The organism is Brevibacillus fortis (assembly GCF_003013395.1).
Classification (GTDB): domain Bacteria; phylum Bacillota; class Bacilli; order Brevibacillales; family Brevibacillaceae; genus Brevibacillus; species Brevibacillus fortis.
In genome coordinates this window covers 1-57,671 of the sequence record NZ_PXZM01000024.1, presented here as the reverse complement: position 1 = coordinate 57,671, position 57,671 = coordinate 1, and the positions used below count along the sequence as shown (strand labels likewise).

Below are 57,671 nucleotides of genomic sequence, written 5' to 3'. Positions count from 1 at the left end.
CAATATCAATGGGGCGCATGGCAGCCAGCCTCCTTCCGACTTTCTTCAATAAAGATTAAAGCTTTGTTATAAAGTTACTTCAATTTTTATCTGCTTTATTCCTTTTATTTTGGATAAACCTTAGAATTAGCATGAATGTTGTAAGATGAATGTGACAAGTGGAAGGAGGCGCATTACCCAATGCACAAAGCTGAATTCGAACGGCAACTGACAACGCTCATTCAAAAGGGCTATCCTGACATGGCGGGCATGACAGCAGATGAGTTCAGGAAAAATCTAGCCCCGCTGCAATCACTGGCAGAAGCTCTCCCTATTCAAGAAGACGATCAGCAAGAGGACCTCGTCCCCTTTGTTCTCGTTGTGAAAGGCGATTGGTTCGACGGAGAAAAAGCGATGCAAGCAATCGAGCGGCAAAAGAAAGCTGGCTTCAGTGTCATGGATGCAGAAGAAATCCGGCGGTTTACACCCATCGAGGGCATCGAGATTCCTACTGAGATGGCCTATCTGATGACCGGAATTGATACAGGAAAAGAAACGCTGAACGTCACTCCGAATGACGCGATGCCCATCCTCTTGGAGCAACAGCGTTCTCCGCTCACGCTGGAGGAAGGAATTGCTCTGATCACCCATTTCCCGGACCGCGTAAAGAAAAACAACGGCTTTTCTCTGCTCGGCTCTCGTTGTGGCGACCGTCGTGTAACAGCCATGTGGATCAGTGAAAACAAACCGAAGCTAGGCTGGTGCTGGGCTGGCAACCCTCATACGTGGCTTGGTTCTGCTTCCTGCCAAGCTCGTTTGGACGAAAAAAAACCTTGAAGCTCATTCAAGGTTTTTTCTCTATCTCACCCTATTCTTTCAACGTAACGCCGTTGATTTTCAAATGAGCGCGAAACATTTCCAGCATCGACGGCATTGCCTCTTTTTCCGGCCATGAATCCGTCTTCCACAGGCCTGCTTGTTTAAATGCGCGCGGGCAATGTAGGAAGCACTCCTCCACCTTCACGATTACGCCGATGCCGCTTGTTTTGCCCTTCCATCCCTGCTCCGCAAGCAGCTCTGCGTCTTTCGTAATGCGGGCTGAACCGTTTATCCGCAACACTTCTTCCAGACCTGGAATCAAGAAAATCATGCCCACCTGTGGATTGCCGATCATATTCAATAAAGAGTCGATTCGTCTATTTCCCATTCGCTCTGGAAAAATAATATGCTGATCATCTAATACTTTGACGAAGCCCGGCTCGTCACCTCGCGGGGAAACGTCACATCTGCCAGAAGCATCAGAGGTAGACAAGAAAAACAACGGTGACATGGACAGGTAATGGATCACATGCGACTCCACCTGCCCGATGCTTTTTTTCACAACCGTCTCATGCGGTTCTCCCACCATGCTTTTCAATTCTTCTGCACTGGTAATGAGATCTTTTACTTCCAACGGATTCCACATAGGATCTCCTCTCCTCTATCTACGTATATCCTTGCCTTTCATCATAAGTCCCTTGAGGCTGCTCGTATACTGATGAAATCTTTGTAAGCAACAATTTTACGTTCTAGCATACCATCCACATCGATTAACGTTTTTATTAGTTGCTCTATATAGTGTTTATGTTCTTCTAAAAGACTCAATCGAGCCGAGGTAGTCTGATCTCCTTCTAAAAACAGTGAAGCGTACTTCTTTATTTTCGAGATCGGCATTTGCGTTTCCTTTAACTTGATAACGAATTGCAGCCATCGAATATGTGAATCGTTATCTTGCTCGATTTATATGACAGTGAGAAGGTCGTAGGAATCGTGAATGGAGCAACATATGAGTTTGAGCTAAAGGAACCACTCTTTACGTATGCGACGTTTTTCACAGAAAAAAGAGGATGCACAAGTCCATCCTCTTTTTCATGAATTACACCATGACTTTGCAAATGTCGTTCGTAAACTCTACCGGATCTTGAATCGGCAAACCCTCAATCAAGAGAGCCTGATTGTACAGGAGGGTCGTATACAGATTGACCTTTTCCTTGTCTGTATCAAATGCACCTTTCAACGACTGGAACACCGCATGGTTCACATTGATCTCCAGTACCTTGTCTGCCTTCACATTCGAATTGTTCGGCATCGCATTTAAGATTTTTTCCATTTCGATCGTTACTTCACCCTCTGTCGACAAGCAGACCGGGTGCGACTTCAAGCGTTTGGAAGCTTTTACGGCTTTGACTTTTCCTTCGAGCAACGATGCCATATGGTCGAACAGCTCTTTGTTGTTCTCGTTTTCGGCTTCGGCTGCTTTCTCTTCTTCGCCCGGCTCGATTCCCAAATCCCCGCTCGACACGGATTTGAATTCTTTTTCCTTGTAGTTCATCATCATTTTGATCGCGAACTCATCTACGTCATCTGTGAAGTACAGGATTTCGTAACCTTTCTCGGATACGAGCTCGGTTTGCGGCAGCTTCTCGATTCGCTCGATCGACTCGCCGGATGCGTAGTAGATGTACTTCTGATCTTCTGGCATTCTCTCTACGTACTCATCTAGCGTCACCAGCTTTTGCTCTTTGGAAGAGTAGAACATCAACAGGTCTTGCAGTGTTTCTTTATGCGCCCCGTAGTCGCTGTACATGCCGTATTTCAACTGTCTGCCAAACGACTTGTAGAACAGCTCGTATTTCTCCCGCTCTGTTTTCAGCAAGCTTTGCAGCTGGCTTTTGATTTTACTCGTGATATTTTTCGCAATCAGCTTCAATTGACGGTCATGCTGCAGCATCTCACGGGAAATGTTGAGCGACAGGCTCTCGGAGTCAACCATCCCTTTGACAAAGCTGAAGTAGTCTGGAAGCAGGTCCGCACATTTGTTCATGATGAGAACACCGTTCGCATACAGCTCCAAACCTTTTTCGTACTCCTTCGAGTAGTAATCAAACGGCATGCTCTCCGGGATGTACAAAATCGCCTGATAAACAACGGCTCCGTCTGCATTGATATGGATATGCCCCAGCGGCTTGTCGAAGCCATAATGCTTGCTTGCATAAAACTGCTCGTAATCCTCAGTCGTCAGCTCGCTTTTATTTTTTCGCCAAATCGGAACCATGCTGTTCACGATTTGTTCTTCGATCACTTGTTCATACTCGTTCTCGCTGCCCTCTTTTGGCTTATGCTGCGTAACGTCCATTTTGATCGGGTAACGAATGAAGTCGGAGTACTTTTTGATAATCGCCTTTAAACGGTATTCCTCCAAAAACTCGTCGTAGTTCTCTTCTTCCGTATTCTCTTTGATTTCGAGAATGATTTCGGTCCCGATGGAATCTTTTTGATAAGGCTCAATCGTGTAGCCATCCGCACCGCTGGACTCCCATTTGTACCCAGTATCGCTGTCCAGTGCTTTACTGATGACCGTAACCTTGTCGGCAACCATGAAAGCAGAGTAGAAACCTACACCGAATTGACCAATGATGTTGTAGCCATCCTTCGCGTCGTTTTCTTTTTTGAACGCCAAAGACCCGCTCTTCGCAATGACGCCCAGATTATTTTCCAGCTCCTCCTGCGTCATGCCGATACCGGTATCTGTCAGGGTCAGTGTTCTGGTGTCTTTGTTAACCGCTACTTTGATGTAATAGTTTTCTTTATCAAAAACCAATTGATCATCGACAAGCGACTTGTAGTAAATTTTGTCGATCGCGTCACTTGAATTGGAGATCAGCTCGCGCAAAAAGATTTCCTTTTGCGTGTAAATAGAATGGATCATCATTTCCAACAGGCGTGTAGATTCTGCTTGAAACTGCTTTTTTTCCATGAAATACCCACCTTTCCGGACTTCTTATGTATTCTTTTTTCGGTGTTAGCACTCTCACCTCGCGAGTGCTATTCTCTATTTTTATAACAGTCCTAGATTTTTCTGTCAATATGAACCAGCAACAAAGAAAAACCGCCAACGCGACGGTTTTCAAAAGATAGCGCCTATTAAGACTCCCTGATCATCGCCATATTCACGATCCCCAGATCGAGACAAAGAGAGGTGTAAAGAAGAAACCCTCGGGTCAATTGCCCAAGGGTAACTTTGATTGCTGCTGTTCACTTCACCGGAATATAGCCCGTTTTTTCTACTAATTCTTGTCCCTGTGGAGACAAAATCCATTCGATCAGTTTCTCTGCATTCGGATTGTCCGTTCCAGCCGTCACAGCGTAAAACTCCGCCGCAAACGGATACGCTCTGTTTTTTATCGTTTCCTTATTCGGCATAACCCCGTCAATTGCGAGGAGACGAATGTTTCCGTTTCGCACCATCTCTGTGGCATAAAACAAGAACGAGTAACCGATGGCATTCGAGTAATTTTTGTAGCTGGCTGTTTGCTCGATGATTCCACCCATTCCCGTTACCACGTCCTCTTGCGGCGCGGTCATGAGCTCCCTATCCCCCATGATCTTCTGCAGCATCGTTTGACTCCCGCTATTTTCTGGCCGCTGAAAGGCGCGAATGAGCTCGTAGACGCCCCCGACTTCATCCCAAGAAATGGTGTCACCTGCATAGATATCCTGAATCTGCTGGGTAGTGAGTCCTTGAACAGGATTCTCTTTATGGACAAAAAAGACAAAGGCTTCCCTGCCGATTGGTGTCAACTTCAGCTCAACGCCTTTTTCCTTTGCTGCCAGGAGTTGCTGCTCGGAAGGGCCTGCTGCAAAGATGACATCGACTTTGCCATCCAGTAAGTTTTCGTACGCTTGTGGCGTCTTACTTACCATTACTTCGCTGTCTTCGCGGTTGTATGCTTTCTCGGGATAAACCGCTTGCACAAAGGAAGCGTAAAGAGGATACAAAGCGGTCGCCCCATCTATTTTGGGCAAATCAGACTGTAACGACAGTGTCGCAGGTTGATCAAGTTTATGAACCTTGGAGTCTGTACCAAACGGTTTATACTGTTCCAGATCGACTTCCGCCTCACTGACCACAGGAATGCTGTTATGGTAATAGCTGCTGATCTCATATCCTGCAACTGGTAGCGTACAAAAGAGAAAATAGACAAAGAGGGCTCGGTTCCATAACCGACTCTTTTGCGGAGCGAACATTTGTCCGATGATGTAGATGATAAACACGACTGTTGTGACAGCGACAAGAAGGGAATAAACTCTTCCCTGTGCGTTCAGGGCAGTCATCACCACCGCCACGACTCCGATCACCGTGATGATCGCACCCAAAACGATACAGCCAAAGATTTTTCCCACCAATTCTTTGTTCATTCATTCTCCTCCCAATTCTCCTATCGTTATTATAAATGATTGGAAGAGTTTAGGAAGGAGAAGCATACAAAACGGATCCAGTTCACTCGATACCTAACCATTCCTTGTAGTCTTTTGCCCATTTTTGCAAATCATTTATGAACAGGCTGGCGTGATACCCATCACAAACCGCATGATGGACCTGCAAAGAAACAGGCAATAACGTTTTGCCTTCTTGCTCGAAATACTTTCCACTCGTAATGATCGGCAGCAAATACCGCCCATCTCCCGAAATATTCAGATTAAATCCACTGAAGCTAACCCAGGGAATACACGAAACAGGGAAAGTATACGGCGGTTCCAGTTCTTTCGCCACAAGACCTTTATTGTTTCCGTACTTTTTCATATCCGCAACGTAATTTTGATAATACACATGGAACTCGTCAGCGAACTCCGTCCACATCGTAGAAAAAGTTTGATCGTCCTGGTGAAAAAAAGTATAGCTGGGTATCATACTCTCCCAATAGCCCAATACGCCATCTGAATCAAAAGAAGTCCGGAATTCGCGATGCGTATTTACAACCTTCGTCACCATATACAGAAAAGCAGGGTACAGCTTCATCCCCTTTTGCCGTAGGGCAGGGAGCAATTCCGTTATATCAATGTTAGCCGTCATACTGAAGGTGCAATTCACTCGGTTCAGATAATGCTCGAAATAAGGCTTTCTATTCCATTTATCTAGATCAATTCGCTGAAATTTCATTGGATATCCCTCCTAAAATCGAAAACATCATGATTTTAGGAGGCGATTCTGCGTGCCCTTTTCATAACACCATTCCCTTCTCCAATCCTGCCTTACCCCTCCAGCATACCATTTGCATCTCTTTCTGACATCAGCCTGTGTATAGCCGCTATGTTTAAGCAGAAATAGGGAAGGGAAAAGGAAAGAGATGGTAAAGGAGGACCGTGATGAAAAATATCATTTTATGCTTAGCTCTTTTCGTTTCTATTCTTTTTTCAATTCCCCTGCCTGTACAAGCCAGTCAGTTCAGCGATATCCCCGATGGACATTGGGCTCGGGAATCGGTTGATTTCATGGTGAAAAAAGGTGTATTAAGCGGTTATTCCAATGGAGCCTTCAGACCGAATGAGGCGATTGACAGAGCCGAACTGACTGTTATGGTTCATAAGCTGTTTAACAAGCTTCGTCCGAATCTCACCCCGTCTTACCCAGACATGAAAATACTGAAGTTTGAAGACGTTCCAAAAAATCATTGGGCTTATCAACCATTGATGGAGATGTACAGTGCCGACGCCCTCGGTGTTGTAGACTGGTTTGGATCCAAAATTTACATCTATCCCGAAAAAAAGGTGACACGCTGGGAAGCTATGTTCATCTTTCAATCATTTTTTAGTCAAAAGATGCATCAAGTGCCCGACGATCAAGTCTTGCAAATACTTGCCGGAATTGACGACATTACCTTACAGTCGTTTGACTCAACTGGGTATTCATCGCCTTACCCTGGTTCAGCTGCTGTGGATTTAATTAAAAGCGACGAATACACGATTAGCTATAGTCACCTCGACACTGGAGAAATCCTATTTGCCAACCGTGGCATTGACGCATTAAAAGCTTATGCACTCGCATGGCTGGTAGGCAACGACATCATGAGTACGTGGGGAAACGAATTGGAAATACACGATCCACTCACACGAGCAGAGGCAGTGGTGATGCTGCACCGCACTTACAACGTCTTGTTAGCGGACGGTTCTCTCTCAACTTATACGAGTAAATGATCCTCGCTCAAACTCTCATTTTGAAAAAGGAGCCCTCCCATTCGGAAGGCTCCTTTCTCAGCAACTGTCTCTTTACTCCATCTACATTTTGCTCATATCCATATACAGCACATTCCACCGATGACCATCCAAATCAGCGAAGCCCGCCCCGTACATTCCCGGACCATGCTCACGAGGCTCACTGAAAATAGTACCCCCAGCCTCAACCACCTTACCCACCAATTCATCCACTTCTTCTCTGCTCTCGGCATCGATCGAAAACAATACTTCCGTTCCGCGCTTCGTATCTGCCAGTTCATTTTGCGTAAACGATTGGAAGGTAGCCTCCGGGAAAAGCATCACCAGGAGGTTTTTCTCACCAATTAACAGGCCCGCTACATCCTTGCTATTCTCATGACGAGGATGAAAAGAGAATCCGAGTGCGGCAAAAAACGATTTGGACTTTTCGAGGTCCTTGACGGGCAAATTGATCCAAAGCTCTTTTGTCATGGGAATTTCTCCTTTGCGTTTTGGTTGGATGATACTCGTTATTCTCCTTTAAGAATAGCAGAATCATGCTCGATGGCTTCTTCCCGATTGCTATTTTTTGTTAAACGATTCATTCATATTATTGCGATATTGACACTCGGAATTAGAACCGATAAAGTATTGGATAAACTTGGTTGCGCAAACGCGAAAATTCAAAAAATACGAATGAGGTGGGCAAATGGCAAACGATTTGATTCAAGCAATTACCCTGTTAAAACAAAAAGAATGGGTAGATCTCACACACACATTCGGTCCAGAGTCTCCGCACTTCCACGCCTTTGACGCCGCCGAATTCCAAACGCTGTTCACGCATGACGACGGCTTCTTTGCCCAGCGCTTCTCTTTTCCTGGACAGTACGGTACGCACTTGGATGCTCCCATTCACTTTGTGCGCAACAAGCGTTACTTGGACGAAATCGAGCTGAAAGAACTCGTATTGCCGCTCGTCGTCATCGACAAATCAAAAGAAGCCGAAGCCAACAACGACTATTCGCTATCCGTGGAATACATCTTGCAATTCGAAGCCGAGCATGGTCAAATCGAGAGCGGGTCCTTCGTCGCCTTGCGCACAGATTGGAGCAAGCGTTGGCCAGATGTGGAGGCCTTTAATAATAAGGATGCAGATGGCAACAACCACGCTCCTGGCTGGTCATTGGAGGCTTTGAAATTTTTGTTCGAGGAAAGACAAATCAAAGCAGTCGGTCATGAAACATTCGATACAGATGCGACTATCGATTACCGAAAAAACGGAGCGCTTTTGGGTGAATATTTTGTACTCGATCAAGACACCTATCAAGTAGAGCTGCTCAAAAATCTCGATAAGCTACCAGCAAAAGGTGCTGTCATTGTAAACATTACACCAAAGCCTGAAAAAGCCTCCGGGTTTCCTGTTCGCTCGTTTGCGATCTTGCCATAACATTCTCCTTTCCATCCTGCGCAGCTCATTTCGCTGCGCTTTTTGCTTGGAGAAAGCAGCAAAAACCCCCAGTAGTATCATACCGGGGGTAAGCTTTTAGCCTTGCTGTCTGATTACGCTTCCTTTTCTTGCGTGTGCTTCAAAATCGCTTCGCTGACGACATCCCAATCCCCATGTGGCAGCTCATGCCCTGTCCCTTCCAACGTGAGCAAAACTGCTCCCGGAATGGTGTTCGCAAGATGTAATCCATGCGCGAAAGGGATAAGCAAGTCTTCTGTTCCGTGAATTACGAGTGCTGGGACAGCGATCTCCCCTGTCCGCCCCAAGTATGTTTCACCGCCCGTCACAAAGGCGTGGTTGTTCTTACTCGCATAATGGTTGCTTCTGGCGATATCTATTTTGGCCAATTCACGAACGCGCTCCTCGTCAAAAGGATGCTTGGAACCGACAAGAACCTTCGAACTCGCCACTGCCACCTCTAAAACCTCTTGTTCATTCTCCCAGTTGATATCCCCCATCTTGCTGAAAAACTCCATCAGCTTCTCATCGATTGGCGGTAGATCAGGAGCAAAATTCGAAGTTGCGTGCAATGTGATCGTTCGAACTCTTTCGGGATGTCGCAATGCAATGATTTGCGTCAGCATTCCGCCCATAGACATACCAACGATGTGCGCCTGCTGTACCCCGTATGCATCCAGGACATGAACCGCATCATCCGCCATATCTTCAAACGTATAGCCAGGTTGCCCAACCTCATAGGTCGTAGAGCGTCCGACATCCCGATTATCAAAACGAATGACAAAGCGCCCGGCGTCGGCTATTCGCTGGCAAAATTCTTCTTCCCACCAAAGCATGGACGTCTGAGCTCCCATAATCAGCAAAATCGCAGGATCTGTGGGCTTGCCAAAGCTTTCCGCGCAGATTTCCACACCGTTAACTTTTAGTATCTGTTCTGCCATTGTACATTTTCCTCCTCAACGAACTGAAATAAAAAAACACAGGCTAGGCTGCCTGTGCTTACGTCATCGAAAAAGGAAGAAGAAAGAAAAACCATGATCATCAGATACTAGCATCTGATTGTACATCAGTGGTTCCATTCTCTTCACAGATCATGCAAATAGAGGAGGTCATACGCTTGCCTTCCTCACTCCCATTTGCCCATGATTCAATTGGGTTACCGTAGCGGCAATCCATTTTTCGATTTGTATGCACACAACATAGCCTTTTTTCTTGCTATTTCTTGTATGGTGTTGTGCGAATTTACTATCGAAAAATTAATTTGCCACACGTAACCCTCCGTTCCTGATAAGTTGTGCTCATCCTACCACATACTTTTTCAGCTGTCAACGATTGGCAGTTTCAATGGTAGTTCGTATCCCTGTTTCCGCAAAAATCGTCTCAACGTCTCGGGTATACTGCAGCTCAACGACTTGATCGCATGCCAGCTTGGAAAGAATCTGATCATGCGTGATGATGACGACCGTTTTGCCTGCTTGGGCCAGCTTTTTCACCCATGCGGCCACCTTTAGCACTCCGTCTCCGTCAAGTCCGCTGGTCGGTTCATCCAGCACAATCAACTCTGCATCAGAGCAATAAGCGGCTGCCATCGTGACCCGCTGCTTCTCTCCACCGGATAATGACGCAGGATGACGATCGCGAAGCTCGCGTAAACCGAAAGCATCCATCGCCTCATACGCCTTTTCGCGGAGCTCTTCATTCAGGATTTTTCCCAACACGATTTCGTTTCCGACACTGTCTGCGTAGAGCTGGTAGTCCGCATCCTGCATGACCAAATAGCTCGCAGCTCGTCTTTTGCTCGCGGACAGTGAACAACCTTGGCGGACAATCATTCCTTTTCGCTCACGAAGAAGACCGCATAAAATTTTGCACAGCGTCGTCTTACCCGTACCGTTCTCTCCGGTCAGCGCTGTTACACTCCCCTGCGGAAGCGAGATATTGATATCGGTGATTCCGTCGTTTTTCTTTTTGTAAAAATAGCTAAGCTCTCTTCCCTCGAACATGAATTCGGACGTCTCTGGCTGCTCCCGTTTTCTCGTCGTCTCGGGAAGAGTCATGTCAGGATGACGCAAACCATACGCACGCACGTCATCATGAGACAGCTGGCAAAACTCGTCCTTCGTCCACGTATGTGCAATTTTTCCATTCTCCATGCAGACAAACAAATCGACAACGGGTAAAAAAGGGACAAGCCGATGCTCGCTGATGAGCAGGGTGGTGCCGTTTTGTTTGAGCTTGCTCAGAATTTCAATCAGGTTTTGCGTAGAGGAAACGTCCAGATTCGCAGTAGGCTCATCCAGCAAGAGAAGTGGCGGTGTCAAAACGGATGCGGCCGCTATCGCCACCCGTTGCTTTTGCCCGCTGGACAGCTTATGTAAAGAGGTATCGAGCAAGTGGGATATCCCCAGCTGGCTCGCCTGCCTATCCATCCGGCTTCGAATCTCGTCCGGTGCCATGCCGATGTTTTCCGCAGAAAACGCCAGTTCATCCCGAACGGTTTCCATAAAAAATTGGCTGCGGGGATCTTGAAATACGACGCCCATTAACCGGGTACGTTCCTCCGGCAGCATGCTCACAGGACTTTTGCCACCAACGCTTACATCACCTGTGAGACGTCCGGCATAAAAATTCGGTGCAAGACCATTGACCAGCCTCATAATTGTACTCTTGCCGCAGCCTGATCGCCCACATAGCACGATACACTGTCCAGCCTTTACAGATAAGCTTATATTTTTCACGCCGGTCTCCGTGTCATGTCCCCCATCTTCCTGTCCATAATGAAACGTGACATCGTTCAGCTCAATCATGAGATCATCCCTCCCGTCCAGTAAATTGCCGAGCCTATCAGTGCATACACCCCTACTACGATGCCATCCGTGATCTTGAAGCCAACTGGATAGATAGAGGTCCGGGCGTTTGTGCACTCGATGCCGCGGAGCTCAGCGGACGACGCCAGTTCTGACGACAACTTCAGGCACCGGACGACCAACGGCATAAAAAAACATTCATAGGCCATGGCTGGATGCTTCAGTACACTGTACCAATGCGGAAAAATCCCTCTGGCGCGGATACCGTCACGAATCGCCTTCATTTCCATAATGACCACGGGGAAAAAACGGATCAAAATGCAAATCATCACCAAAATCGGTTTGGGCACAAACATCTTTTCAAAGGCACTCATGATACTGCCTGGTGGCGTATAAATCAGAGCCGTCCCGATCATAATGACAGGCATCATTCTTACCATGGTGTAAATGATGAGCTTCATCGTTCCCAATGACAGCGCATTCGGCATAAAAAACACAAATGCCATGCACACGCAATAGAACACAACCAGTTGAAACGCCTTTCTGGACAGGTGATTCCATACCAAGTACACTACACTTAGTGCCACCAAAAAATGCACCTGCATATCATCACGAACGGTCATGGCCAAGATGCTCGCTATAACCAGCACCAATAGATGCGTTCTGGGACCGAGCCGCCGCGTACGAGATGTTTCTTTTTCATAGGCTTCTTCCTTCATCCGACAAACACCCCTACAACCGAGATCACACACAACCTTATCAAGGGGACAAGGAGCAATGCAGCAATCCCCCTTACAAATCGTAATGATAATGATGATCATAACCTCTAGCAATACGACTGGTAGACATACGTCTTTTCGTGGTATGTTTTCGTCCGATCACGGCATGGGTGGTGACAATAATGAAAGATATTTTGACAGAACTACATACGCCGTGTTTATTGCAATGCGGCTTTTACCCTGACGACGACCACGGTCCATACAATCGCGAGGGCGCTTGCTTTTCTGTTTTGCCAGAGAAAGGGCACGGGCGCTACTGGACTTATACGCGCGACAACCTGTTTTCGATTTCGATCCAAGATTTCGTCTTTTACGAGGATTTATTTCTGGAGTTCCAGCAACCCAAGTACCTGAGCTTCAATTATTACGATTCCGTCTCTGGAGAAGAATTCAACCCGTATAAACGATTGTCATGCGGCTGCATCCGCGTCCATATCGGCTATAACAATCTGTATCGGGCCACCTATCGCAAAAACATTCCCATTCGCTCAACGGCTATCGAAATCATGCCGGAGTATTACGAGGATTATTTGAAAAGCAAATATCCAGTAGAGTATAAGGACCTGCGCTCGTCCTTTATTACTGTAGATGGAATGACGAATTTCTCCGAGCTTGTTTTCTTGCTCCGACAGATACGGAATTTTCAAGGAACGGGGATTGCCGCAAAGCTGTACTATGAGGGAAAAGTCGCAGAAGCAGTATCGCTGATCGTGGAAAAGGCCAAAGCACACAAAAAAACGTATCCAACCAAAAGCATATCCCAGCAGGATTTGGACGGACTGACAGCTGTGACCGCCTACATTGACGATCACTTTTCCTCCGAAATACACTTGGAGGACCTCGCCCGAATCGCCTGCATGGGACTCACCAAGCTGAAATGCACCTTCAAGCAAGCTTACCAATGCACCATTACAGAATATATCCAAAACAAGCGCATGAATCACGCTGAGCAACTGCTTACCAGCACCGATTTACACATCAATCAGATTGCACATATCGTGGGCTACCACAACTCCAGTCGCTTCTCGGAGCTGTTTCGCAAAAGCACCGGGCTGTTGCCTAACGAATACCGGAGATTCACTGTTACAACCAGATAGCATCCTATTAAAAAGCTGTAGCCGATGATGTGGCTACAGCTTCTTTGTGTTGTTTGTGCTTATCATTTTTCTTCTTTGGCAACGAAAAGCAGTTTTCGCAGACGCTCATCCCGCAGCCACAATCCGCCCCACATCAAAATCGCGAGGTAGACGGCAAACAGCGTATGCGTAAAAAGAGGTGCATCTACACGGATTTGGGTAGCAATGACCCCGCCGAAAAATCCGGTCAACAAAAGTGCGCCCAAAACTGCTGTTCGGGGAATGGCATACAACACGGTTGAAACAAGGGCGAGAATTCCAATCAGGCCAATGTGATGCTCCGCATAGCCGAGTACGAGAGTTCCCTCTACGACAGGAGCAGGCTGGATGAGTTTGAATACGCCGTCAAAAAGCATAAAAAGAATGACAAGTCCGCTCATAATCCGTGCTATCCAAAGACGAGTTTTTGAAATTTGACTCCGCATGGGTACCCCACCTTTCATTTTTTCCTAAGCAGATCGTAGCACAATCAAGGCGGCAACATTTCTTTTGTATTGCTCTTTTAAGGGACTGTCTTTTTCAAAAAACGAAAAAACCTTCTCAAATGAGAAGGTTCTGAATTCGTATAAACGATTAAACCGGAAGCGTCACTCTGTAACCTGGTTGGTTCTTTGGATGATTTTGATTCACGAACACACCACGGTCATTTTTCAACACGATTACTTCAAAGAATGGACGGAAACGATCTTCCGAAATACCAAACGCAGTCAAGAACTTGCCAAACAGCTCTTGCTCTTCACGCTCAGGTTGGCCATCTGCCAGGGAGGAATCGATCAGGTTAACCAGGATGCACATTTTTTGAGCATCTGTAAGCAATGGAGTTACTTCGCTCAGGAATTTCTCGATGGAGTTATTGCGTGTATATTTCATTGCGTTTTCGAGCAACTGTCTGTTATTAGCACCTACACCAATCACGCCGTTGCTTTCTTCCCCGCCCAATACTGCGAGCAATTGACCGATTTCTTCGTGGTCCATTTCTCCATCTGATTTCATCATGTAGAGCAAGGAACATGCGAATCCAAAATGAGGGGTCATTTCTTCCCCTTTGTCCGTCTTAAACATATCAAACAAGCCCACGCAAAATACCTCCTATGTATGCCAAGATAGTATAATTTTACTATCATCTGGATAATGTTAGCAACAGTTGCCCGGGTAACCATTTTTTCGGTCAATAATGAAAGGAAGTGCCAGCCTGCGCCGACACTTCCTTTTCTATCTCTTATTTCAATTGTTGTACGTTATAGCCTTTTGCTTTCAGTTGATCGATAACCATGCCTTTCATCGAGAAGTGGGCAGCCCCGACCACGACAAAAGAAGTAGTTTCTCCTTCTTTCTCCAACACTTCTGCCAGTTTAATAGCCATGTTTTTGTCCCGCTCACCGAGAAGGCGCTGATTCACTTCGCCTTCACCGAAATCGCCATGCGTCGTCATGATCTGGGTGAAGCCAGCCAGATCGCCTTCTACCCATTCTGTCTGCATGTCTTTTAATAGTTTTGTGCTTTCATCCAGTCCTTTTTCAGCCAACACGCTATCTAGCATGATATTCAATTCTTTCTCCTGCTGCTCTGCCGGTACACCTGACAACAAATCCGCTTGCAGCTTAATGCCTTCCAGCTCGTTGATCGGCTTGTCATCCAGCATCGCCTTCGTCAGGAAGTACCTGTCGATGCCGGATAGCATTGCGAACTGAACATCCGTTTCTCCATCTACGTAGCCAAGCGTTGGCACAGACAACGAAACAGCAAATGGCTTGTAGGCGTCAAAAGAATTGGCTGGCAGTTGCAGCTTTGCAAGCAATTTTTGCACCTTTTGGTACGTCTCAGCGGATACATGATCCTTCAGTGTGGTGCCATCCGTGTATACCATTTTTTGTGTCAAATACTCATTGTCACCGTTGATAATATCGGCTTCCACCCACAGTTCATCCGACTCTTCATACGCTTCCCGGATGTCTTTTTGCATCGGATACATTTCTGCGATCCCCATGTGAATCGAGCCAAGCAAGTACATGGTATTTTTGCCATTGGTCACTTTCCACATGAGACCTTCGGCACCGCCGCCCACCGTATCGTATGCGAACTCGACCAGTCGGCTTGCCATCACCGTCGCTTGTTCAACCGTACTTGGCTGATTCAGCTCGAGACCTGCGCTTGTCCCTTTGACCAAGCCTTTTTTCTTCATGTAGTCAATCGGGTTGTCCCCGGTCATTTCGAATACTGCTGGCAATTCGTAGTTCGCCAAAAGTTTGTACAACGAAATAATGACTGCTTCTCTCGTAATGACCTTATCAGTCGTAAAGGACAAGGAAGCGTTCTTTTTCTTTAGTCCGAGAAGATCCAGCTTTTTCGCTGTTCCTTTCATCAAGGTATTAAACTTGTCAGCAGGAATCGATTGCTGAAAAGAAGCATCTTCATACCACGCCAGTGGAAAAATTCCGTATTTCTCCCCTTCGTTCAACGTTGTTACCGACCAAGGGCTAATTGCGGGAGCTACAGGAGTCTGCCCGTGTACAGGAAACACATACCCTAGCAAAAGCGCCAAACTGAGTGCACCTGTACCCGCCAAGCGAGTCAGTTTGCTCCAACGTTTGTTTAGTTTCATGAAACTTTCTCCTCTCGATTCTAAGCTGAATGATTCTATGCCATACCGCCTTAGTGGTAGATTATACCACAATTTTCTGGAAGAGTAACCGAATGATAGAAAAGAATAGAAAAAACAACCTTTTTCAGTATACATAAAAAGCATCGACACTGATCATCGACGCTTTCCCTATGAATCCCGTAAGTTATCGATTCGGTTTGGTCAAATACAGACGCATGGTTAACGGAGCAAATATGACAATCAACAGCAGACATACTCCGATCCCGGCCAAAACATCAGACAGATTTGCGGTTCCCCCCATCCATTTGGGCATGGTGGAAGAATCTACGAAGATCGTGCTGGCAAAAAGCAACGGGTATACAAAAAACATACTTGAACCCGATACTGTCTCCGGTCGCTTTGCCAATATACCAATCATGGAAAAAATCCAGCTCACGCTAAAGGCGAAGAAAATGATATACAAAATAGCGAGTACCGCACCGACTATGCCGCCTTCTGGGCGAAACCCGAGCAGCACCCCTGTCCCAAAGGCGACGAGTATGGCAATCGTATAGCGCGAGCCATCTGTCAGCAATGGACCTATGACAGACGCTGGCTGCCAAAAGGGCATGGTACGAAAACGGTTATACACGCCCTTTGCAATATCCTGGCAGATGGTCGTCCCGCTATAGACTGTCATCGGAATGATCGTCAACACAAGAACACCTGGCAGAAAAAACTGGAGATACGCTGCGGTAGAACCAGCGATGGCTCCTCCGAACAAATAAGTAAAAATAAGCAACGTAATCACAGGTGAGAGGATAGCGTCCATACAAAATGTGAAAAGGTTGTTCTGTGTGCTTTGCCATGTGCGCCACATAAAGATGCGGATCGCTGCAAAGGTACTGAGCGTATTACTTGCGTTCATGAGAATACCTCCTTCTTTTCCCCATGAGTCAGTGCCAAAAACACTTCTTCTAGGCTCGGGTCACTCAGAGAAAAATGCTCGATGGAAACATCATTAGCCAGAAGCATCCCGATTGCTTGGTTTGCCAGACTTGCTTCTTTTACTGGGATTCTAAAAACGTGTGGGTTATCTTGATCCGAAAAAATGGGCAACTGAAGAGACTCTGCTATCAGGCCGCTTACCTGTTCCTTGTTTTTATGCTCGGTCACTCGGATCGATAATGTCTTTCCTCCCACCGAGGCCTTCAACTGCTCAGGTGTCCCTTCCGCAATAATTACTCCTTTATCGATCACCGCGATCCGGTCTGCTAATTGATCGGCTTCTTCGAGATATTGGGTCGTTAATAGCACAGTGGTACCTGATTTCAAAAGCGTACGGACGACTTCTCATACTTGTTGCCGACTTTGCGGGTCGAGACCCGTGGTTGGCTCATCCAGAAAAATGAGCTCAGGCTGTGTGAGGACACTAGCGGCGATATCTAACCGTCGCCGCATTCCACCAGAATAGTTTTCTACCATACGATCCATGGCATCTGATAGCCCAAAAGTATCAAGCAGCTCGCTTGCTTTTGTACGGGCTTCCCTCGCAGAGTAGTCAAACAATCTGCCAATCAGGATTAAGTTTTGCAATCCGGTTAATCCTTCATCCAGCGCCGCAAACTGTCCCGTCAGGCTTATTTTCTTGCGCACAGCCTGCGCGTTTTTCACAATATCGTATCCGGCAATCAACACTGTTCCTCCATCCGGTGCAAGGAGCGTAGAAAGCATATGGATGGTTGTCGTTTTTCCAGCGCCATTCGGGCCGAGCAAAGCGAACAGCTCACCTTTTTTTACATGCAGGTCGATACCTTTGACCACCTCATGATCCCCGAACGATTTCCTGAGGCTCGTGACTTCAATTGCGTATGACATGGTGGTCACTCCTTATACAAAATAGCTTTTATGTTCGGATGCCCATTCGGCAAACGTTCTTGCAGGCTTTCCCGTCACTTGCTCCACCGTGGACAAGACCGTGTAGCCCACTTCAGGTGGATTTTTGCCCATGGCTACGAAAAATTCGATATCTCCCTCTTCGTAACCCTGATCTCTCCAATTCTGTCGCGCCTGCTCCTCCGTAAGCTCTTCAAACCGTATTTCTTTACCTATAATTTTCGAAATTATCTGAACTGATTCGATACGTGTAATCGCTTCTGGGCCAGTAAGAAAATAACTTTGCCCATGGTGTCCCGATTCAAGCAATGCCACCGCAGAAACACTCGCGATATCGGCTTCGTGTACTTTGGCGCTTAAAGCATGGCCAAAAGGCTCTCGCACGCCCCCCTCTAAACGAATCGATTCCTGCCAGTCGATAATCGCATTGGACATGAATTCCACAGGCTTCAGGAGAGTCCATTCCATCCCACTGTTTGCCAGTGCTTCTTCCACAGGCCCTTCGGTGTCGCTCACTAATACGGACACGCGCTTCACACCAGCTCTTTCCGCCATTTCGACTACCTTCGGATCGGTTTGAAAGGTGTAGCTAGAAGCAATTAAGTGCAGAGCCGTTACACCTTGCAGCGCCGCTTCCAAGCTTTCCGGGATAGCAAGGTCTCCTGCCACAACCTCTACTCCTGCGGGCAGATCGGCTTTTTCCGGATTTCGCGAAATGGCACGCACTTTGACTCCTTTTTTCAAAAGCTGATCCACGACATGTCTCCCTACCGTACCTGTTCCACCCGTCACTAAAATCGTCATTTTGTACGTCCTCCTCAAATTATTGATAGCGTTGCTGAATCTCTTTAATCTCTTTTAATACATCTTCCTTTAAGTCGTCAGGTGAAATGATCTCCACCTTTGATCCATAACTTAATACGACTGACATCGCGTAGTCTCGTTTATAAAAAATTTTGTGCAAATCGATATGCGTACCGTGATGCGTGCATTCTCCCGGGAATTGTTCCACCACACGCAGCCCTACGGACGGATCAAAACGGAGATGCGCGAGTGTCCCTTCAAAGTCTTCCGTTTCTTCTTCGTCCTGGCTTGTCTGGTCTTTTCTTAGTTGAAAAATGACTTCTGTCACCTCAAGTGCGGTAATCCTGGAAAGGCGAAAGATTCGATTGGCCTGACGCCACAAGCAATACGCCTGGAGATACCACGCTCCACGCTCCCAAAATAGACGGAGCGGCTCTACTCGTCTTTCCGAGACCGTGCCTGATGCACTCCTATACGAGAAGCTCGTGACCCGATTTTGCTGGATCGCCTCTGAAAGCGGGTGAAGGGCGGTCTTCTCACCTTCTACCGTGCTCAGATTAAAAATGATCGATTCGTTATTTCCCCCATTCAGTAGAGCAGGCTGTAGACTGCCCAGCTTCTGAACAAGTGCGGTATATTTACCTCCGATAGCTCCTTCCGTGCTTTTTAAGAGATTGTAAATGACCGAGAAGTCTTTCACAGAGAAGTGCTGCTTCGTGAGGAAGAAACCTTCCATCAGCTCGAATCCACCATCTGCTCCCGTAAAAGAAACGACGGGAATGCCAGCTTGGTTAATTAACTCAACATCACGATAAATCGTTCGAACAGAGACCTCAAATCTGGCTGCAAGCTCTGTCGCCGTCACCCTTTTTTTCGTCATCAGCTCTATCGTGATGGCGAGTAATCGATCCAGTTTCATCTGTTTACACTCCTCATGTTCATCACCCATTCGGCAACTGTCCTCATCATAATGCACGAATCCTGACATCATGTGTGTCAGGATTAAAAAAACTCACCCTCTTATTTTACATGAGGGTGAGTCCTTTTTCGAAAACGCTACTTGATTGATGCTTCTTCAATTTCTTTAAACGCCCAATGACCATGCACGACATCCGGCCATCTTTGCGTGCCAGTCTGGTTTTGCGGCACGCGATTCAGCACGCGATTGAGAATCGTTACGGCTTCGGCACGAGTCAGCGCTTTCTCTGGCTGGAAGGTGCCGTCAGGATAACCTGCCATGTATCCTTTGGCAACAACCGCTGCAATGATTGGAGATGACCAGTGATCTCCCCTCACATCGAAAAAGGCAGTGCCCCCTCCTGCACCTTGTAAGGCCTTATACTTGTAAATGACCGCGGCTATTTCCGCTCGGGTAATGTTGGCCGATGGGCGGAATGTTCCATCTGGGTAGCCGCTCATCATGCCCACCGCACTTGCTTGATGAATCGGATTTTCTGCCCAGTAGTTGTCGGCTACATCCACGAACCTTCCCTTACTCGCAGATGATTGGCTAACCATCCCAGCGTTCAGTAAAATGGCAGCCATCTCTGCACGTGTCACCGTGCGATCCGGTTGAAACGTTCCGTCTGGATAGCCATTGATATAACCACGTTGGCTCTTACTGTTTTTATTGGTTGTAGGTCGATCCTCTTTCTTATCTGTAGGGCTACCGCCAGTGAAAAAGCTGTTTGTCGGCGTGGTATAGGAACTTTTTTTACGGTCTCTGTCCCTGTCCCGATCCCGATCTCGATCATCGTCATCCTCTAGATCTCTCCATGCTTTTTTCAAATCGAACAGGGCGTCGTCTACCTCAGACTGTGTAGCATGTGGATCGTCGATGACATCCCACGCCTGTTCGAGCGCATCTTCCAAATCACGCCAGCTCGATCTGGTGTAGTCGTCTTCATCCAAGTCTCTGTCCTCGATATCCTCCACTTTGGCTTTCAGCTCTCTTTTATAGACCGCGGTATCTTGTCTCTTCAAATCTTGTCTCGCTTTTATCAATTTCTCAAGGGCAACATCTACAACAATCTGGCTTGCATGCGGATCATCCAGTACAAAGTAGGCCTGCCCGAGTCTGTTCTGCAACTCCTTCCAGCTGGCCCTGGTGTAATCTTTTTCTCGCAGCTTTTCCACTGCAATGTCCTCTACTTTCGTTTGCAGCTTACGCTTGTCGACTGTGCCTTCCTGCTTCGTCAGCCCTTCTCTTGCTATTACTAACACGGACAAGGCACCATCGATTTCTGCTTGGGTGACATTTGGCTTCGTCAGTACGGCTTTTGCAGCATCCAACGCGTACACCAGCTTGCTCCAGCTGTCGGGCGTATATTTTTCCTGGATTAAATTCTCTGCGGTAATATCATTGACTTTTCCTTGTAAGTGACGAAGATCTACAGTAGATTCTACCGCGGCAGGTGTTTCCTCTGTACTTGCTGCTTGGCTCACGGGCACGAATATGGATGCTTGGAAGATCAAGCAAAAGAGGCTAAAGAAAACAAGACTCGTTACTGCTTTTGGAAAACGTCCCAACTCCCATCCTCCGTTCTTTACGATGATCTATCCGACCATCTATTTTCCAACCATTGACATTATATGATGAAGACCGATAAGAGGATTCATATTTTTAGAGGAGGAAGCAACTATCCAAAAACAAAGCAAAAAACCAAGTAGCCAATCGAACAGCTTCTTGGTTTTTTGTTTTCTGATGCTAAGCGGAAATAGGTTTTTCGGGAGGTTGCTTTGTCTTACCGGAGAATGAAAAATTCGTCCACATACGCAATAGTCGTTCCACTGGGCCATAACGGAATCGTTTTAGATACAGCGGGCTTATGAAAAGCTGTCCCACATAAATCACGATCGCTAATCCGCATCCAGCCAATACCCCGATCTTTCCGAACCATCCGAGTCCATAGCCATAGAAGATCGTCGTACAAATGACAGTTTGCAAAAGGTAATTCGTTAAGGAAAGTTTACCAACCGCTTGAAACCTTGGCAGCCAAGTGGATTCCGTGCTTCTGGAAAAGAACCAAACGAAGGCGAAAATGTAACCAATGGCAAGGATGGTCCCCCCCGATATCTCACCGACGCCACTCCACCAAGTTCCTGGTAGATACACATGTACTGCTTTTAACAAAAGCCCCGTTGGCAAGAAGATCAGCATGTTTCGAAGATACGAGGTTCGTTCTTCCTCTGGCTTCTCGAACCACCTGCGCTTCGCCGCATACATCCCAAAAAGGAACATGGGTGCACTCATAAGCGGCGTGATCAACAGTAAAACAACTATCATGTATTCCGGCAAGCCAAGCGGATCTTCACTGCTTCTATGATGAACAATCTCCGCGTATGTGCCCGTGCCATAGACGGTCATTGTTTTGACGACATACGCTTCCATACGAGCAGAGTCGGTAATACTCGCAGGATCAGGATCATTCGGATCATCTGGAATAAGACCCATTAAGCTGATGAGGCATAGTAAGACAATCCCCCAAACGAGCAACGTCTTCGGTTTGCGGTTCATGAACAGCAACAAAAAGAAGCCCATCATGCCATAAAACCCCAAGATATCCCCTTCCCACAGGAAGTACGAATGAAGGAGACCAAGTCCGATCAACATCAAAAACCTGCGGGCAAGGTAGCGTTTTTGCCTCAACCCTTTGGCAGCCAAGCTTTGCTGCATCTTAATCATACTAAAGCCAAACATGAAGGTAAAAATCGGCATAAAGCTGCCTTCCACGAATAATTTCACAAGCTTAAAAACAGTCATTTCGTAATCGGGGAGGGCGTATAAATCCATTTCTTGGCTTCCCCAAATCCCATACTGGAAAATCAGCATATTCGCCATCAAAATCCCTACTAAACTAAATCCCCGCAAGCCATCGATGATACGAACGCGGTTTTGCTCCATGACAATCACCTCATGCCTGATTGTAACGAGCTAAGCTTAATGGCTTCTAAAGGGTACCTTACCGTTACCTTAAATTTACATTCATCGTGGCTTGCGTATGGTGGACGATCAGGAGAACCTCAACCGATCAAATATCGCGACGAATGTTTTGGCGATGTTTCTGACATCATCCATTCCATGATGACACTGCTTGTTACATTTCTCGTCTGCACCCAATATTGATCTCATCTGCACCCGATATTGATTTCTCTATTCTATGATATGGCTATCTTGTAAGAAGGAGTTATTGCGTATGAAATTGGTACAACGATGGGTAAGTATTTTTCTGTCAGCGGCGATACTATCAACCCTCGTCGCCTGTGGTGCGGCCGACGACAAGGGGCAGACTCAGCTCGCTACGACACAGGCGCCTGCAGGCAGTGTTCAGGAATTGTTCGGCAGTAGCTTGTTCGTAGGCGACTCCATTATCGGAGGACTGACGAACGATGACCTGATGCCTGAAGCGAACGTTATGGGGGGATTGGGCGCAACGGTCCAATCTACACTGGACAACGTCGAAGAGATCACGAGCCGCAAACCGTCGCATGTGTTCCTGTCAATGGGGCAGAACGATCTCGGGGAACCGCTAGAGGAAGCGAAGAAGACATTCATACAGAAATACACTCGGCTGGTCGATCGTATAAGGGAACTCCTGCCGACGGCCCGCGTCTACATGCTGTCGATTACGCCGGTAGATGCTACATCACCGTTCGGTGCGTCCATGAACCCGCAGATTGAAACATTCAACGCAGCCCTGCAGAAAATGGCGAAGGAGAAGGGAATCGACTACATTGACCTTGCACCCATTTTCCGGCAGCACAAGATTCAATACGATGAAGACGGCTCTCATTTTACGAACGCATTCTACCCCATCCTGCTGGGCTATTTGAAAGAGCGAACGGATTTGGCCAATCAGTCGCGCGGTCCGGCGGTCACCGATACGAACGAAGCCTACAAAGCAGCGTTCAGGCACAGTGTTTTCCTGGGGGATTCCATCCTAGGGGCGTTGTCCTATCTGAACAAAGTGGATACATCGAATGTCATCGCCCCGAGCGGCGCGACGCTCTCTCTCGCTCTCATGAATGTCGAGAAACTCGCCAGCCGGGCACCGGAACATGTATTCATTCTGCTGGGCAGCAATGACATTCGGTTGTCGGACAAGCAGGAATTCGTCGAGCGCTATCGCCAGCTGATCGGCAGTATCCGGAACAAGCTGCCAAAGGCAAGGCTCCACGTCCTGTCGATCCCGCCAGTCGCCGAGGAAACCCTGAAGCAAGTGCCGCAGTATGCGAACATTACTGCCTTCAACCAAGCGCTTGAACAGTTGGCCGATGAAGTCAAAGTCGATTACGTGGACTTGTCACCCCTCTTCACCGCCAACAAAATCCAATACGCGGACAACGGCGTTCACTTCAAACCGCATTTCTATCCGTTGCTCCTGGACTACTTGAAGGGGCTTGGAAAGTAAGGAAATGGCCGGTTAGTTGGCAAGCGTCAAACAGCCCCCACCTTTTAACTAGCGTAGGGGCTGTGTATTTTAACATTTTACAAAGTGGTTCCTGTATCCTTCCGTGTTGATTTCCAAGGCATTTAGTTGTCCACCAGAATAGCCACACCCGCCATCTATTCCTATTTTATCACCTTCTGTTGAATACCAAATTTGATTGGGTTCTGGATTCGATATTATTCTAGAAGTTGGGGTGTGTCCAAATACTACAACTTTGTCAATGCCTGTTGGACTTTCTATAAAATCCTCACCTATCCAGACAAAATCGGAAGGTGTTGTTTCTCGCCAATTCCTTGGACGAACTCCTGCGTGTACAAAAATATGTCCTTCATCTTCAAAGTAATAAGGTAAATGATTTATAAAATCAATTTCTTCTTTGCGCTCTACTTTGAGTGTTCTTTTAACACGCTCTATTTCGTTAAAAACTGAATCATCAACACCTTGAAGAAAACTTTCTATTGAGTCCATACCACCCATTTTATGTAGAAAAAACAAATCAAAGGAAGGGTTCCGAGAGTCTAAAAATTCAATCAAAGAATATTCATGATTCCCCATTAAAGCAATTGCATCTTCCTCCTCCACCATTCTTTTTATCTCTGAAACAACTTTTAGAGATTCAGGTCCTCTACTTATATAATCTCCAATAAAAATAACTTGGTCCTGTATTGGCCTATAATTTATTTTTCCAGTAGCTGCTTAAGTACATGAAAATATCCATGGATATCACCAATAATAAGTTTCCGTTTCATAGCTACCTCCTTCCTGCTTACTCTTATTATCACATATTCATAAAAAAGGAAAACAACTACACGAACTAGCAAAAGGCTCGCCTCGCCGCCATCTGAAATCAAATTGCGCTGATTCTTTTTCCGAAAACTAGCAACAATTCTGTCGATTAAACGTACAACTCTTATAAGATACATCATTTACCAATGTAATCGAGGTGTTAACAAGCATGGAAACATCAATCTCAATTGTCACCTACCGCCCCGAGCTGGCCGCAGCGGTCGCAGATATGTGGAATGCCAGCCGAGATAGCTGGGGAGGCGGAAATTCGATTACGACAGCCGAACAAATCAGACAGGAAGAAGCAGCCTCTGATGCTATCACCGTCTACCTGGCGATGGAAGGTGAAACGGTCGTCGGCTATTGCAGCCTGGCAGAATATCGGGAAGATACCGGTGCCCTCTACATCCCGTTGCTCAATGTACGTCCCGACTATCATGGAAAGAAAGTCGGCCGGTTGCTGCTTTCATGCGCATTAGAAAAAACGATTGAGCTCGGCTGGCCGCGACTTGATCTGTATACGTGGGCAGGAAACACGAAGGCTGTTCCGTTGTATAAGAAGTTCGGCTTTTTCTGGGAAGACCGGGACGACGCCACTCATCTGATGAACATGATTCCTTCTGTGCTCCGTACCGAAGCAATTGCCCATTATTTTGAGGAGCTTGACTGGTATCAGGACTCCACGCGGGAGATCGTTGTAGAGCCGGATGGACGCAAGGAAAACGGCTTTGATTACTTCACATACTCTTGGGCAAAAGGAGAACAGAGCTTGCGTGTGGAGTTTGAGCGGCGCGGACGAGGCATGCGCCTCATCGAGACCGAGGATTATCTCGTGTCTGCCGAGGTGGAAAAGCTGGAGCTGGTCTTTGGACGGGAGTACCAGATTCACTACCGGATCGTCAACAAATCAGGCAAGCCGCTACAAATTTCGTTAAACGGGCAACCGAGCGACACAATCCGTTTTAATTATCAGCACGAGCTGGCTGTTACAGGTGAGACGACGCTCTCGGCAAGCTTTTTTGTCGATCCGATCACAGAAGAGCAAAGCATCTGGCGCACGCACCCGCGTGTCTGTACTCACCTGCTGATTAACGGCAAGGCAGCGCTGTTTGAAGTAGGAATTCTCCCGAAGTTTCCTGCTACCCTTTCCTTGCATGTACCTGGTCTTTCCTATCCGGGCCAGACAAAGTCGTTTTATTTGGACGTGGAAAACAGCTTTGCTGAAGAAGCGGAATTTTCATTCGAGTTGCCAGCCTGCTCATTTTTCGGATTGCAAGAGCACCGCCATATCCTGAAACTATCTGGCAAAGAGCGTATCTCGCTTCAGCTTAACGCTGACCTCTATGAACACGGCTTTTACGAAGCCAACGTACAGGTGGAGGCAAAGCTTGCGGATGGCAGATCGGTTTCTTTTACCAAAAAAATCGGAGCTGCCTTTACAGGGCTTGGTGCCATGGTGTCGGGGGAAACGGAACAGACTTGGCAAGTTCACCATGGCCGCCATATGCTCTATTTGAACAAAGAAGATAATGAGATGACCGTTGTCAGTGGGACAGGTGGGGAGCCAACCGAACTCCTCTATCCCAAGCTCGGCAAACCGTTTTCCAGCGAATTCTCGAAGAAACGTGCCGAGCAGGTTGAATTTATCACAGAAAAGGGAGCGATCGGTATACGTGTAACGTACCGCTCTGGTGCCTACCCGCAAATAGCGCTGGTTAGCAGTACGCTCCTATTCGGAGACGGCACGGTTGAACACGGACTGGAGATCGAAAACAGCTCTGCTGACAAGCTGGCTGCTGAGCTCTGGCTTACTCAAGGCTTTAGTCACAGTTTTCATCGCCCTATTGTGCCGTATCAAGGCCGTTATGTTGAAACACCATCCTCTTACGGTAGCGATATGGATTATTGGGATGCTGAGTTAGTCAGTGAAAACTGGCTGTTTACACAGGATGAAGCAGCCCCATGGGGAATGTGCTGGCCTCCTGAATACCGTTTTGATATTCAAGGCTGGTATGTAACACTTGAAACCAATCTCGGCATGCTTGCTCCACATGAAACAAAATCGTTCGGTCCCATTCACTTCTCGCATGGGAGCTATGCAGACTGGAAAGAGTTCCGCGCCTTTGCCCGTAAAGAACCACTGCCAGAAGACCTGATCTTGACCTCCCACCTTGAGTTGATTACCAATGGACAAAATCCGTTTGTCACAAGCAAGGAACTGGATGTGCAGGTGAAAGAATACAAGCAGCAGTATTTGGACGGAGAACTGATGGCATCCCTTTTGAGCGAGTCAGCTTCTGAACAAACGCAGAGCTTTACAGAAGAGGAAGAAGAGACAGAATCTGGCTTCTCCTTCATGACGCCGGAGAAACCAATTGACCTCGTGCAAGTAGAGGGGCGTTTTACCACGCATGTGTCGCATTTGCAGAGCGCGATTTTTCCAATCGGTCCAGGCAAGGTCATACAGGAACAAACAGTAGAAGAGGGACAGCAGGTCTATATAGCCGACAATGGAAGATTGCGGATCAAAGCCGCTCCGGATTTTGCTCCGACGCTCTACTCGCTCACCAACAATGGGCAGGAGTGGTTAGATAGCGCCTTCCCGGAACGGAAACCGAAATCTTGGTGGAATCCGTGGACAGGTGGAATCGGCAACTATATTGAGGAATTAAGCGCGTTTTCTCTGATTAAGGAAGAGCGTACTGCTTCCTTTGTCGAGCTAGTCGACAACAAGCAAAATAAGTGGCAGGGCATCAAGGTGAGCTACCATGTGAAATTGCAGGAGAAGTATCGCGGTTTGACTTGCCATCAGTATTACTTGCTGCTGCCAGGAGTACCTGTCCTCTGCCATACGGTAGAGATCGAGCAGAATACCGGAACGTACTTTGCTGGCAAAGAATTGTCCACGGACATCTTTTTGCACCCAGGAACTGAGGACGAGTCGGTATGGCTGAAAACCGTCGGTACGAATGGTGAGGAGCTCAGCTACAAGCTGGCACAAGGTGAATTGGATGTCCTTGAAGTTTCCGATTATGTCGTCGGGCGAGCTTCCAGTAAGGACCAGATGCACATCGTTACTGACCTCGATACAGCGGACCTCCAAGTATACGCAAACAAGGAAGTGGCGGTAGCTTCTGTCATACGCGAACTGAATTTGCCAAACAACAGCACTGCCTTTACTCCGCCTGTCTTTTTCTTGTTTGCCGACAACACGCTTCCGTCCAATGCCTTGTCTGACTTACGGGCGATACGCTTTGCCAAATGAGGGAGGGCATCACAATGAAAATCATTGATGCGCACATGCATTTATCCCATATCGAGGAATTCAAGCGGACGGCGGCAGAAAAGTCGTTTGTCGATTACTCCGTCGCTGGTCTCTTGCACGAGTATGCCGAGAATGGCGTGGTCCTAGGGATAGGCATGGGTTTGACAGAGACTCAGCCAGACGGCTTTCCCGATGTGGAAGCTGTCACTCCCATGGGACTAGACCTGACAGACGAGCTGCCGCCACAGTTCGTCTATTGCCTGGGAATCAACCCATTCAAGCTGGATGAAGCGGCAGTGGCACGCCTTGAGGCTGACCTGCAAAAGCCCAACGTAGTCGGGTTGAAAATCTATCTGGGCTACTATCCCTTCTACGCCTACGATAGCGTCTATGATCCCGTCTATGCGCTCGCTGCCAAATATCAGGTACCTGTCGTCTTTCACACCGGCGATACGTACTCGGAGCGTGGGCTCCTAAAATACTCCCACCCTCTCGCACTGGACGAGGTGGCGGTGAAGCATCGAGACGTAAATTTCATGATGGCCCATTTTGGCGATCCGTGGGTACTCGATGGGGCAGAAGTCGTTTATAAAAACCGAAATATGTTTGCAGATCTCTCCGGCTTAATGGTCGGTGACGCAGCCAATTGCAAGCGACTCGCGGAATCCCCTCTCTTCTTCTCCCATCTGCGCCACGCGATCACCTATTGTGATCATTACGACAAGTTTTTGTTCGGAACAGACTGGCCGTTGGCACCCGTGAAATCGTATATCCAGTTTGTACAGGAGCTAATCCCAGCGGAGTATCACGAGGATGTGTTTTACAAGACAGCATTGAAGGTGTTTCCCAAAATCAAGCCGTTGGTTGAGTAGACGATACAAATCCCATGTCTCTTCCTCTCGAAGAAACATGGGATTTTTCATTTGTTCAATAAAACTTCTTCTATCTACGACAAAAAACGACAGTTTTCGTATTATGATAGAATATGCGAGTTTGCTTATACAACGTCAGTATCGGACATTAATGGGGGAGGACATGTTTCCTTGAAGAAAAAAATTGCCTGGGTTACAGACAGCACCGCACTCATACCTGAACACATCTTGGAAGAGCATGACATCTACGTTGTTCCACTGGAGATTATCTTTGAAGATGGCACTTATGAAGACGGCATTGATTTAGCGCCTGAAGAGCTTTATCAGAAAATTGTGCAGGCCAATTATGCTCCCAAAACGTCGCAGCCTTCCATCGGAAAATTTGTGACGCTCTACGAACGATTAAAGGAAGAGTATGAGTGCGCGATTGCTGTCCACCTCTCCTCTGATCTGAGTGGAACCTACAATACAAGTGCAACGGCAGCCAAACTGGTAGAATTCCCTGTCGAGCTAGTAGATTCCAAGCTGATGTCGTACCCGATTACCTCGATTATCTTAAACGGAATCGAGCAGGCCAAAGAAGGAAAAAGCTATCAGGAGATTGCTGCTTCCTTGCGCGAGGAATACAAAAAGTATGAAAACTATATCCTGGTCGGCAGTCTCGACCAGTTTTACAAGGGCGGCCGAATGACCGGTTTGCAATATTTCATCGGCAATCTGCTTCAGATCAAGCCGATTTTCCAAATTAAAGATGGACTGTTTGGAGTATATGAAAAGGTTCGTACCGAAGGGAAAGCGGTCAAGCGCATGCTGGAGCAGCTAGAAAATGCGAAGCAGAATTACTCCGTGAAGCACGTGCAGATTTTGCATGGCAACGTCTTGGAAAAAGCGCTTGAGCTGAAAGAGAAAATTCAGAGCAAGTACTCCGATGTCGAGGTGTTGGTTGGACCGATCAGTTCCACGATTGGGGCGCATGCTGGGATGGGGACGCTGGCGTTGGCTTGGCGGAATGAGTAGAGATTGAAAGAGTTAGGAATAGAAAATTCGCTCGGGTATGGTAAAACGATACCTGAGCGAATTTTGAGTCTGTAAAATATTCTATATAAACTTCCTATTGTTTCCCAACAAGACCATAGTACAAGAGATGATCCAGATCTCGAAGCACTGATGGACTTGTATGTGTAAAGAACCCAGGTCGACCTAATGCTTCTTTAAATATTTGAATATAATGCAATATAGCTTCCAGCGAAATATGCTGGGCGATACAGCCCTCTTTTTTTCCTTCGTCAACCAGTCTCGTAAAAAAAGGGATCGTTCTGGTTTCGTAAAATTCCTCAACATATTCTTTCATACCTGCATCATCCATAAATGATTGTATCCAGTTTGTTTCCAAATTTTTAAAGGTTTCTCCTCGATCAAACATGATTTTCCCTAACTTTTCATGAAAAGAGATGTCCTCTCTCAATATCTCTTCGTATTCCTCTATCTTTTTCTCCATTACATGAAGGATCGTGTATCGAATCAGCTCGTCTTTGCTGCCAAAGTAATTATAAATGGATACGGGTGATACCTTAGCCTTTTTTGCTACTTCTGCTATACTGATCCTATTTGCGTCAAAAGCAAGGATCAATTCAAAAGTTACCTTTACGATCTGTTCTTTTTTCTTTTCTGTTCGTAGTTTGTATCCGTCCATGCTTTTCACCTCACTAGCACTATACTAAATGTTTTGTAATGAATCAAATCATTTTATTCAAAATAACATTGACGACGTTATTATCTGCGAATAAAATGAATTAAAAATAATGTTTCGTTACATTTCATTCAAAAGAGGTGCTCCCATGGAAGAACCAAATCAAATGGGTAACATTGCAACAGGGCAAAATTGCATCCCTGGTCCTCGATCGATATTAGGTTGGCGTATGAACATGCTTCGCTTTTTTCGTAATCCATTTACTTATTCTCGTTGGCTTTATGAGACTTATGGCAAGACCGTCGCAATGGGGCACGGAGATAATCCCTCCTACGTGTTTGCCTTTGGACCAGACCTAAACGAACAAATTCTTACGAACCCAGATCTTTTCAAAATCAGCTCTTCTCTCGTTAAGGTCCCTAAAGATTCTCTCATGGGTCGTATGTTTTACAACAACTTGCTAATGATGACCGGAGAGAAGCATAAGCAATATCGTCGTCTGATGCAACCAGCCTTTCATAGGCAACAAATCGTATCATACTGCAACGATATGGTTCAACTCACAAAGCAACTGAGTGATAGTTGGCTGGGGCTTTCTGAGATTGAGTTAAATCATGAAATGAAGAAATTGACACAACGGATTGCTGTCAAAACGCTCTTCGGATTATATAACGAAGCAGAGCTAGACCAGATGGGTCGATTGATTCACGAAATCACTAAATCTCCGTTGTTTGTTACGCTTGCACCCATCAACATTCCAGGAACACCTTTTCATCGAGCTTTGAATAGCGCCAAACAACTTGATGCACATATCCGAGTTATGATTGAAGAGAAACGAAAGAACCCAAATGCTGTAGATGTACTTTCATCTCTGATTCAGGCGCGCGATGAGGATGGCACCAAGTTAAGCGATGATGAATTGGTTGGTCACACTTTCAGCCTATATGTAGCAGGTCATGAGACAACAGCGAATGCCTTAACCTGGGCTTTCTTTCTACTTAGTCAACACCCAGATATACAGTCCAATCTTTTGGATGAGTTGGACGGGGTACTAGCTGGCAACGATCCGACTATTGAAAAGCTCAGCTCCTTGTCGATGCTGGATGGTGTGATAAAAGAGACTTTACGTCTGCTGCCGCCTGCTGGGATTGGAGTACGAATTACCTCCTCTTCTTGCCAGCTCGGAGGTTTTACGATCCCAAAAGATACCAATGTCTTCTTCAATCAAATGATTACCCATCGTTTGCCCGAGCTTTATGATCAAGCAGATCTCTTTAAACCGGAGCGCTGGCGCACCATCAAACGGACTGCTTACGAATATCTGCCATTTAGTGCTGGCGAACATATGTGTATGGGTTCAAATTTTGCCATACAAGAAATGAAAGTTGTTCTGGCAATACTCCTCAAGCGGTATCGTTTCTCTGTTGTTCCCAATGCCAAGATCTCACCCAATATGATGATGCGACCCGTTCACGGAATGCCTATGCGTATTGTTCCTCAAGACAGACAGTTCCAAAAAACTCCGGTTTGTGGAACCATCCATCAGTTGGTTGATTTTTAATGGTGAAACCATTCGCAGAGCGTGAAGAGGTTGCCTCATTGGCAACCTCCGTTTTGTATTGATTAAGATGATCTATATTGAATTCCCCACTAGACTTGCCTTAAGCAACCCACTTGCACTACTTGGCTCGTCTTTCAAGCACTGGTTATCGCCAAATACAAAAAAGTGATCTTTAGCCCTAGACACTGCGACATTCATCAAACTCTTGTTTGCATCCATAAAAAAGCAACCTTCGTTCCTTCCATACACGGTAGACATGAGAATGACATTTCGTTCTCCTCCTTGGAAAGTATGCACGGTACCGACGCTTATTTTCGAACGTAAATGGGGAGCCTGCTTTCCAATTTCTGTTTGGATGCAACGAACCTGTGCCTTAAACGGAGTAATGATTCCAAGTAAATTTCGCTCTGCTTCCTTTGGATATGCCGCCTGAATTTGTGCAAAATGATCGTTCAACCATTCAGCTATCTGGGCTGCCTCCCGTCGATTGTATCTGCTCGTTCCTTGCTTGCTAGAGTTTTCAGAGTCAATCTGTCGATATCCCATTTGAGGCCACTGTATTAAGGCTCGCCCTGCATGTTCCTTCCCTTTTCCTCGTTTCGGCTCCAAATTCCCTTTGTAGACCAGCTTGTTACAATAATCAATTATTTCGTTATAACAGCGACGATGCTCAGATAGAAACAATCCCCGCTCCTCATATTTTTGATAACGGCAGCTTTTGGCGGCCACTCTCATCACACTTGAGCCATATCCATTTAATCCACATAATTCTAATTGTTCATACCTGTCCAATTCATTAATCGCTCCACTGGAAAGTGCAAGTGCTTTATCCAATGCTCGATTTATGCTCCACACTGGCTCAATTTGATAGACATCCCCAACAACGATCGCTTTTTTTGCCAGTGCGAATGCACCTGCACCGATTTCTGGAGATACTTGCCCCGCTTCATCCACAATAAGCAAATCGATGTAGTTATACAGAAAAAAATTAGTTTGGTCGCCATATGCCAAGAATTGTTTCGGAAGCATGAAAAAAGTCATCACCAGACAAGGAGTAATCATTGCAAGTCGGTTATAGAATTTCTCCAAAACATTCTTAAAGGACTTCCCAACTTGCTTCTCGGTTAATGCATCTTCCCCGTTTGCCCACCGACATTCAAAATAATGAACGGCTAGCCAAAACTCTACATAACGAATCTTTTTATCTATCAAATCGTTCATCTTGTCGATTGAAACATCATATTTGCTTGCTTCGTTTTCATGCAATTCAATTCCATGTTGATTTAATCGCTTTAATTCGCTATCATACCGCTCGATCCATTTCTTTACAGCAGCTCGTTTCTTTTTGAGATCATCAAGCTCTCGAATACATTCAGTAAGACGAACGCTGTATATTTCTTTGATTTCGATTAGCTTCATAGTGCCTTGCAAGTAAGTCCACTCTTCTTCGTTCATGAATAGCGTGAACTCTGTTTGTACACGCTTCGAGCACCATCTAAAGAAAAATGGAATCTTTTTGTAACACCCTTCCCACTCCTTTACTCGCATGGGAATGTCTCGAATCGACTTTTGAAGCTGCTCGATTCCTTCCTCCAACAAATTGAGGTAGCTATCTATTCTCTCCCCCTTGCATTCAAATTGATTTAACTTGTCGCACAATACTAATAAGGCTTGTTTTCTCTCTTCAAAAAACAATAATTCTTCGTGTAGCCTTGTTTGGCAGTCAGCTAATTCTACATATTCTGTTTCGAAATATTTATTGCAACTTTGCAGTAGTTTGTTCTTTGATTTTTCGAGATTTTCTCTTGCTTCAACACTGGCAACAAAATGCTCTCCTCTAGAATTAGTGAATTGATAGCCATTATTTCGGGCTTCCTTTTCTTTTTGTCCCGATGGAAAATATGTAGCAAAACTAGTTACCCCTTCAATCCAACGTTCCTCTAGATTAGAAATTCCAACCCTACTTATGTTTCCAAATGAAGTGATTATATTCGTAACTGCTTGATTGTTCGTCGATGTCGCTACGATAAGCGGCGCTTTTTCTTTCTTTAATGCCCTTTTGACATACAGATCGGCAACGATGGATTGCAAAAGAGTCGTTTTCCCCGTACCCGGCGGCCCATTGACTGCCAGAATATCGCCGTCTCTCATGTGATTAAAATGATTAACTGCCTCTCTTTGCGAAGGAGATAAAGGAAACTCTCCCCCCATTTGACCAGCGTGCAGCTTCATATTCGACAGGCTATTCTCGATTAGGGAATCAAGATTTGCTGGCTTGGTTGAAATGAATCTTTCATATAGACCCTTGGGTAGATCATTTTCCAACAAATGGTTGTACAAATTCATGACATGATAGGTAGAATGTACAGTGTTATCAATAAAGAGGTACACATTACTCTCCAACTCAAGCGGCAAATCATCGCCTCCTCGATTTGGAATTTCGTTATGTTCGAATTTAGCCCCGGTAATAGACTCATAAAACGCTTTAAAAAATTCAACGTAATCGGACCAAGTCTTGAGTTGTTCTACTCGATCTACATGGTTACTAATAAATTGATCAACCTCATCCGCATAGCCAACAGACAACTTAGGCTCCACCATGGGCTGAAGGTACTCTCTTGGAAACCATGGCAGCTTCTTATCGCCGCTATCATACCTTAACTTTCCATCTCTATGAAGAATCGCTGGAATAAAAAATAGGCCAGTCAATTCTTCTATTTCTTCTTGAATCTTCACATATGCCTCAAAGACAGTTTTCACTGTTTTGGCGCAAATCAAGACATTGATGGTACCCTTTTGAGACGTGTTTTCTTCGTTTGCAAAGCCCTTGTTTGCTTCCAAAAAGATTTTATTACAGACGTCTGCTTCAATCTGTCCGTCGATAAGTTCAACTGGATTCACAATATAAAATGGGTCCACCTTAAAATCAATTCCAGTATGAGTATTCGCCGCGACTACACTCCTGAAATATCGTGTGATTTCTTTACCTTTTGCCCCCATATCATTCTCCTAATCCTTCGCAAGTAGTAGACAATAAAAAAAGAAGGCCGAGGAACGCCTTCCCTAAAACTATCATAATACAGTTATTTCCTCTTTTTCAAATTTCCTTTTAACCTATTCCACCCTAATCACTACATTCCCCTTCTTGCGCCCCGTCTCTACATATCGATGTGCATCCGGTACCTGTTCCAACGAATAACATCTATCAATAACCGCTTTTATCTCCCCTGCCTCCATCAACTCTTTAAGAAAATTCAAATCCTCCGTCCGCACCTTTGCAATCCCTTGACCATCCACTGTCAGGAATCTCCCTTTCGGCGCCAGTGCTTTTACACAATGGGACTTCGTTGCTTTCCCAACGGCATCAAACACAATGTCATACCGCTCTTCTTTTTTCGTAAAATCCTCTTTCGTGTAATCGATGACGTAATCGGCTCCCAGCGCTTTCACCAACTCGACATTGGCAGTACTACATACCCCAGTCACCTCAGCCCCAAAATACTTGGCAAGCTGTACCGCGGAGGTCCCTACCGACCCAGAAGCTCCGTAGATCAGCACTTTATGTCCCTTTTGCAGCTTTCCTTTTCGAAAGAAATGCAAGGCAGTCGTTCCACCAAAAGGAATCGCGGCGGCTTCTTCATAGCTCGCATTCGTCGGTTTTACCCCCACGACGGCGTTTTCATGCAGACAGATGTACTCCGCATGCGCACCGCATCGCATCCCGCTTAATGCATAGACTTGATCCCCTTTTTTAAATCGCTTTACCTGTTTTCCAATCGCTTCAATTTCCCCAGATAACTCTACACCGAGAATAGGATTTCTCGGTTTTGTGAGACCGAGCACGAGACGCATGGGAATCCAGAGCAAAAACGGACTTTTGAAGGCTCTTATCCTACAGTCTCCTGATGTAACAGTGGTGGCATGAACTTTTATCAGAATTTCATTCTCCTTGAGAATAGGCTTCTCTACTTCTTTCAGCTCCAAGACATCTGGCGATCCGTATTTCGTACATACCACGGCTCTCATTGTCATCCTCCTATACTCCACTTTGCCATGAGTATAGCGGGAGCACGGTATTGACTTACAGATACTTAAGTATTGTTTTGGATTTACAACAAGCCCAACTGGCGAGCCCGTGCGACTGCTTCCGTACGCCGCTGTACTTGTAGTTTGTCAAAAATATTCCGGTTATGCCCTTTCACCGTGCTGAGCGCGAGGAACAGCTGCTGGGCAATATCACGATTTGATAATCCTTTTGCGATGAGGTGCAAAATTTCAAGTTCTCGCTCACTAAGTGGCTCGATCAGGGAAGCTGCATGACGGGGTTGATTCGAGTTGCCTTCCCCCTTCGGCCCTTCCCCTTTACATTCCGTAAGCAGCTTTTCTATATATCGTGGCATCTCTCCATGGACTGCCACCTCACACAATAACATTTTCATCGGGATACCTTCGTCTACAAAACTGCGAATGAAGCCACCCGGCTCCGCGATAACCAAAGCGTCTCTCACCATTTGTGTAGCTTTTGCTCGATCACCATGCGCATGCCAAACAACCGCTAGCAACAGCATGGTTTTGAGTCGTTCATCCTCTAGCTGTTTTGCCTCTGCCTGCACGAGCAATGGTTCGAGCATCGCAAGTGCCGCTGACGAATCTCCCTGTGCCAGAAGTACACGGGCTTGGAGTATGGGAAGGTCGTGCTTCTGTGCCAAACGAGCCGCCATTGTGAGGTTATCCTGCTGAAGCAATAGGAGGACTTGTACTTCGGCGATTGAGGATATCTGTATGACAAAGCAATGCTTGCGAGCAACATGCTCAGCCTTTGCAATCATGGCTGCCGCTCCACTAGCGTCTCCCTGCGCTAGCTTCAGTCTTGCCAAAAACACCTGCGCTGCCACGCCTCTGTCCGTTTGCTCCAGCTGACTTGCTAATTGAATAGACTGTTGTCCATAGTGTTCCGCTCTATGCAGGTCGTTCCATTCATAAAAAATCCGGGCCAAGCCTAGATGCGCTTCACAAGCAGCTGGCAAGGGAGGCTCCCCAGCCAATTTTCGTACATGCTGATAAGTCTCAGCCGCCAGTTGGAGCTGATTATCTGCCTCCTGTAGCTTCGCTAGTCCAAGCGTAGCCATCATGGTGATGACGAAATGGCCAATCTTCTCACTGATCGATAAAGCCTCATGGTAAGCCTTGCTGGCTGCGGTACGATTCCCATGGAGATGATAGGCATACCCCAGCGACCAAGTAGTGGCTGTGCGGACAGGCAAGTTGTCGGGGTGCAGGTAATCCAAGGCTCGCTTGGCCTCAGACATGATGACCTCTGATTGGTGCTTGCTCACAGCCAGTGTGGCGCGTATGGCAGCGATATGCCCAATGGTATCTCTGGCTTTGGCATCTGGCTCGAAGCTTTGCAGTGCTTTTTCGGCGGCTAGCAGTTTCGGTTCAACGCCAGTCATTTGACCTGTCATCAGCAAGGCTGAGGCATACATCACCCACAGCGCGGGCCTTGCATCCAACTCCTCGTGTGGTAACGACTCCAGCCAGTCCAGTACAGGGACTACCCCACCACGAAATAGCAGCGGCATCCTCTCTCCCTCCACGAGTCGCGCTGCTCGCGATGTATCCTTGGCTGCTACTGCATGATGAAAAGCTTCCATCTCAAGACCATTGTCTTCATACCAAATGCTTGCATGGGTGTGTAATTCTCCGACGATTCGCTCGCCTTCTCCTGTTGTCGATCGGAGCCTCTGCCGCAGTAAATCCGCAAAAAGATGGTGATAGCGGTACCAGCGCCGCTCGCTGTCTAGCGGGACGACAAACAAATTGGCGCGTTCGAGATAGGTTAAAGTTTCTTGTCCTGAAGTATGACTTTGGCGAAAAACTGCGTCACAAAGAGGACCGGACAATCGGTCGAGGATGGATGTATGCAGCAAGAAAGTCTGAATACTGGCAGATTGCTGGGTGAGCACTTCTTCTACCAGATAGTCGAGGATAAAATGATGATTACCGGAAAAAGATTGAAGGAAGCTTGCGACATCTTTTTGTTCTTTCATGGAAAGAGCAGCTACCTGTAGACCCGCAATCCAACCTTCTGTGCGTGACTCGAGCAGGGCGATGTTTTCCGGTGATAGCTCTAACCCCATCACCTTCTCCAAAAATTCAGCTGCTTCCGAATAGGTGAAGCGCAAATCGGATGCGCGTACTTCATTCAATTGGTTCCGCACTCGTAACCGAGCAATAGGTAGACGTGGTTCCTCGCGGGTCACCATTACCAAATGCATCTGCGGGGGCATGCGTTCAAGCAGGAAAGAGATGGCCTCGTCGAGTGGCCCCGTTTTCAAAACGTGGTAATCATCGAAGACAAGGACAAAAGGGTTGGGAATAGCCATTATTTCACGAAGCAGAGTCGTGATCATCCATTCGATTGGTAGAGGTTGAGGGGAATGGAGCAAAGGAAATATGCCCGATCCAATATTCGGTCCAATATTTTGCAGAGCTGTGAAAAGGTATGTAAGAAAACGCGCAGGGGCATTATCCCCTTCATCCATGGAAATCCAAGCGACGGGTCGATCACCACTGGCGAGCCAATCACTGACAAGTGTCGTTTTACCGGAGCCTGCTGGTGCTGAAATGACCGTCAGTTTACGGTTTAGGCCCTCGTTTAACTGCTCGATCAGTCGATGACGGGTAACGATCTTCAACCGTGGCGGGGGCATATACAGTTTGGTGGTTACAATTGGAATCGTCATACAGAAATTATAAGGATCGCTGTCTCTAAGCGTCAACTCCGCCGATTTTTTGATTTACTCTCTGCTTTTTTCAAATTGCTCGCTACTCGGTATTGGACGATTTTCCTAATCAGATCATAAGGTAAGGGCTGATCGATCGGAAATTGCAATGTCCCTTTCGACTTGTGATATTCCTTCGCATCCGGTGCCTCCTCCTTTATCTCCCAAACGGACATGACACAAAAAACACGCCGAGCTGGCGTGTTTTCGTTTTGGCGGCAAGGATGCTATTTCGTTATACGTTTTCCGATAGCCTCCACAAGCTCCTTGGTCGTCTTGGGCAAATTCGATTTCAGAATGGAATTGATCATGGGACCCTTCACACCATTGGCGGTGATATCGAGACAGCCCGTCATTTTCGTACGCGCCTCCCCCAATGCTTTTGCTTTGAAGTAGCCTTGCCCGGTGAAATTCCCGCTGATCCCCGTCAGGGTAAACCTCACCTCGTTCGGAGGCGTCCATTCGGTGATATCCACTTGCAGGCTGATCGTTTTCTTCATGATGCCGATATCGCCTGTAAACGTCCACGTGACACGTCGTTCATTGATTACCTCGTGGCTGATGTAGCCAGGTACCAGTGGAACCCAATTCTCCACTATACTCACGAACTGCCATACCGCCCCGATGGGCAGGTTCAGCTCCACATCATGTATTCCTTGAGGCATGATTGCTCATTCCTTCCCCAGTGTTCTTTGGTATCTTGTTATGTTTATTGTCGGAACACGGGAGATATTTCAGGAATATGGCGAGTTAATCCCACCAAAAATACCATACATCCTGTTTCATTAAATAATCTGCGTAATGCCCTATTGAAGGAAACTCATCCAAGACGTACTGACAAAAGATGAAATGCTCTTGTGCCAGCTTGAGTGCTTCCTGACGAGTCTGCGGTTTTGAACCAGCTTGAAAAATCCAAGTATCTTCTGTCACAGCGAGAACCTTGATTCCATACGCCTCCTGCCAATGCTTTACTATCACCGACTGGTAAACGGGTAATGGGCATTCATTATAGCCTCCCATGGGAACCCATAACGGTGCTTCATAACCAGACGATAACGGCAATTCCAGAACAATCAGTGCCTCATCTTCTAATCGATCCTGTATCCATTTTTCACTTATGAGAAAGGATTCGGTCTCTGTCTCACTGAGTTGTTCTTCGATTAGCTCATGGCCTTCCCAGATCAGCGAATATGCCTGATAGATGCCTTCAAAGTTCTTTCCTTCTAAACTTTTCAACTCGGATGAAATGTCTGTATATAATAGGCGAGATTCTACAATTCGTCGAAAGACATCCTCCACTGATAAGCGGTGAACTTCCTCTAGCTGGTTATGTACATAATCAGAGAGTGATCCCTCCTCGTCCACAGCTTCTTCTATCATCTCTAGTATATTATAGCTAGGCAGAACCAAGATGCTGTGCTTATCTATCTTTGTGGCAGGTACCGAAAAGTCTTCCGCAGCAACCACTTCTATGTCGCATTCCTTTAGGTAATTCGACAACTCTTCTACCATCGTTACACCTCTTTTTTCTGTTGTTTTGTTCAAACCATAGACTCCCATCTATTTTACTTCAATTTCCAGATACAATGGAAATGAACAAAAAGCAAAAAGAAAAATGCTTGGTTTCCCAAGCATTTATGATTTGGCAAGAAACTGTTCCGTATAGATTTTTAGCAAATATTCGAGTGTGATCGGATCGCTGTAGGTAGACGCTTCCGTGTCAATCTCAATGATGCGATTATTTTTTACTGCCGGAATGTTTTTCCATGTCACGGATTGCAAGAATTCATTGTTACTACCATTTCTTCTGCTGAGGACGAGATAATCACCAACATAATCCGGAATCGATTCCAACGATAACTTATGGTAACCAGCGCTCAGAACGTCTTTTTGGACTTTATCCGGCATGTTTAAGCCCATTGCTTGATAGAGGATTTCCGTGCCGCGCGCCCAGTTATTTCCAAATACATAAAAATCTTTCGTGTCATACTCGAGCACAGATACTGTTGCATTTTCACCGATTTTCGCTTTAATTTGCTCACCAGCTGTTTTTGCACGGCTCTTGAAATCATCCATCCATGCTTGGGCTTCCTTTTCCTTGTTCAACAGCTTGCCGATCTCCAACTGCTGCGACAAGTAATCCAGTTTGCCCCACGTAAACACGACAGTCGGCGCAATTTTGCTAAGCTGATCAAGATTTTTCATTTCTGATCCCGCTACAATCAGATCAGGTTTCAGGGCAAGAATTTTCTCCAAATCTGCATCCGATACGACTTCCACATCTTTTAATTTTTCTTTAAAAAGCGGATTTTGCTTCGTCCATTGATCTACTCCGACAAGTGTACCCTCTATAGATACAATATTCGGGGCATTTGTAAGTCCGATGATTCGTTTCGGTTGTGCCGGAACCTCGACAGGTCCTTTTTCAGATTGGTAAACCACCATTCCCTCTTTCGTTTCGTTGCCTGCCGCCGGTGTCTCTGGTTGTGCAGGTTGAGCCTGCTGTTGCCCACAAGCGCTAAGCAAGAGCATGAACATGAGAATGACAGGGATGAATGCTTTTTTCATGGTAAGCGATCTCCTTACTCTTGATACTAATTTTATGAAAGTGATTATCAATCGCAATTACTCAACTACTATAGTAATATCTCTTCTACTTGTCAATATTGGAAACCTGACGAGGTGTTGCCTTCGCTAGTTTGCGCAGGATATGAAAAAAGAGATAGTTCATCCCTTTTGCTTGATAAGTAGTCTGATTGAAGCTCCCGATCAGATATACGTCCAAGTTGGGAAAATAGAGCATGTAGCTGCCACTCGCCCCTAAGTGTCCCCACCCCGTATATTTTTGCGTGAACGGAAGAAAACGCATCCGCATGAATCCATAGCCATAATCCATGCCGATCCGCATGTTGTTCCACTGCTGCATGATTTCGAGGGTTTCTTTTTTGATCATCTGATTCTGGACGAGTGCTTTCATGAAACGCAGCTGATCTTCCATAGTACTTACGGTTTGTCCTCCTGAGAAAAAACTGCTGAAGCTGCGGTAGCTCTCTACATTTATTTTTTTCCCATCCAAATATAGATGTGCTACCGGATGCTCGCTTTTAATGATGGGCTCGGAAAATTGAGATAAATAAGAGTGATTCATTTGAAGAGGCTTAAAAATGTAGTCATGGAGAACTTCATGATAGGGCTTGGCAGTCACCCTTTCAATCATGAGCCCTAACAGATTGTACCCTGTGTCTGTATAATGAACGCGTTTTCCGGGCTCAAAGCGCGGCTGTAAGTGCTTTTTCGACCATTGTATAGTTTCTTGCGGCGTCCAATAGCGCGAGGAATCTTCCAAAATTCCTTCCAGTAATCCCTTCCCCCGCTTCGGCTTTTCTTCAAAGAAATCAGGTAATCCAGAAGTATTGTTGAGCAGATGCTTGATCTGAATTTCATTTGTGTAGTCTTTTCCTTTCCAGATGTGCAGATCTTTTCGAATCTCATCGGGTAAATAATTGGCAATCGGGTCTTCAAACGTGACGAGCCCTTTTTCTGCAAGGATCGAAACGATAACAGCTGTAAAAGCTTTGCCCACACTAGCTGTGTGATAGGATTGATTCGGGTTGGCTGTCTCTCCATCTGTACTGCCAGCTGCTATTGGCCAGTGGATACCCAGCTTATCGGAATGGATTAACAAATAGACATTGTGCAGTTGTGGATCAGAGGCTACTTTTGCCTTCAGGTTGCCCTCTATTTCATTCCTTATCATTTCAATACTCATGCGTCTCCCCCTCATTCACCAGCAAGGACTTATGCGACCGCTACTGATAAGCTATGTGCCTTCACTTGCCCATTATGAACATAGGGAGTTTTCCAGCTATAATGAAAGGAATAGTCCTGTGGCAAAGGGGGAAGGAATTCATGCTTTTTAAAAATCACATTCTGAACGGGATTGCTGACGGCACTGTTTCGCTAGCATTTCGCCGTTGGAAACAAGCGCGTGTCAAAGAGGGAAGCCAGCTTCACACTCCAATCGGACTGCTTGAGATCGGGTCTGTTACCATCGTTTCCGAACTGGACATAAACGAATCGGAGGCCATTTGTGCGGGATATTCCACACCCGAGGAACTGTTGAAGGAAGTCCATTCTTTCAGCCGTGAAGGGACGATCTATCGAATCGAAGTGACTCGTATTGGCCCTGATCCACGAGAAGCATTACGGGAGCAGGACGACCTGACGGATGAACAATTTCTGGAGCTGCATACTCGGCTCAAGCGGTTGGACAATGCCAGTTCTTCCGGACCTTGGACGGCTGTTTTCTTAAAGCTCATCGACGGGCATCCTGGAGTCAGAGCGGCAGAACTGGCTGCTGAAATCGGGTGGGAAACAGAAAAGCTGAAGTTGAATGTGCGTAAACTGAAAAACCTCGGACTTACCATCAGTCTTGGGACTGGATACCGGATTTCACCGCGTGGAAAAATGGTTATGAATAAGCTCGGTATCGAGTAAACAATACCGAGCTTTCTGGCAAACTATTCTATGATGGATCTCTCTTTACTCTTGTTCTGCACTTTTCGCATAGGATTGCAGTTCCATCAATAAACGAGCTACATCAGCCTTTGTCAAAATCTTAGTAGGCTGCCCGGTAGTGACTACTGGCAGAGCTCCTTTCTTGTCTTCCGTCCCTTTTAGCAACCTGGAAATCATCTCGTTTGCTTCCGCGTTTGTGAGATTGCGATCTGGATTGAATTGCTTATTGCTGGTTGTCGCTTGTATCAATCCTATTTGCATAGCGTCTTTGACAGTTTCATAGAGTGGGTGAACTTTATCAATATCCGTATAAAATTGCTCGTCTCCCACCGCTTCATCATAGCTTGGAGAGAAGTCGTAGCGCGCCTTGGCTTTGAGCAGAATGCGTAGAAACTCTCCACGGGTGACAGGCTGATCAGGATCAAGCTTGCTTTTTGTGACGGGGAAAAAACCATCTTTCACAGCGTACAAAAGCTCTAAATATTGAGGGTGAGCAGCAATATCCTGGGGAGTTTTTGACTGTAGGTAATCCGTATAGCTCACCCATTTTCCGGAATCTGCATCAACCACACCATCGTCTCCTACCATTCTGTAAACCAGCTTTGGTTCACGACTGACCAGATAGCTACCGTGTCGCCATTCTGGATGTGGCATGAAATAGGTAAGTCGAAGCTCCTTGTTGCCCTTTTCTACCAGCTTTGCTTTTTGTTCATCGATTCTAGCTTTCTGTACTTGAATGCTCGCAAGTGATTGATAGGATGGAAAGGTATGCATCCCCATCACCTCTCCATGTACAGGATCAACGGTTACCCCCGTTTCAAGACTTTGGACAGGTATTCCCTGCTTCAACCAGCCAAAAGTAATGTAGTAGCCGCCATTTCGCTCAAACAGCCATTTTTTGCTCTCTTCTGTTGGAGGCAGAGGGATCGCATACAGCTCTCCTTGCTGATCGGGATAGAGCTTTTTCATAAAATCGGTCGCAATCGCTTGTGCTTTTTCGTAAGGAATCGGATTGGGAAAGATTCGATCTCCCGTTTCTGCATGTTCTTCCTCCATGTAAAAACTCATGATCTCTCCATAATCATCCATTCCTAGATGGAATTTCATAGTCTTTTCTTTTCCTTGGGCTGGACGAACATAATGAAAAGACGTTGCACTGCTGGAACTACCCTCCCCAAATCCATTCCATGATACCGAAGTAATGCTCCCCCCCATTGTTCGTTGATCACGCTCGGCTTGGAACATAGTACGTGCAATCTCGTCTGCCTTCTCTCTTATTTCGTCATCCGCCACTTTTTGTTCCTTGCCCATCGTCCTGGTTGATGTTCCAATCGTGACAATTGGCGACTGCTGACTGACACTCTCCCCCAACATCGTCATGGGTTGATTCGTCATAGCATCGATGAAAACTGGGGCTTTCTCATCGTAAGCATAAGCCAGAATCATATTTTTCTTGGGCAATCCATATTTTCCAATCTGTTCCCCTGTATAAACATAGTGAAGCGCTGGCTTCACCGACTCATCCCACCGTCTTCCTGCCTCCTCCGCTGATATGGCTGGAACAGGAGATGGAAGCTCTCCATCGAACCATTTGCGGCTGTAAAAACGGATTTCACCTTGTGAATCAATAATCACCTGAAGATAGTTCTCCAGGAATGGAATATCATTTTCTACGCGAACAAAATAAAAAACATGATCCATTACTTGCGGAGGAGTGGAATCGTCAACCTGATATTCATTTGCTCTGGAAACATGCCCTTGCACTTCAGGGGCAACCGTATGTATGAATGCTTCTGCCTTTTTCAAAGCCTCTTCCTCTGAAATGATATTCACCGACGTTGCTTTGGGCTTATCATCCGGAAAATTTGTAAACTGGACCAACTTGCCTGTTGTCGCGTCGACATCTATGAATAGACTTTCATTCCCGCCTTTCTCTTTGACCCAATAGCTCTTCCAAACCGCTCCGTTTTGACCAAAAGCGATGGAGTCATCCAGATAGATATCTTTCACGATGTACCCATTCGTATGGATAGGTATCTTTTTTATGAGTGGTCGTATCTGTTCCTCTGTAAGATAAGCCGAAGCCGAAGGTCCCGCTGCAAGCACAAATGTATCTATTCCTAGTTTTTCATTCACTGTTGGTACGATAGAAAAATAACTGCCCATGATCGCCAGCATTGTCACTGATTTAATAACAAGAGAACGCTTCATGATCTCACCCTGATATTTTTATTTTTTCTTGATTATACCAATATATCAAAAAGGTGGTTTATATTTTCATCATGTGTGATTCTCACAAGGATCTTCAGGAGTTTTTATCCCTGGTCTGTTAGCCCTACCTTTTCACGAATGCCAGAATTGTGTTTTTCTTACTCCGTACTTGGAACCAAACTTTTATTCTCGAATGATTTCGAGAGCACAATTAAAGGTGTGGAAAATCCGTAAACATGGCATGTATCCAAAAAGGCAGCCAGTGACTCGGTCGTCTCAGTCAGCACCTTCATCAAGTAATTGTATTCCCCGCTGATTCTGTAGAGATCAACAATCTCAGGTGCTCGCTCGCTGAATGCAATGAAATCCTTGCACATACTCGTTTTAAACAATACAAATGCCGTGGTGTGCTTGCCGAGCTTCTGGGGAGAAAGCTCCGTCCGATAAGCAGTAATGACGCCCTGCTCCTCCAGCTTTCGCACTCTTTCCGTTACAGCCGGCTGCGACATCGCGATCATGCGGCTCAGCTCGGAAATGGGAATCCGGGCATTCTCGTGAAGCAACGACAAAATTTTATGATCGATTTGGTCCACCCACATAACACCTCATTTTTTGAAAGTGAAATACCTGAAATAAATGAAAATATAAGGTTAATGACTTGAATTCCCTTAAAAAACTTATGTAAATTGTAAGCGATCTCCCATAAAATGTCACTCATAAACAGAAGAGGAGAATGAGACCATGACATTTACCATAAACGAATCATTCAACATAGGCAGCTTGCACTTAAAAAACCGGCTTATCATGTCACCCATGCAGCAGTATAGGGGTACTCCGGAAGGCTTTCCCACGGACCATCATATCGAATTTTACAGCCGAAGAGCCAAGCATGTGTCCCTAGTGATTGTGGAATCGACCGCCGTCTCAGCCAACGGCAGACTGTTTCACAACGACATCGGCATTTTTACCGACCAACATGTGGAGCCTTTGCGCAAGATAACAGAAGCTGTTCACTCAGAGCACACCCCGATCTTCATCCAGTTGTCGCACGGCGGAAGAAAGGCTTCCCCTGATGTAACGAAGCAATTGGTCGCGCCAAGTGCGATTGCGTACGATGATTACTACGGGACCCCGGAGTCGCTGTCTCTTGCCGAAATGAAGAGCATCGTCGAAGAATACCGTTTGGCGGCAAAGCGAAGCGTCGAAGCCGGCTTTGATGGCATTGAGCTTCACGCGGCACACGGCTTTTTGCTTCATCAATTTTTATCGCCTTTGTCCAACACGCGAACGGATGCCTATGGTGGAACTCCCGAGAACAGGGCACGCTTTTTACAAGACGTACTTCTGGCGATTCGAGCCGAAGTGGGACGGGATTATCCCGTTTTGATCCGTATTTCTGCCACAGATTTTGTCCAGGGCGGTCTAACCCCGAAAGACTGGGTGCAAATGCTAAAGCCGCTTGAGTCTGAATTGGATGCGATCGATGTCTCAACAGGGGGACTGCTCCCGATCCAGCCTAGTGACGTCTATACGGCTTATCAGTTGCCTCACGCAGCTGCGATCAAACAACATTTCTGCATTCCGGTCATTGCCGTGGGAAAAATATACAGCCGCAGTCTCGCCAATCGAATTCTCGAAGACCAACTCGTCGATAGTATCGCAATTGGTCGCCCCCTCCTGGAAGACCCTGATTATGCAGGACGTATTTTATTTGCCTAATCGACACAGGAATGACCCGAATTTGTTCACTTTCTTCATCAAAAAAAATGGTAGGATAGAGGCATCACTTCATAAAAAATGAGGAGAGTCACAAGTGCGGGTACATCCAATATACTTTTTACGTCTTACAGGCCTATTCGATGGCCTTTCTTTATTAGTATTGATGGGCATCGCGATGCCCTTGAAATACGTGTGGGGCTTTGACAAAGCCGTAACCATCACAGGAAGTATTCACGGTGGGATATTTTGCTTGTATGCTCTGGCGATACTCTATGCGTCTATTCGTGTGAGATGGAGCCTGCTCTGGTCTCTTGCTGCGTTACTCGCCGCTTTTGTGCCGTTTGGGAACTTCTTTCTGGATCGTAGACTGAAAAAGGCACAGGATGTGTATCCTCTGAAGCCGTTTAATAATGCCCTGCTCGTATACGGCATCGTTTTTTTCTCGTTCTTTGATTTGTTCTCGCAGCTGCCGGTCATGAGTACCTTTGCTGCTTCCGTGGGCGCCAGCTCATTTGTTATAGGTTTTGTCATTGGTCTGTATTCGTTAGCCAATACCTTTGGCAATATTATCTCTGGCATACTGACAGATAAGGTCGGTCCATCCAAGCCACTGTTGATCGGATTGGTTTTATCAAGTTGTGCCTTGCTGCTGTATCACATCGTCGATCAGCCGTTTTTGTTGATTATCGTGCGAATCATTCACGGATTTGTTGCCGGTTTGATAGTTCCTGCTGCTTTTACTTTCTCTGCGAATAATACTGCCCATGAGCAGCAAGGGCGAAAGGTTGCTTTCACTGGTACCTTTGTGGGACTCGCAGCCATTATCGGCCCTGCATTCAGCGGCATTATGGCAAGCAAAACCTCTGTGCCTTTTGTCTTTACATGTGTAGCTGTTATGGGCTTTTTCCTAGCCATTCTGTCCGTCATTTTTTTGCAATCCACTCAGGCTTGCAAGAAAGAGAAGCTTAAGACGGACGTTCCATCCTCAGCCTTGATCTTCAATGCTGGAATTATCAAGGCTTATGGCGGTGCCTTTTTGCTCATGTTTTCACAAGGTGTGATCGCTTACCTTTTGCCTTTGCATGTCCAATCGCTTGGATATGATTCGAAATTAAGCGGTACATTAATGAGCACCTTTGGGATGATTGCCGTCCTGCTTTTTGTGCTTCCGACCAACCGGATTTTTGATCGTGTCGCCCCTTCCAAAACAATATCCATCGGAATTGGTTTCATGGGCGTGAGTCAGTTGCTTATTGGTCAATCCAACACGACATTGGCACTGTACTGCGTGTTAGGACTATATGGGATAGGCTTTGCGCTCTTGTTTCCCTCGGTCAATACGATGCTCATTCAATCAACGCCGCAAGAATTACGGGGAAAAGCACACGGTTACTTATACGCCTTCTTCTCTCTCGGTGTGGTTGTCGGCTCAGGCCTTTTAGGTTGGCTACCCTTCTCCATTGAGGAAGGATTTCTGTTCACAGGAAGCCTACTGCTCGTGTTTGCTGCTTTCATTGCCATGCATAAGCAGCGAGAACGCTTGCTGAATCAATAAAATAATCGATAGCAGCCGTCGTTTGTAACAACAAAACCTCCTCAACCACTAAGCTAGTGGCGAAGGAGGTTTTGTGCTAATGCTTTCAACCGCGGAATCACTACGAATCAAGCATGCAGCCAACAGACCAATGCCAAGTACGATTGCAAGCAGTACAAAAGTTAGTTCATAGCTACCAAATTTCATTAAACGGATGGACAATATCGGCCCAAGACTTGTTCCCGAAAACAGGATGAATGTATAAACCGAAACCGCAATCCCCCGCGATTTGCCTCCCAGCTGTCCAATAAGCGTGATCAGCGAAGGAACAGATAATGCAATTCCGGCAACGAAAAGCACACTCGTACCGATTAAAAGAGACAAGTTAGATATCATACCGAGGAAAGCCATACTGACTACTGCCAGACCTAATCCGCAGCGAAGCACGGTTCGTAAGCCAAACCGTTTTGCCAGCCCGCCCGCCAGCGGAGAAATGAGCATGCCCACTATACCAATCGTTCGAACAAGCAGAATATCCTTGTTGCTAAGCCCAAAATCAGGACCCGCCAAATAACTGCCCAAGACCGTATACATATTAACAAATGACATAAGCAATACAACAGCGATTATGTAGCTCAAGACGATATTTTTTTGTTTGAACATGGAGGGAATTCGCTTAATCGGCTCCCAAATATTAACGGAAGCAAGGGGACTCTCTTCTTTTGGTAGCCACTTCATCACCACGAACAGTGTCACGAAATAGATAGCAGCAAGCATATAGAATACGGCGTGCCAACTGTATTGTTGACTCATGAAGCTACTGATCACTTGACCAATGATTCCTGCCGCCAAAAATCCTGTGCTGATAAATCCGATTGCTGTTACCCGTTTTGCCGCAGGGAACATTTCCACAGCATAGGCGAGCGCGACAGGCGAGAACGTAGCAGCGGCAGCACCTTGCAAGCTCCTGAGTACAATAATCCATGCAAAATGATTTGCACTACCAAGCAACAAAGACAAGAGAGTAAGCGCAATCAGCCCGATCACAATAACTTTCTTGCGGCCATACTTTTCGGACAATGGTCCATAAATCAGGCACCCTATAGCAAACCCAACCGAAAATGCGCTGCCTGCTGCTGCTGCCTGTGTCAATGTAATACGGAAAAGATCGGCAAATATGGTCATAAGGGGAATCGTGACGTATAAGCTCGACATGACGACGATTCCAGACCAGCATAGGATTGCAGTCATGAGTGAGTAGTTTCGTTGTGACATGGCACACCTCTTTCTCCATTATTTACATGCATTATAGTTAGATTATCTAATTATATTCACAAAAAAATATGATCTTATCTTCCCACCCCCAGTTTCTTTTCCATGCTGCTCTTCAACTTCATCAAGATTTTTTCCAACAGCATCCGTTCTTCCTCTTCTATTTCGCTCATAATGGAGGAGCAGGCAGACCAGAAAACGGGCAGTGCTCTGGCTACTAATTCTCTGCCTTCCTGTGTTATTTTGACATGAATCTTGCGACCATCCAGCGTGCTTTGCTCCCTGATTATCCAGTGCCTTTTTTCCAGCCAGTCCAGCATAGCTGTAACAGAAGCGCGCCGAATGCCCAGCCTGTCTGCAAGCGAAGAGGGGGTGATAAGTTCTCTGTCTTCATGTAACGTAAGCAATAGCAATACGTCCCATTTACTCTCCGTTAGGCCGAATGTCTCCAAATTCAAATCAATTGTGTCTATGGCGTTATCCCCCAGCCATAGCATCAATAACCCCAAATGAGCCAATTTGCGATCCGTATTTTGTAGAGCTGTTCTTTCCATCAGATCCAAATACGGCTGAATACCTAGTTTTGGCAATTGATCGGATGTATGCTCCCTCTTGTTTTTTCTACTCATAATCCACCTTATATAATTAGATTATCTAACTAAAATTAATGTAACGTATTTGTCTAGCTTTTGCAACACCCTAGAACCTTATTCCAACGGACCTGGCAAGACGAAAGCCAAGATCATCGATTCGAAACGTAGGGTGACTCCGGCGGCGACATGTCGCTCCACAGCCTCTGGCTTCTTCCGCCCAGCTGCCACCGCGAAATATTCGGTAGGAGCCGTATACATTCTCATCGTAAAGGTCCCAGCACCACTCCCAAACATTTCCTAGCATGTCATAGAGCCCCCACTCATTCGGTAGCTTATGCCCTACCTCATGTACTGTATCCTCAGCGTTTTCTTGGTACCATGCGATTTCATCCAGCTCGCCGTACCGATAACCACCCGTCCCTGCTTTGCACGCGTACTGCCATTCCGCCTCTGTAGGCAGACGATAGCCATCCGCTTCCTCGTTCCATACGACCCTCTCACCATCTTCACTTATTGAGTAGCATTCCGTGAGACCAGCTTGCTGAGAAAGCCGATTGCAAAACGAAAGCGCATCGTTCCACGAGACATTTACAACGGGAGCCTCTGGGTGGTCATTCGGTCCAGCTGCTTTTTGGACAACCGAGAAATAGAACGCATTCGTTACAGGAACTGGTGCGAGTAAAAAAGAGTTCACCTCGGTTGTCCATGTGGCCTTGATTCGATCGTCCCTCAATTCGATTTGCCCTGCCGGGATGTTCACCATGGTATAGGCCTGTGCCATCGTTATTTCACCTGGCTTAACTTTTCGATCGCCTGCTCTTCGGTCGGCAAGAAAAAGATGTCTTTTCCATTGTTGGATTCATAGATGAAATCTTTTAGACTTTTACTTGTGTACACCGAAAAATCCCCTACAATCGCCACTTTTACCCGATAATTGATGAACTTTTGCAGAATTTCGCCAGCAAGACGTGTTTTCAAATCGAAAAAGCCATCTACAATCAATGATTTGTTGAGAACGATACGATCACTGTCTGCTTGATAATGTACCGTTGCGATTAGGTCCAATGCGGACTGCACATCCTCGATAAGTACCTCGCTACCACTCACAATGGCAATATTTTTCCCGCAAGCTACTATCTTCGTAATATTCATGTGTACCCTCCTCATCTTCTATTGGTTATCTGCCTCACATAATCCTCACAAATATACCGGTTGTCTTCACCGTTTGCTGGCTGAACTCTCGCCACCCGAAAGAAGCTCAAGCCCACAACCATCGCCATAAGTCCGTAGGCAGCGCTTTGCGAATCCTCTACAGACATTAGCCCGGTTTGATTACCGTAAGCAAAAATCTTTGTAATGCCTTGCAAATCTCTCGCATAGCTCTTCGCGACTACTTCTTGCAGATTTGGGTCCAATGCGGCTTTTGAGAAGTATTGTACAAAGAGCCTTGCTTGATCTTCATGCGGGATATACATCTTATCGATTCCATCCAGCTGCGAAACATTGATCTGTTTTTCCTTGTCGTTCACGTATGGCGGCAAAATATGCTTCAGTGTAACGTCCATCATTTCCTGGGCTGTCATGGTGTTGTCCATGTCAGATTCTATTTTCAATCCATAATAGGCCAAGAATGCTTGAAAGGCTTCACTCGTCAATTGATCTTTATTCTTAAAATAATACGTGACGACTCCCTTTGAGCAGTCCGCATACTCCGCCACCTTATCCAACGTCATGCCATCAATCCCGTGATTGCTAATACAAGTGAGGGTCGCATTTATGACATCTGCTCGGCGCTTTGGTTCCATTCCTAATTTGGGCATGATTATACCTCGTTTTTTTATACTGTACGGTCGGAATAAAAAAAGTGTACACCATGATTTTCCAGTTTGTCAAACGAAGAGGCTCCACCACACAAAAAAAACACGCGTACTCAGCGTGTTCCATCCTAACGTTACATGGCAAGTGCTTGGTGACTGATCCGATATTGCCCCGGTGTCAGCCCCGTCCATTTCTTGAAAGCATTTTGAAAGGCGCTTGGATCTGAAAAATGCAACAGGTACGCAATCTCTCCGATGGAATGCTCCGATTGCTGTAAATACCCCATCGCCATTTCTTTGCGGACATTCGTGGACAATTCATGATAGGAGGTGTCCTCTGCCTTTAATTTCGCTTGCAGGGATCTTGTACTCATGTGAAAAGCAGCGGCAGTTTGCTGTAAGGTCGGAAAAGCCGCAGGCATACATCCCATCATCCATTGAAACACACGGTCCGAAAATTCCCGCCCTCTGATCAGCCTCTCTCTAATTTCTTCCGCAATTGGTTCAAAAGCTTTACGCAGCCGGACATCTGAATACAGGATCGGGTATTGCAAAACTTCCTTGCTGATCAAGAGCCCATTTTCTTTTCCACCAAAGTGTGGCTCCATTCCAAATAGATTCAAATAAGGAGCGATATCGGCCGTAGCGTCGTGTGTGAAATGTATCTCCTGTAACGGAATGGCGCGATGGCTCATACGGACGATCAAGTGGTACAAGGAGCTGACCATATCTTCCATACAATGTCGAGACACGCTCCCAGGGCTTTGTCTATGAAATCGTAGGAAAACATTGTTCCCCCGCTCCGCCCAATCCAGCTCGTACCCGCTGCAAAGGATCACGTGATACCGCTGATAAGCCATCAATGCATCGATGATTTTTTCTGAATGCATCATGACATAGCCAAGAATCCCGAGATCAGCAATATCGGTTAACTGTCCTTGATGCAGTCCGAAATGATCATCCTGCGTGTAAATGGCAGCTTCCTTCATCAATCGCTCGAGCTCCGCTTCGGCAATGCGCGCCTCCACATCCTGCAACAAAGTACCGTCAAAAGAAATATGGTCACAAAAACGCTCGAAATCAAACTTTTTGTGAGTGATTGTCTTCAAAATCGGATACACCATCGAAATCGCAAACCCCTGCGCATTTTCCAAGTACGGTACCTCCTTTGCGTGAATCCACAACATTTATGCGCTTTCGATCATTCATCTGTTCCCTTCCACACGCTATGCTGAATACAGTTCAGTTTACCACGATCTGTCGGTTATAGAATCCAATCTACATTCAACCGATCAAAGTGTTACGAAGGGGGACATGAAAATGAACATTCTCGTTATCATCGGACATCCAGATCCAGAGAGCTATTGCTCTGCGTTGGCGCACGCCTATATGAAAGGAGCCTCAGGTAAAGCAGCACAGATTCGCACCATTGACTTGAGCCAACTCTCTTTCGACCCGAATCTGAAGTATGGATATCGGAAAAGAACGGAACTGGAGGATGACTTAAAAGAAGCGCAGGATTTCATCCGTTGGGCGGATCATCTGGTCATTGTCTATCCGACTTGGTGGGGCACCATGCCCGCAATCTTGAAGGGATTTTTCGATCGTGTCTTATTACCTGGATTCGCCTATAAATATCGGGAGGATTCGTCTCTATGGGATAAATTGTTAACGGGCAAAACTGCGCATGTGATTGTGACTATGGATACACCATCTTGGTACAACCGATTGGTCTACTGGCAAGCCGGACATCTCGTGATGAAACGCAACATTTTGAAGTTTTGCGGATCAAGCCTGTGAAGGTTACGGAGATCAGTGGGGTGAATGCCTCGGCGGAGGAAACGCGCAAGAAGTGGCTGGAGAAGGTGAAGAAGCTTGGGGAGAGGCTAGCCTAAGGCCACCTTCCAAGAGTGGATCAACCACATCGACGTACACGTGATTTTGTTTAAAGGCATTCGTGCTTTGGATAATGGGATTTTTTTCAATTCTTCAAATGTATTCTTTACATCTTGCGTTTTTGCCTTGCTGATCTGTTGCGGAACTTCCAAACCCATTTCATCGTACAAGACCGGATTGAAATATACATCTCTCGGGTATACGTAAACTTGTGTACCAGGAATACGAACAGCGGCTACTTTTTTCCCCTGTAGCGTCCACCATCACTGTCTTTGCACCAGCTTCCTGTCCAAGATATCTGGGTCCATTTTTACAGCCATATTTTATCACAGGCCTTTATCCAGCGTATCTCTTTCGCTGGAATGATTTACCTAGGCAAATAAATCGTGCAAAGTGTATTTATTATGTAGCTGATTCTGAGTATGATAATAGTAAAAATAATAAGAAAGAGGCTATCATATGGATTCTACTTTTTCATCAAGAAAAGCAACAAAGACGAAAACCTTGGTTATTAACGCACTTTTTATCGCTTTTACTCTCGCAGCCACCATGTTCATTAATTTGCGACTCCCTATCATGGGGAACGGTGGTCTCATTCATCTCGGTAACGTGCCTCTTTTAATCGCTGCTTTTGTGTACGGCAGAAAAACAGGAGCCATCGCAGGCGCTTTTGGTATGGGTCTCTTTGACCTTATCTCCGGCTGGACAGCATGGGCACCGTTTACCTTCGTGATCGTAGGTGCAATGGGCTATGTAGCTGGCCTCATCGCCGAAAAGGTTCCTGGCAATCGGGTATTTGTGTACTCACTCGCAGTTGCCGCTGCATTGGTGATTAAGATCGTGGGCTACTACTTTGTTGAGGTTATTCTTTACGGGAACTGGATTCAGCCGTTTGGCTCCATTCCGGGAAACGTTTTGCAGGTGGTTGTAGCAGCGGTTATTGTGATTCCGCTGGTGGGACGCTTGAAGAAGATTGTTGGGCAAGGTTAAAAGAGGAAGGATGGGGCAGCGCTCCATCCTTCCTTTTTTGCAAAAATAAAAAGATCGGGAAACGCGTGGGAGCAGTACAAATTACCTTTGGGAAAGGCCGGCAGCACAAAACCAGATTATCGTCCATACTCCATAGCCGTCTTTCCTACTCCTTGCCCAGATCTAACTGATACAAGGCAATTTTGTGCTAGAGCATACAATACTTCTTGTTGCCAATCGTCTGGTTCAACACCCAACATATCCTCGACGAAAGCATCTGGATCATTTATAGGCTTGCCCTCTTCAGTAAACATTGGCATGTCCTGTTGCCCAAACTCCACATATTTAGAAATGTCAGCAAAGGCAATCTTCATGTACTCCGCCACAATTCGTTGCACACTCATTCCCAACTCATCTGTCATTGCTTCTTCTGTCGCTTGATCTCTGCCTGAATCTGAAGTTTCCTCAAGTTTTCCCATCCGATGGGATAAGCTGTTTTCTTACTGTAGCCGACAACCATAGCAGCACGAGTAGCATTAAAGTCTCGGTTCCTCGATTGTGCTACTAACTGCCTCCCATTTATCTTTGTTCTTCCAACCTCGTACTGTGCCTTCTGAGATACCGATCTGCTCAGCGATGTCCTTCAATTTGATTGCACCATTAGTCTTCTTCCATAACTTGAATGCCTGCTCTCTGTTCGGATCCCTTGCTCTGGCCATTACATGTCCACCACCTCACCACTTCATAGGGTTGTTTTCAAAAAGAAAGATGCTCCCTTTACGAGCGCATCAAGTTTGATCAATCTTCAACATTTAACATTTCACGCACTGCCGTCAAAAACTGCTTACTCAAAAAAGCAAAAGCCCAAATCGACCCTAGAAAAGGAATCAAATTTAACCACGCCAACGTTTTTGAAAAAGAGCAAAATTACAGCCAAAGATTCATTGTGATGAAATAGACAAATGCTTTTATCATCGCGTAGAGACGACCTTTGTGTTGAACAAATTGCCCTGCATGTTTTAATGCTGCGGCTATACCAGCAAGTAAAACAGCATATCCAAGGGCGACTGTGACATTAATTTGAGCTAGGTTTTTTGTCAGTTCGCTCCATTTTCTCAGATCATAAACGTTTTCAAACAGGGTATAAATTACTCCCATTAACATGACAATACCTAAAAGAATCCCGCCTGAAAATTGAGCTAGTTTCTGCAAGTTATATACCTCCTTTTAACAGAAGTTCAACAGTTGCAGACTATCTCCACTCTTTTCATAATTCATCCTTTTGCAACTCCAAGTCCAGCCTTCTTCCAAAGCTCATATGCTTTATCGCGATTCGATTCTCTTGCGCGTGCCATTAGGTTGTATCACTCACCTCCAATTAAAAAGCACACTCGCTGTGGAGTGTGCTAATCGTTATTAATTAATATATTACAAATTACGTTCTATTAAATAAATTACCTATCTGGTCAGGATCAACTTGATATGGGCATCAAGTAAGTAATAATTGCCTCCAATAACAAAAAAGTCCCCCTGTTTTTCACAGGGGGCTTTCTTGGAACTTTATGACTATTCTTTACAACATCGTTACATTGAACCCTCAACGCTCCAGTCATCATTTTGAACATGTAGCCTTAAATAAGAAGTTGCCCCTCCTGCACCACCTATTGTCGTCATAGTCCATTTTAATGTCGCCTGAGCACTTCTTCGCTTATCTTCTTTTGGACGGTTAATTGTGAACTCATTCAAGGAATATGAGCCACCAATAACCACAATTCGCCAATCGTAAATTTCAGATATATAGTCATAACCACCTTGCACATGAACAAAATCAGCTCTAAATTCTGCTGACTGAACACCACTTGTCCCATCTACTAAAACGTCATAAACTTTGCAATATCCAGAACCACATTCCTTCGACGAAGCTGGAAGGATCTCATTTATATTTTGTTTAGTATTTATTACCTTTTCATTTAGTACAGTTGCTTTTACTTGTAGAACAGACCCATCAGGAAATGTAAACTTTTGAACTGGATTTTTTGCAGTAAGTTTTAGGTTAGAAGTAACCTGTTTTATTTTATTTGGATTCATAGAATCCCAAATCTCACCTTTGTTGTACTTATCAATCAATTCGTTTTGTGTTTTATCATCAATACCTAATTCTGTTAAGTTTCGTTTAAGTTGAGCTACCTCTTCGTTATTCAATACTACTTGCTGCTGTTGTACGACTTCTGCTGCTTTTACTTGACTAACCCCTGTAGATCCCATTGCTGTAAAT

The 57,671-nt window shown here is 45.9% G+C and carries 51 protein-coding genes and 5 pseudogenes (1 of these 56 running past the window's edge); 14 read left to right on the top strand and 42 right to left on the bottom strand.

Features of this window, described 5'->3' with window-relative positions; all coding sequences use genetic code 11:
• Positions 1–19, bottom strand: partial view of a MerR family DNA-binding transcriptional regulator gene (locus C7R93_RS16340; RefSeq protein ID WP_106839803.1) — the 5' end (the start) only. It extends 689 nt beyond the left edge of the window; 19 of the gene's 708 nt are visible here — the first part of the coding sequence; the start codon lies at positions 17–19; its stop codon lies beyond the left edge, outside the window.
• A gap of 161 nt (positions 20–180) precedes the next feature.
• Here C7R93_RS16340 and C7R93_RS16335 point away from each other — a divergent pair, with 161 nt between their 5' ends.
• Complete coding sequence (locus C7R93_RS16335) at positions 181–816, top strand: DUF5701 family protein (protein ID WP_106839802.1); 636 nt, start codon at positions 181–183, stop codon at positions 814–816.
• Between the two features lie 31 nt (positions 817–847).
• Here C7R93_RS16335 and C7R93_RS16330 read toward each other — a convergent pair whose 3' ends face one another.
• The 5 genes and pseudogenes from C7R93_RS16330 to catA all read right to left on the bottom strand — a co-directional run bounded on the left by C7R93_RS16330 (position 848) and on the right by catA (position 5,959).
• Positions 848–1,444: an MSMEG_1061 family FMN-dependent PPOX-type flavoprotein gene (locus C7R93_RS16330; RefSeq protein WP_106839801.1), complete on the bottom strand. Its 597-nt coding sequence runs from the start codon at positions 1,442–1,444 to the stop codon at positions 848–850.
• 41 nt (positions 1,445–1,485) lie between these two features.
• A pseudogene (locus C7R93_RS16325) lies at positions 1,486–1,746 on the bottom strand (MerR family DNA-binding protein); the annotation flags it as partial.
• Positions 1,747–1,894: 148 nt separating this feature from the next.
• Entirely contained in the window at positions 1,895–3,775 is a 1,881-nt protein-coding gene (gene htpG, locus C7R93_RS16320) for a molecular chaperone HtpG (RefSeq protein WP_106839799.1), read from the bottom strand.
• A gap of 278 nt (positions 3,776–4,053) precedes the next feature.
• Entirely contained in the window at positions 4,054–5,217 is a 1,164-nt protein-coding gene (locus C7R93_RS16315) for a PstS family phosphate ABC transporter substrate-binding protein (RefSeq protein WP_106839798.1), read from the bottom strand.
• Between the two features lie 82 nt (positions 5,218–5,299).
• Entirely contained in the window at positions 5,300–5,959 is a 660-nt protein-coding gene (gene catA / locus C7R93_RS16310) for a type A chloramphenicol O-acetyltransferase (RefSeq protein WP_106839797.1), read from the bottom strand.
• 206 nt (positions 5,960–6,165) lie between these two features.
• On the opposite strand from catA, the gene C7R93_RS16305 reads away from it, so the two are divergent.
• Positions 6,166–6,993, top strand: a complete 828-nt coding sequence (locus C7R93_RS16305; RefSeq protein ID WP_106839796.1) for an S-layer homology domain-containing protein — start codon at positions 6,166–6,168, stop codon at positions 6,991–6,993.
• 81 nt (positions 6,994–7,074) lie between these two features.
• On the opposite strand, the gene C7R93_RS16300 is transcribed toward C7R93_RS16305, so the two are convergent.
• Positions 7,075–7,482, bottom strand: coding sequence for a VOC family protein (locus C7R93_RS16300; protein WP_106839795.1), 408 nt, complete (start codon positions 7,480–7,482; stop codon positions 7,075–7,077).
• 217 nt (positions 7,483–7,699) lie between these two features.
• Between C7R93_RS16300 and C7R93_RS16295 the strand changes: the two genes are divergently transcribed.
• A complete protein-coding gene (locus tag C7R93_RS16295) occupies positions 7,700–8,437 on the top strand; it encodes a cyclase family protein (RefSeq protein ID WP_106839794.1) in 738 nt (245 codons plus the stop codon).
• A gap of 113 nt (positions 8,438–8,550) precedes the next feature.
• Here C7R93_RS16295 and mleBRB read toward each other — a convergent pair whose 3' ends face one another.
• The 3 genes from mleBRB to C7R93_RS16280 form a co-directional block, all read right to left on the bottom strand.
• Entirely contained in the window at positions 8,551–9,396 is an 846-nt protein-coding gene (mleBRB, locus tag C7R93_RS16290; protein WP_106839793.1) for a BRB family alpha/beta fold macrolide esterase, read from the bottom strand.
• A gap of 384 nt (positions 9,397–9,780) precedes the next feature.
• Positions 9,781–11,262, bottom strand: a complete 1,482-nt coding sequence (locus tag C7R93_RS16285) for an ABC transporter ATP-binding protein (protein ID WP_106839792.1) — start codon at positions 11,260–11,262, stop codon at positions 9,781–9,783.
• The gene (locus tag C7R93_RS16280; RefSeq protein WP_106839791.1) at positions 11,259–11,981 is read right to left on the bottom strand and encodes an energy-coupling factor transporter transmembrane component T; all 723 of its coding nucleotides are present in this window, start codon (positions 11,979–11,981) and stop codon (positions 11,259–11,261) included. The genes C7R93_RS16285 and C7R93_RS16280 overlap by 4 nt, the downstream gene beginning before the upstream one ends.
• 182 nt (positions 11,982–12,163) lie before the next feature.
• Between C7R93_RS16280 and C7R93_RS16275 the strand changes: the two genes are divergently transcribed.
• Positions 12,164–13,138, top strand: a complete 975-nt coding sequence (locus tag C7R93_RS16275) for a helix-turn-helix transcriptional regulator (protein ID WP_106839790.1) — start codon at positions 12,164–12,166, stop codon at positions 13,136–13,138.
• Between the two features lie 62 nt (positions 13,139–13,200).
• On the opposite strand, the gene C7R93_RS16270 is transcribed toward C7R93_RS16275, so the two are convergent.
• The 9 genes and pseudogenes from C7R93_RS16270 to C7R93_RS16230 form a co-directional block, all read right to left on the bottom strand.
• On the bottom strand, positions 13,201–13,602 hold the full coding sequence (locus tag C7R93_RS16270; RefSeq protein WP_106839789.1) for a DoxX family protein: 402 nt from the start codon (positions 13,600–13,602) through the stop codon (positions 13,201–13,203).
• A gap of 148 nt (positions 13,603–13,750) precedes the next feature.
• Positions 13,751–14,254, bottom strand: coding sequence for a tellurite resistance TerB family protein (locus C7R93_RS16265; protein ID WP_088906399.1), 504 nt, complete (start codon positions 14,252–14,254; stop codon positions 13,751–13,753).
• A 142-nt stretch (positions 14,255–14,396) separates the two neighbouring features.
• Positions 14,397–15,779, bottom strand: coding sequence for a TraB/GumN family protein (locus C7R93_RS16260; protein WP_106839788.1), 1,383 nt, complete (start codon positions 15,777–15,779; stop codon positions 14,397–14,399).
• A 184-nt stretch (positions 15,780–15,963) separates the two neighbouring features.
• Positions 15,964–16,686 (bottom strand): ABC transporter permease, encoded by a 723-nt coding sequence (locus tag C7R93_RS16255; protein WP_106839787.1) that lies wholly within the window; start codon positions 16,684–16,686, stop codon positions 15,964–15,966.
• A pseudogene (locus tag C7R93_RS31165) lies at positions 16,683–17,636 on the bottom strand (ATP-binding cassette domain-containing protein). The gene C7R93_RS16255 and the pseudogene C7R93_RS31165 overlap by 4 nt, the downstream one beginning before the upstream one ends.
• Positions 17,637–17,648: 12 nt before the next feature.
• Positions 17,649–18,458: an NAD(P)H-binding protein gene (locus tag C7R93_RS16245; RefSeq protein ID WP_106839786.1), complete on the bottom strand. Its 810-nt coding sequence runs from the start codon at positions 18,456–18,458 to the stop codon at positions 17,649–17,651.
• Positions 18,459–18,477: 19 nt separating this feature from the next.
• Positions 18,478–19,377 (bottom strand): helix-turn-helix transcriptional regulator, encoded by a 900-nt coding sequence (locus C7R93_RS16240; protein WP_106839785.1) that lies wholly within the window; start codon positions 19,375–19,377, stop codon positions 18,478–18,480.
• A gap of 137 nt (positions 19,378–19,514) precedes the next feature.
• Entirely contained in the window at positions 19,515–20,987 is a 1,473-nt protein-coding gene (locus C7R93_RS16235) for an S-layer homology domain-containing protein (RefSeq protein WP_106839784.1), read from the bottom strand.
• Between the two features lie 178 nt (positions 20,988–21,165).
• Complete coding sequence (locus C7R93_RS16230) at positions 21,166–22,362, bottom strand: DUF418 domain-containing protein (protein WP_425266736.1); 1,197 nt, start codon at positions 22,360–22,362, stop codon at positions 21,166–21,168.
• 292 nt (positions 22,363–22,654) lie between these two features.
• Here C7R93_RS16230 and C7R93_RS16225 point away from each other — a divergent pair, with 292 nt between their 5' ends.
• Positions 22,655–23,869 carry a GDSL-type esterase/lipase family protein gene (locus tag C7R93_RS16225; RefSeq protein WP_106839783.1) on the top strand — a complete coding sequence of 405 codons (1,215 nt, stop codon included), beginning with the start codon at positions 22,655–22,657 and terminating at the stop codon, positions 23,867–23,869.
• 69 nt (positions 23,870–23,938) lie between these two features.
• Here the strand turns inward: C7R93_RS16225 and C7R93_RS16220 are convergent, their stop codons facing one another.
• Positions 23,939–24,559 carry a metallophosphoesterase gene (locus C7R93_RS16220; protein WP_279629449.1) on the bottom strand — a complete coding sequence of 207 codons (621 nt, stop codon included), beginning with the start codon at positions 24,557–24,559 and terminating at the stop codon, positions 23,939–23,941.
• Between the two features lie 304 nt (positions 24,560–24,863).
• On the opposite strand from C7R93_RS16220, the gene C7R93_RS16210 reads away from it, so the two are divergent.
• The 3 genes from C7R93_RS16210 (at position 24,864) to C7R93_RS16200 (ending at position 29,848) form a co-directional block, all read left to right on the top strand.
• Complete coding sequence (locus C7R93_RS16210) at positions 24,864–27,959, top strand: GNAT family N-acetyltransferase (RefSeq protein ID WP_106839780.1); 3,096 nt, start codon at positions 24,864–24,866, stop codon at positions 27,957–27,959.
• Positions 27,960–27,973: 14 nt separating this feature from the next.
• Positions 27,974–28,831 carry an amidohydrolase family protein gene (locus C7R93_RS16205; RefSeq protein WP_106839779.1) on the top strand — a complete coding sequence of 286 codons (858 nt, stop codon included), beginning with the start codon at positions 27,974–27,976 and terminating at the stop codon, positions 28,829–28,831.
• A gap of 171 nt (positions 28,832–29,002) precedes the next feature.
• Positions 29,003–29,848: a DegV family protein gene (locus C7R93_RS16200; protein WP_106839778.1), complete on the top strand. Its 846-nt coding sequence runs from the start codon at positions 29,003–29,005 to the stop codon at positions 29,846–29,848.
• Between the two features lie 94 nt (positions 29,849–29,942).
• On the opposite strand, the gene C7R93_RS16195 is transcribed toward C7R93_RS16200, so the two are convergent.
• A complete protein-coding gene (locus C7R93_RS16195; RefSeq protein ID WP_106839777.1) occupies positions 29,943–30,524 on the bottom strand; it encodes a TetR/AcrR family transcriptional regulator in 582 nt (193 codons plus the stop codon).
• 145 nt (positions 30,525–30,669) lie between these two features.
• Here C7R93_RS16195 and C7R93_RS16190 point away from each other — a divergent pair, with 145 nt between their 5' ends.
• A complete protein-coding gene (locus C7R93_RS16190) occupies positions 30,670–32,082 on the top strand; it encodes a cytochrome P450 (RefSeq protein ID WP_106839776.1) in 1,413 nt (470 codons plus the stop codon).
• A gap of 72 nt (positions 32,083–32,154) precedes the next feature.
• Here the strand turns inward: C7R93_RS16190 and C7R93_RS16185 are convergent, their stop codons facing one another.
• The 7 genes from C7R93_RS16185 to C7R93_RS16150 all read right to left on the bottom strand — a co-directional run bounded on the left by C7R93_RS16185 (position 32,155) and on the right by C7R93_RS16150 (position 42,636).
• Complete coding sequence (locus tag C7R93_RS16185) at positions 32,155–35,082, bottom strand: DEAD/DEAH box helicase (protein WP_106839775.1); 2,928 nt, start codon at positions 35,080–35,082, stop codon at positions 32,155–32,157.
• Positions 35,083–35,196: 114 nt separating this feature from the next.
• Positions 35,197–36,108 (bottom strand): NAD(P)-dependent alcohol dehydrogenase, encoded by a 912-nt coding sequence (locus C7R93_RS16180; protein ID WP_106839774.1) that lies wholly within the window; start codon positions 36,106–36,108, stop codon positions 35,197–35,199.
• 83 nt (positions 36,109–36,191) lie between these two features.
• Positions 36,192–38,828 carry a winged helix-turn-helix domain-containing protein gene (locus C7R93_RS16175; RefSeq protein ID WP_106839773.1) on the bottom strand — a complete coding sequence of 879 codons (2,637 nt, stop codon included), beginning with the start codon at positions 38,826–38,828 and terminating at the stop codon, positions 36,192–36,194.
• A 266-nt stretch (positions 38,829–39,094) separates the two neighbouring features.
• Positions 39,095–39,532, bottom strand: coding sequence for an SRPBCC family protein (locus C7R93_RS16165; RefSeq protein ID WP_106839771.1), 438 nt, complete (start codon positions 39,530–39,532; stop codon positions 39,095–39,097).
• Positions 39,533–39,617: 85 nt separating this feature from the next.
• Positions 39,618–40,412: a DUF4253 domain-containing protein gene (locus C7R93_RS16160; protein WP_244191564.1), complete on the bottom strand. Its 795-nt coding sequence runs from the start codon at positions 40,410–40,412 to the stop codon at positions 39,618–39,620.
• Between the two features lie 90 nt (positions 40,413–40,502).
• A complete protein-coding gene (locus C7R93_RS16155; RefSeq protein WP_106839770.1) occupies positions 40,503–41,435 on the bottom strand; it encodes an iron-hydroxamate ABC transporter substrate-binding protein in 933 nt (310 codons plus the stop codon).
• A gap of 85 nt (positions 41,436–41,520) precedes the next feature.
• Entirely contained in the window at positions 41,521–42,636 is a 1,116-nt protein-coding gene (locus C7R93_RS16150) for a serine hydrolase domain-containing protein (RefSeq protein WP_106839769.1), read from the bottom strand.
• 140 nt (positions 42,637–42,776) lie between these two features.
• On the opposite strand from C7R93_RS16150, the gene C7R93_RS16145 reads away from it, so the two are divergent.
• The gene (locus tag C7R93_RS16145; protein ID WP_106839768.1) at positions 42,777–43,364 is read left to right on the top strand and encodes an ASCH domain-containing protein; all 588 of its coding nucleotides are present in this window, start codon (positions 42,777–42,779) and stop codon (positions 43,362–43,364) included.
• A gap of 45 nt (positions 43,365–43,409) precedes the next feature.
• Here C7R93_RS16145 and C7R93_RS16140 read toward each other — a convergent pair whose 3' ends face one another.
• Both C7R93_RS16140 and C7R93_RS16135 read right to left on the bottom strand, forming a co-directional pair.
• Positions 43,410–45,596 (bottom strand): S-layer homology domain-containing protein, encoded by a 2,187-nt coding sequence (locus C7R93_RS16140; protein ID WP_106839767.1) that lies wholly within the window; start codon positions 45,594–45,596, stop codon positions 43,410–43,412.
• 158 nt (positions 45,597–45,754) lie between these two features.
• Positions 45,755–46,189, bottom strand: a complete 435-nt coding sequence (locus tag C7R93_RS16135) for an Lrp/AsnC family transcriptional regulator (protein WP_106839859.1) — start codon at positions 46,187–46,189, stop codon at positions 45,755–45,757.
• Positions 46,190–46,337: 148 nt separating this feature from the next.
• On the opposite strand from C7R93_RS16135, the gene C7R93_RS16130 reads away from it, so the two are divergent.
• Positions 46,338–47,315 carry an oxidoreductase gene (locus tag C7R93_RS16130; RefSeq protein WP_106839766.1) on the top strand — a complete coding sequence of 326 codons (978 nt, stop codon included), beginning with the start codon at positions 46,338–46,340 and terminating at the stop codon, positions 47,313–47,315.
• Between the two features lie 94 nt (positions 47,316–47,409).
• Positions 47,410–48,870 (top strand): MFS transporter, encoded by a 1,461-nt coding sequence (locus C7R93_RS16125; RefSeq protein WP_106839765.1) that lies wholly within the window; start codon positions 47,410–47,412, stop codon positions 48,868–48,870.
• Positions 48,871–48,918: 48 nt separating this feature from the next.
• On the opposite strand, the gene C7R93_RS16120 is transcribed toward C7R93_RS16125, so the two are convergent.
• From C7R93_RS16120 to C7R93_RS16095, 6 genes are all read right to left on the bottom strand, one after another.
• A complete protein-coding gene (locus C7R93_RS16120) occupies positions 48,919–50,124 on the bottom strand; it encodes an MFS transporter (RefSeq protein ID WP_106839764.1) in 1,206 nt (401 codons plus the stop codon).
• 74 nt (positions 50,125–50,198) lie between these two features.
• Positions 50,199–50,750, bottom strand: a complete 552-nt coding sequence (locus C7R93_RS16115) for a MarR family transcriptional regulator (RefSeq protein WP_106839763.1) — start codon at positions 50,748–50,750, stop codon at positions 50,199–50,201.
• A gap of 70 nt (positions 50,751–50,820) precedes the next feature.
• A complete protein-coding gene (locus C7R93_RS16110) occupies positions 50,821–51,495 on the bottom strand; it encodes a formylglycine-generating enzyme family protein (RefSeq protein WP_106839762.1) in 675 nt (224 codons plus the stop codon).
• A gap of 2 nt (positions 51,496–51,497) precedes the next feature.
• A complete protein-coding gene (locus tag C7R93_RS16105; RefSeq protein WP_106839761.1) occupies positions 51,498–51,866 on the bottom strand; it encodes a DUF4180 domain-containing protein in 369 nt (122 codons plus the stop codon).
• Positions 51,867–51,877: 11 nt separating this feature from the next.
• Positions 51,878–52,534 carry a TetR/AcrR family transcriptional regulator gene (locus tag C7R93_RS16100; RefSeq protein WP_106839760.1) on the bottom strand — a complete coding sequence of 219 codons (657 nt, stop codon included), beginning with the start codon at positions 52,532–52,534 and terminating at the stop codon, positions 51,878–51,880.
• A 131-nt stretch (positions 52,535–52,665) separates the two neighbouring features.
• Positions 52,666–53,685, bottom strand: a complete 1,020-nt coding sequence (locus C7R93_RS16095; RefSeq protein WP_106839759.1) for an AraC family transcriptional regulator — start codon at positions 53,683–53,685, stop codon at positions 52,666–52,668.
• 166 nt (positions 53,686–53,851) lie between these two features.
• Here C7R93_RS16095 and C7R93_RS16090 point away from each other — a divergent pair.
• Positions 53,852–54,426, top strand: a pseudogene (locus C7R93_RS16090) (NAD(P)H-dependent oxidoreductase).
• Here C7R93_RS16090 and C7R93_RS31160 read toward each other — a convergent pair.
• Positions 54,344–54,681: pseudogene (locus C7R93_RS31160) on the bottom strand (hypothetical protein); the annotation flags it as partial. The pseudogenes C7R93_RS16090 and C7R93_RS31160 sit on opposite strands and share 83 nt — an antisense overlap.
• 205 nt (positions 54,682–54,886) lie before the next feature.
• Between C7R93_RS31160 and C7R93_RS16080 the strand changes: the two are divergent.
• Positions 54,887–55,417: an ECF transporter S component gene (locus C7R93_RS16080; protein WP_106839758.1), complete on the top strand. Its 531-nt coding sequence runs from the start codon at positions 54,887–54,889 to the stop codon at positions 55,415–55,417.
• Positions 55,418–55,457: 40 nt separating this feature from the next.
• Here the strand turns inward: C7R93_RS16080 and C7R93_RS31155 are convergent.
• From C7R93_RS31155 to C7R93_RS30045, 5 genes and pseudogenes are all read right to left on the bottom strand, one after another.
• Positions 55,458–55,716: pseudogene (locus C7R93_RS31155) on the bottom strand (DEAD/DEAH box helicase family protein); the annotation flags it as partial.
• Between the two features lie 98 nt (positions 55,717–55,814).
• A complete protein-coding gene (locus C7R93_RS31150; RefSeq protein ID WP_106839757.1) occupies positions 55,815–55,916 on the bottom strand; it encodes a terminase small subunit in 102 nt (33 codons plus the stop codon).
• A gap of 16 nt (positions 55,917–55,932) precedes the next feature.
• Entirely contained in the window at positions 55,933–56,115 is a 183-nt protein-coding gene (locus C7R93_RS16065) for a phage terminase small subunit-related protein (protein WP_106839756.1), read from the bottom strand.
• A gap of 208 nt (positions 56,116–56,323) precedes the next feature.
• Positions 56,324–56,608, bottom strand: a complete 285-nt coding sequence (locus C7R93_RS16060) for a hypothetical protein (RefSeq protein ID WP_106839755.1) — start codon at positions 56,606–56,608, stop codon at positions 56,324–56,326.
• Between the two features lie 372 nt (positions 56,609–56,980).
• The coding region (locus C7R93_RS30045; RefSeq protein WP_106839754.1) for a hypothetical protein at positions 56,981–57,671 on the bottom strand (691 nt) is incomplete at its 5' end.

Excerpts from the sequence above, each read along its gene's own strand:
- C7R93_RS16145 (WP_106839768.1), top strand. The coding sequence starts at position 42,777 with ATGCTTTTTAAAAATCACATTCTGAACGGGATTGCTGACGGCACTGTT.
- C7R93_RS16275 (WP_106839790.1), top strand. The coding sequence starts at position 12,164 with ATGAAAGATATTTTGACAGAACTACATACGCCGTGTTTATTGCAATGC.
- C7R93_RS16115 (WP_106839763.1), bottom strand. The coding sequence starts at position 50,750 with ATGAGTAGAAAAAACAAGAGGGAGCATACATCCGATCAATTGCCAAAA.
- C7R93_RS16315 (WP_106839798.1), bottom strand. The coding sequence starts at position 5,217 with ATGAACAAAGAATTGGTGGGAAAAATCTTTGGCTGTATCGTTTTGGGT.
- mleBRB (WP_106839793.1), bottom strand. The coding sequence starts at position 9,396 with ATGGCAGAACAGATACTAAAAGTTAACGGTGTGGAAATCTGCGCGGAA.
- C7R93_RS16110 (WP_106839762.1), bottom strand. The coding sequence starts at position 51,495 with ATGGCACAGGCCTATACCATGGTGAACATCCCGGCAGGGCAAATCGAA.
- C7R93_RS16305 (WP_106839796.1), top strand. The coding sequence starts at position 6,166 with ATGAAAAATATCATTTTATGCTTAGCTCTTTTCGTTTCTATTCTTTTT.
- C7R93_RS16255 (WP_106839787.1), bottom strand. The coding sequence starts at position 16,686 with ATGAACGCAAGTAATACGCTCAGTACCTTTGCAGCGATCCGCATCTTT.
- C7R93_RS16155 (WP_106839770.1), bottom strand. The coding sequence starts at position 41,435 with ATGAAAAAAGCATTCATCCCTGTCATTCTCATGTTCATGCTCTTGCTT.
- C7R93_RS16100 (WP_106839760.1), bottom strand. The coding sequence starts at position 52,534 with ATGCCCAAATTAGGAATGGAACCAAAGCGCCGAGCAGATGTCATAAAT.
- C7R93_RS16210 (WP_106839780.1), top strand. The coding sequence starts at position 24,864 with ATGGAAACATCAATCTCAATTGTCACCTACCGCCCCGAGCTGGCCGCA.
- C7R93_RS16285 (WP_106839792.1), bottom strand. The coding sequence starts at position 11,262 with ATGATTGAGCTGAACGATGTCACGTTTCATTATGGACAGGAAGATGGG.
- C7R93_RS16120 (WP_106839764.1), bottom strand. The coding sequence starts at position 50,124 with ATGTCACAACGAAACTACTCACTCATGACTGCAATCCTATGCTGGTCT.
- C7R93_RS31150 (WP_106839757.1), bottom strand. The coding sequence starts at position 55,916 with ATGGTTGTCGGCTACAGTAAGAAAACAGCTTATCCCATCGGATGGGAA.
- C7R93_RS16260 (WP_106839788.1), bottom strand. The coding sequence starts at position 15,779 with ATGAAACTAAACAAACGTTGGAGCAAACTGACTCGCTTGGCGGGTACA.
- C7R93_RS16205 (WP_106839779.1), top strand. The coding sequence starts at position 27,974 with ATGAAAATCATTGATGCGCACATGCATTTATCCCATATCGAGGAATTC.
- htpG (WP_106839799.1), bottom strand. The coding sequence starts at position 3,775 with ATGGAAAAAAAGCAGTTTCAAGCAGAATCTACACGCCTGTTGGAAATG.
- C7R93_RS16335 (WP_106839802.1), top strand. The coding sequence starts at position 181 with ATGCACAAAGCTGAATTCGAACGGCAACTGACAACGCTCATTCAAAAG.
- C7R93_RS16080 (WP_106839758.1), top strand. The coding sequence starts at position 54,887 with ATGGATTCTACTTTTTCATCAAGAAAAGCAACAAAGACGAAAACCTTG.
- C7R93_RS16270 (WP_106839789.1), bottom strand. The coding sequence starts at position 13,602 with ATGCGGAGTCAAATTTCAAAAACTCGTCTTTGGATAGCACGGATTATG.
- catA (WP_106839797.1), bottom strand. The coding sequence starts at position 5,959 with ATGAAATTTCAGCGAATTGATCTAGATAAATGGAATAGAAAGCCTTAT.
- C7R93_RS16225 (WP_106839783.1), top strand. The coding sequence starts at position 22,655 with ATGAAATTGGTACAACGATGGGTAAGTATTTTTCTGTCAGCGGCGATA.
- C7R93_RS16130 (WP_106839766.1), top strand. The coding sequence starts at position 46,338 with ATGACATTTACCATAAACGAATCATTCAACATAGGCAGCTTGCACTTA.
- C7R93_RS16175 (WP_106839773.1), bottom strand. The coding sequence starts at position 38,828 with ATGACGATTCCAATTGTAACCACCAAACTGTATATGCCCCCGCCACGG.
- C7R93_RS16330 (WP_106839801.1), bottom strand. The coding sequence starts at position 1,444 with ATGTGGAATCCGTTGGAAGTAAAAGATCTCATTACCAGTGCAGAAGAA.
- C7R93_RS16195 (WP_106839777.1), bottom strand. The coding sequence starts at position 30,524 with ATGGACGGATACAAACTACGAACAGAAAAGAAAAAAGAACAGATCGTA.
- C7R93_RS16295 (WP_106839794.1), top strand. The coding sequence starts at position 7,700 with ATGGCAAACGATTTGATTCAAGCAATTACCCTGTTAAAACAAAAAGAA.
- C7R93_RS16245 (WP_106839786.1), bottom strand. The coding sequence starts at position 18,458 with ATGACGATTTTAGTGACGGGTGGAACAGGTACGGTAGGGAGACATGTC.
- C7R93_RS16280 (WP_106839791.1), bottom strand. The coding sequence starts at position 11,981 with ATGAAGGAAGAAGCCTATGAAAAAGAAACATCTCGTACGCGGCGGCTC.
- C7R93_RS16190 (WP_106839776.1), top strand. The coding sequence starts at position 30,670 with ATGGAAGAACCAAATCAAATGGGTAACATTGCAACAGGGCAAAATTGC.
- C7R93_RS16140 (WP_106839767.1), bottom strand. The coding sequence starts at position 45,596 with ATGAAGCGTTCTCTTGTTATTAAATCAGTGACAATGCTGGCGATCATG.
- C7R93_RS16300 (WP_106839795.1), bottom strand. The coding sequence starts at position 7,482 with ATGACAAAAGAGCTTTGGATCAATTTGCCCGTCAAGGACCTCGAAAAG.
- C7R93_RS16165 (WP_106839771.1), bottom strand. The coding sequence starts at position 39,532 with ATGCCTCAAGGAATACATGATGTGGAGCTGAACCTGCCCATCGGGGCG.
- C7R93_RS16240 (WP_106839785.1), bottom strand. The coding sequence starts at position 19,377 with ATGAAACTGGATCGATTACTCGCCATCACGATAGAGCTGATGACGAAA.
- C7R93_RS16180 (WP_106839774.1), bottom strand. The coding sequence starts at position 36,108 with ATGAGAGCCGTGGTATGTACGAAATACGGATCGCCAGATGTCTTGGAG.
- C7R93_RS16230 (WP_425266736.1), bottom strand. The coding sequence starts at position 22,362 with ATGGAGCAAAACCGCGTTCGTATCATCGATGGCTTGCGGGGATTTAGT.
- C7R93_RS16150 (WP_106839769.1), bottom strand. The coding sequence starts at position 42,636 with ATGAGTATTGAAATGATAAGGAATGAAATAGAGGGCAACCTGAAGGCA.
- C7R93_RS16185 (WP_106839775.1), bottom strand. The coding sequence starts at position 35,082 with ATGGGGGCAAAAGGTAAAGAAATCACACGATATTTCAGGAGTGTAGTC.
- C7R93_RS16105 (WP_106839761.1), bottom strand. The coding sequence starts at position 51,866 with ATGAATATTACGAAGATAGTAGCTTGCGGGAAAAATATTGCCATTGTG.
- C7R93_RS16065 (WP_106839756.1), bottom strand. The coding sequence starts at position 56,115 with ATGGCCAGAGCAAGGGATCCGAACAGAGAGCAGGCATTCAAGTTATGG.